Source organism: Photobacterium sanctipauli, from assembly GCF_003026495.1.
Taxonomy (GTDB): domain Bacteria; phylum Pseudomonadota; class Gammaproteobacteria; order Enterobacterales; family Vibrionaceae; genus Photobacterium; species Photobacterium sanctipauli.
This window is the reverse complement of sequence record NZ_PYMA01000001.1, coordinates 115,343-173,013: the sequence shown is the minus strand read 5'-3', so window position 1 is coordinate 173,013 and position 57,671 is coordinate 115,343. Positions and strand designations below refer to the sequence as shown.

The 57,671-nt window shown below is 45.1% G+C and carries 52 protein-coding genes (2 of these 52 running past the window's edge); 32 read left to right on the top strand and 20 right to left on the bottom strand.

The window, feature by feature from the left end:
• The 3 genes in view from C9I98_RS00775 to C9I98_RS00765 are tightly spaced (each overlapping or abutting the next) and all read right to left on the bottom strand, a layout consistent with a single transcriptional unit that may run on beyond the window.
• Positions 1-661, bottom strand: the 5' end (the start) of a protein-coding gene (locus tag C9I98_RS00775; RefSeq protein WP_036819733.1) for an ATP-binding protein. It extends 677 nt beyond the left edge of the window; 661 of the gene's 1,338 nt are visible here — the first part of the coding sequence; it begins with the start codon at positions 659-661; its stop codon lies beyond the left edge, outside the window.
• Entirely contained in the window at positions 651-1,310 is a 660-nt protein-coding gene (locus C9I98_RS00770; protein ID WP_036819736.1) for a response regulator transcription factor, read from the bottom strand. The genes C9I98_RS00775 and C9I98_RS00770 overlap by 11 nt, the downstream gene beginning before the upstream one ends.
• Complete coding sequence (locus C9I98_RS00765) at positions 1,307-1,699, bottom strand: PepSY domain-containing protein (protein ID WP_036819739.1); 393 nt, start codon at positions 1,697-1,699, stop codon at positions 1,307-1,309. The genes C9I98_RS00770 and C9I98_RS00765 overlap by 4 nt, the downstream gene beginning before the upstream one ends.
• Before the next feature lie 161 nt (positions 1,700-1,860).
• Between C9I98_RS00765 and C9I98_RS00760 the strand changes: the two genes are divergently transcribed.
• Complete coding sequence (locus C9I98_RS00760) at positions 1,861-3,750, top strand: methyl-accepting chemotaxis protein (protein WP_107271442.1); 1,890 nt, start codon at positions 1,861-1,863, stop codon at positions 3,748-3,750.
• Positions 3,751-3,824: 74 nt separating this feature from the next.
• Here C9I98_RS00760 and C9I98_RS00755 read toward each other — a convergent pair whose 3' ends face one another.
• Positions 3,825-4,790, bottom strand: coding sequence for a DNA ligase (locus tag C9I98_RS00755; protein ID WP_245907061.1), 966 nt, complete (start codon positions 4,788-4,790; stop codon positions 3,825-3,827).
• A 223-nt stretch (positions 4,791-5,013) separates the two neighbouring features.
• Between C9I98_RS00755 and C9I98_RS00750 the strand changes: the two genes are divergently transcribed.
• The 5 genes from C9I98_RS00750 to C9I98_RS00730 all read left to right on the top strand — a co-directional run bounded on the left by C9I98_RS00750 (position 5,014) and on the right by C9I98_RS00730 (position 10,874).
• Complete coding sequence (locus C9I98_RS00750) at positions 5,014-6,081, top strand: PTS sugar transporter subunit IIC (protein WP_107271441.1); 1,068 nt, start codon at positions 5,014-5,016, stop codon at positions 6,079-6,081.
• Positions 6,082-6,209: 128 nt separating this feature from the next.
• The gene (locus C9I98_RS00745) at positions 6,210-6,872 is read left to right on the top strand and encodes a hypothetical protein (protein WP_036829032.1); all 663 of its coding nucleotides are present in this window, start codon (positions 6,210-6,212) and stop codon (positions 6,870-6,872) included.
• 120 nt (positions 6,873-6,992) lie between these two features.
• The gene (locus C9I98_RS00740; RefSeq protein ID WP_036824833.1) at positions 6,993-7,403 is read left to right on the top strand and encodes a GNAT family N-acetyltransferase; all 411 of its coding nucleotides are present in this window, start codon (positions 6,993-6,995) and stop codon (positions 7,401-7,403) included.
• A gap of 535 nt (positions 7,404-7,938) precedes the next feature.
• A complete protein-coding gene (locus C9I98_RS00735; RefSeq protein ID WP_051902327.1) occupies positions 7,939-9,102 on the top strand; it encodes a glycoside hydrolase family protein in 1,164 nt (387 codons plus the stop codon).
• Between the two features lie 11 nt (positions 9,103-9,113).
• Entirely contained in the window at positions 9,114-10,874 is a 1,761-nt protein-coding gene (locus tag C9I98_RS00730; RefSeq protein WP_036824831.1) for a sodium:solute symporter family transporter, read from the top strand.
• A gap of 59 nt (positions 10,875-10,933) precedes the next feature.
• Here C9I98_RS00730 and C9I98_RS00725 read toward each other — a convergent pair whose 3' ends face one another.
• A complete protein-coding gene (locus tag C9I98_RS00725) occupies positions 10,934-11,746 on the bottom strand; it encodes a helix-turn-helix transcriptional regulator (RefSeq protein WP_036828599.1) in 813 nt (270 codons plus the stop codon).
• A gap of 110 nt (positions 11,747-11,856) precedes the next feature.
• Here C9I98_RS00725 and C9I98_RS00720 point away from each other — a divergent pair, with 110 nt between their 5' ends.
• Both C9I98_RS00720 and C9I98_RS00715 read left to right on the top strand, forming a co-directional pair.
• Positions 11,857-13,440: a sulfatase-like hydrolase/transferase gene (locus tag C9I98_RS00720; protein WP_081878851.1), complete on the top strand. Its 1,584-nt coding sequence runs from the start codon at positions 11,857-11,859 to the stop codon at positions 13,438-13,440.
• An 18-nt stretch (positions 13,441-13,458) separates the two neighbouring features.
• Positions 13,459-14,325 (top strand): sulfite exporter TauE/SafE family protein, encoded by an 867-nt coding sequence (locus C9I98_RS00715; RefSeq protein ID WP_036817791.1) that lies wholly within the window; start codon positions 13,459-13,461, stop codon positions 14,323-14,325.
• Positions 14,326-14,393: 68 nt separating this feature from the next.
• On the opposite strand, the gene C9I98_RS00710 is transcribed toward C9I98_RS00715, so the two are convergent.
• A complete protein-coding gene (locus C9I98_RS00710) occupies positions 14,394-15,473 on the bottom strand; it encodes a LacI family DNA-binding transcriptional regulator (RefSeq protein WP_158262647.1) in 1,080 nt (359 codons plus the stop codon).
• Between the two features lie 308 nt (positions 15,474-15,781).
• Between C9I98_RS00710 and C9I98_RS00705 the strand changes: the two genes are divergently transcribed.
• The 11 genes from C9I98_RS00705 (at position 15,782) to C9I98_RS00655 (ending at position 27,336) form a co-directional block, all read left to right on the top strand.
• Positions 15,782-16,048 carry a hypothetical protein gene (locus tag C9I98_RS00705; RefSeq protein ID WP_036817793.1) on the top strand — a complete coding sequence of 89 codons (267 nt, stop codon included), beginning with the start codon at positions 15,782-15,784 and terminating at the stop codon, positions 16,046-16,048.
• 141 nt (positions 16,049-16,189) lie between these two features.
• On the top strand, positions 16,190-16,438 hold the full coding sequence (locus C9I98_RS00700) for a DUF3297 family protein (protein WP_036817794.1): 249 nt from the start codon (positions 16,190-16,192) through the stop codon (positions 16,436-16,438).
• 327 nt (positions 16,439-16,765) lie between these two features.
• Positions 16,766-17,743 (top strand): OmpA family protein, encoded by a 978-nt coding sequence (locus C9I98_RS00695; RefSeq protein WP_107271440.1) that lies wholly within the window; start codon positions 16,766-16,768, stop codon positions 17,741-17,743.
• A 236-nt stretch (positions 17,744-17,979) separates the two neighbouring features.
• A complete protein-coding gene (locus C9I98_RS00690) occupies positions 17,980-18,576 on the top strand; it encodes a DUF2913 family protein (protein ID WP_036819786.1) in 597 nt (198 codons plus the stop codon).
• 178 nt (positions 18,577-18,754) lie between these two features.
• Positions 18,755-19,093 carry a zinc ribbon domain-containing protein YjdM gene (locus C9I98_RS00685; protein ID WP_036819783.1) on the top strand — a complete coding sequence of 113 codons (339 nt, stop codon included), beginning with the start codon at positions 18,755-18,757 and terminating at the stop codon, positions 19,091-19,093.
• Positions 19,094-19,153: 60 nt separating this feature from the next.
• Positions 19,154-19,501, top strand: coding sequence for a DOPA 4,5-dioxygenase family protein (locus C9I98_RS00680; RefSeq protein ID WP_036819780.1), 348 nt, complete (start codon positions 19,154-19,156; stop codon positions 19,499-19,501).
• 64 nt (positions 19,502-19,565) lie between these two features.
• The gene (locus tag C9I98_RS00675) at positions 19,566-20,282 is read left to right on the top strand and encodes a class I SAM-dependent methyltransferase (protein WP_036819777.1); all 717 of its coding nucleotides are present in this window, start codon (positions 19,566-19,568) and stop codon (positions 20,280-20,282) included.
• Between the two features lie 29 nt (positions 20,283-20,311).
• On the top strand, positions 20,312-20,920 hold the full coding sequence (locus C9I98_RS00670) for an HAD family hydrolase (RefSeq protein WP_036819774.1): 609 nt from the start codon (positions 20,312-20,314) through the stop codon (positions 20,918-20,920).
• A 127-nt stretch (positions 20,921-21,047) separates the two neighbouring features.
• Positions 21,048-21,749 carry a DUF899 domain-containing protein gene (locus C9I98_RS00665; protein WP_107271439.1) on the top strand — a complete coding sequence of 234 codons (702 nt, stop codon included), beginning with the start codon at positions 21,048-21,050 and terminating at the stop codon, positions 21,747-21,749.
• 618 nt (positions 21,750-22,367) lie between these two features.
• Positions 22,368-25,181: a hypothetical protein gene (locus C9I98_RS00660; protein WP_107271438.1), complete on the top strand. Its 2,814-nt coding sequence runs from the start codon at positions 22,368-22,370 to the stop codon at positions 25,179-25,181.
• A gap of 154 nt (positions 25,182-25,335) precedes the next feature.
• Positions 25,336-27,336: a S8 family serine peptidase gene (locus C9I98_RS00655; protein WP_051901926.1), complete on the top strand. Its 2,001-nt coding sequence runs from the start codon at positions 25,336-25,338 to the stop codon at positions 27,334-27,336.
• Positions 27,337-27,400: 64 nt separating this feature from the next.
• Here the strand turns inward: C9I98_RS00655 and C9I98_RS00650 are convergent, their stop codons facing one another.
• Positions 27,401-29,854: a hypothetical protein gene (locus tag C9I98_RS00650; protein WP_036817867.1), complete on the bottom strand. Its 2,454-nt coding sequence runs from the start codon at positions 29,852-29,854 to the stop codon at positions 27,401-27,403.
• Between the two features lie 556 nt (positions 29,855-30,410).
• Here C9I98_RS00650 and C9I98_RS00645 point away from each other — a divergent pair.
• Together C9I98_RS00645 and C9I98_RS00640 are read left to right on the top strand one after the other, a co-directional pair.
• Positions 30,411-30,983 (top strand): class I SAM-dependent methyltransferase, encoded by a 573-nt coding sequence (locus C9I98_RS00645; RefSeq protein ID WP_036820541.1) that lies wholly within the window; start codon positions 30,411-30,413, stop codon positions 30,981-30,983.
• Positions 30,984-31,034: 51 nt separating this feature from the next.
• Positions 31,035-31,499, top strand: coding sequence for an acyltransferase (locus C9I98_RS00640; RefSeq protein WP_036820540.1), 465 nt, complete (start codon positions 31,035-31,037; stop codon positions 31,497-31,499).
• 18 nt (positions 31,500-31,517) lie between these two features.
• Here C9I98_RS00640 and C9I98_RS00635 read toward each other — a convergent pair whose 3' ends face one another.
• Positions 31,518-32,285, bottom strand: a complete 768-nt coding sequence (locus tag C9I98_RS00635; RefSeq protein WP_036820537.1) for an SDR family NAD(P)-dependent oxidoreductase — start codon at positions 32,283-32,285, stop codon at positions 31,518-31,520.
• A 227-nt stretch (positions 32,286-32,512) separates the two neighbouring features.
• On the opposite strand from C9I98_RS00635, the gene C9I98_RS00630 reads away from it, so the two are divergent.
• Together C9I98_RS00630 and bluB are read left to right on the top strand one after the other, a co-directional pair.
• Positions 32,513-32,848, top strand: a complete 336-nt coding sequence (locus C9I98_RS00630) for a 5-carboxymethyl-2-hydroxymuconate Delta-isomerase (RefSeq protein WP_081878909.1) — start codon at positions 32,513-32,515, stop codon at positions 32,846-32,848.
• Positions 32,849-32,956: 108 nt separating this feature from the next.
• Positions 32,957-33,601: a 5,6-dimethylbenzimidazole synthase gene (gene bluB, locus C9I98_RS00625; protein WP_107271564.1), complete on the top strand. Its 645-nt coding sequence runs from the start codon at positions 32,957-32,959 to the stop codon at positions 33,599-33,601.
• Positions 33,602-33,650: 49 nt separating this feature from the next.
• On the opposite strand, the gene C9I98_RS00620 is transcribed toward bluB, so the two are convergent.
• From C9I98_RS00620 to C9I98_RS00605, 4 genes are all read right to left on the bottom strand, one after another.
• The gene (locus tag C9I98_RS00620) at positions 33,651-33,938 is read right to left on the bottom strand and encodes a hypothetical protein (RefSeq protein WP_107271437.1); all 288 of its coding nucleotides are present in this window, start codon (positions 33,936-33,938) and stop codon (positions 33,651-33,653) included.
• A gap of 191 nt (positions 33,939-34,129) precedes the next feature.
• Entirely contained in the window at positions 34,130-36,970 is a 2,841-nt protein-coding gene (locus C9I98_RS00615) for an FAD-binding and (Fe-S)-binding domain-containing protein (RefSeq protein ID WP_107271436.1), read from the bottom strand.
• Between the two features lie 83 nt (positions 36,971-37,053).
• A complete protein-coding gene (gene lldD / locus C9I98_RS00610; RefSeq protein ID WP_036819013.1) occupies positions 37,054-38,193 on the bottom strand; it encodes an FMN-dependent L-lactate dehydrogenase LldD in 1,140 nt (379 codons plus the stop codon).
• A 167-nt stretch (positions 38,194-38,360) separates the two neighbouring features.
• The gene (locus C9I98_RS00605; RefSeq protein WP_036819011.1) at positions 38,361-40,052 is read right to left on the bottom strand and encodes an L-lactate permease; all 1,692 of its coding nucleotides are present in this window, start codon (positions 40,050-40,052) and stop codon (positions 38,361-38,363) included.
• A gap of 173 nt (positions 40,053-40,225) precedes the next feature.
• Between C9I98_RS00605 and C9I98_RS00600 the strand changes: the two genes are divergently transcribed.
• From C9I98_RS00600 to C9I98_RS00580, 5 genes are all read left to right on the top strand, one after another.
• A complete protein-coding gene (locus C9I98_RS00600) occupies positions 40,226-41,125 on the top strand; it encodes a LysR family transcriptional regulator (RefSeq protein ID WP_107271435.1) in 900 nt (299 codons plus the stop codon).
• Between the two features lie 63 nt (positions 41,126-41,188).
• The gene (locus C9I98_RS00595) at positions 41,189-41,617 is read left to right on the top strand and encodes a GNAT family N-acetyltransferase (RefSeq protein ID WP_036819114.1); all 429 of its coding nucleotides are present in this window, start codon (positions 41,189-41,191) and stop codon (positions 41,615-41,617) included.
• A gap of 25 nt (positions 41,618-41,642) precedes the next feature.
• Entirely contained in the window at positions 41,643-42,434 is a 792-nt protein-coding gene (locus tag C9I98_RS00590; RefSeq protein WP_036819112.1) for a PhzF family phenazine biosynthesis protein, read from the top strand.
• A 29-nt stretch (positions 42,435-42,463) separates the two neighbouring features.
• Positions 42,464-42,931 (top strand): OsmC family protein, encoded by a 468-nt coding sequence (locus tag C9I98_RS00585; protein WP_036819110.1) that lies wholly within the window; start codon positions 42,464-42,466, stop codon positions 42,929-42,931.
• A gap of 97 nt (positions 42,932-43,028) precedes the next feature.
• Positions 43,029-43,349: a cupin domain-containing protein gene (locus tag C9I98_RS00580; protein WP_036819108.1), complete on the top strand. Its 321-nt coding sequence runs from the start codon at positions 43,029-43,031 to the stop codon at positions 43,347-43,349.
• Here the strand turns inward: C9I98_RS00580 and C9I98_RS00575 are convergent.
• Entirely contained in the window at positions 43,340-44,830 is a 1,491-nt protein-coding gene (locus C9I98_RS00575) for an NAD(P)-binding protein (protein WP_107271434.1), read from the bottom strand. The genes C9I98_RS00580 and C9I98_RS00575 overlap by 10 nt on opposite strands.
• Before the next feature lie 290 nt (positions 44,831-45,120).
• On the opposite strand from C9I98_RS00575, the gene C9I98_RS00570 reads away from it, so the two are divergent.
• The 3 genes from C9I98_RS00570 to C9I98_RS00560 all read left to right on the top strand — a co-directional run bounded on the left by C9I98_RS00570 (position 45,121) and on the right by C9I98_RS00560 (position 47,777).
• Positions 45,121-46,140 carry a response regulator gene (locus tag C9I98_RS00570; RefSeq protein WP_036827240.1) on the top strand — a complete coding sequence of 340 codons (1,020 nt, stop codon included), beginning with the start codon at positions 45,121-45,123 and terminating at the stop codon, positions 46,138-46,140.
• A 2-nt stretch (positions 46,141-46,142) separates the two neighbouring features.
• A complete protein-coding gene (locus tag C9I98_RS00565) occupies positions 46,143-46,574 on the top strand; it encodes a PAS domain-containing protein (RefSeq protein WP_036825618.1) in 432 nt (143 codons plus the stop codon).
• Positions 46,575-46,790: 216 nt separating this feature from the next.
• Complete coding sequence (locus C9I98_RS00560; RefSeq protein ID WP_107271433.1) at positions 46,791-47,777, top strand: outer membrane beta-barrel protein; 987 nt, start codon at positions 46,791-46,793, stop codon at positions 47,775-47,777.
• A 164-nt stretch (positions 47,778-47,941) separates the two neighbouring features.
• Here C9I98_RS00560 and sstT read toward each other — a convergent pair whose 3' ends face one another.
• The 7 genes from sstT to C9I98_RS00525 form a co-directional block, all read right to left on the bottom strand.
• Positions 47,942-49,177 carry a serine/threonine transporter SstT gene (sstT, locus tag C9I98_RS00555; protein WP_107271432.1) on the bottom strand — a complete coding sequence of 412 codons (1,236 nt, stop codon included), beginning with the start codon at positions 49,175-49,177 and terminating at the stop codon, positions 47,942-47,944.
• Positions 49,178-49,462: 285 nt separating this feature from the next.
• Positions 49,463-51,151, bottom strand: a complete 1,689-nt coding sequence (locus tag C9I98_RS00550) for a BatD family protein (RefSeq protein ID WP_158262646.1) — start codon at positions 51,149-51,151, stop codon at positions 49,463-49,465.
• Between the two features lie 5 nt (positions 51,152-51,156).
• Complete coding sequence (locus tag C9I98_RS00545) at positions 51,157-53,121, bottom strand: vWA domain-containing protein (RefSeq protein ID WP_107271430.1); 1,965 nt, start codon at positions 53,119-53,121, stop codon at positions 51,157-51,159.
• Positions 53,114-54,079, bottom strand: a complete 966-nt coding sequence (locus tag C9I98_RS00540; RefSeq protein WP_036831435.1) for a vWA domain-containing protein — start codon at positions 54,077-54,079, stop codon at positions 53,114-53,116. Before C9I98_RS00540 ends, C9I98_RS00545 begins: the two co-directional genes overlap by 8 nt.
• Positions 54,072-54,560 (bottom strand): DUF4381 domain-containing protein, encoded by a 489-nt coding sequence (locus C9I98_RS00535; RefSeq protein ID WP_036831433.1) that lies wholly within the window; start codon positions 54,558-54,560, stop codon positions 54,072-54,074. The genes C9I98_RS00540 and C9I98_RS00535 overlap by 8 nt, the downstream gene beginning before the upstream one ends.
• Complete coding sequence (locus C9I98_RS00530; protein WP_036831430.1) at positions 54,550-55,497, bottom strand: DUF58 domain-containing protein; 948 nt, start codon at positions 55,495-55,497, stop codon at positions 54,550-54,552. The genes C9I98_RS00535 and C9I98_RS00530 overlap by 11 nt, the downstream gene beginning before the upstream one ends.
• On the bottom strand, positions 55,494-56,450 hold the full coding sequence (locus tag C9I98_RS00525) for an AAA family ATPase (protein WP_036831427.1): 957 nt from the start codon (positions 56,448-56,450) through the stop codon (positions 55,494-55,496). Before C9I98_RS00525 ends, C9I98_RS00530 begins: the two co-directional genes overlap by 4 nt.
• A 536-nt stretch (positions 56,451-56,986) precedes the next feature.
• Here C9I98_RS00525 and urtA point away from each other — a divergent pair.
• On the top strand, positions 56,987-57,671 hold the 5' portion of the coding sequence (gene urtA / locus C9I98_RS00520) for an urea ABC transporter substrate-binding protein (protein WP_051902672.1). 551 nt of this gene lie beyond the right edge of the window; 685 of the gene's 1,236 nt are visible here — the first part of the coding sequence; it begins with the start codon at positions 56,987-56,989; the stop codon falls past the right edge of the window.

Below are 57,671 nucleotides of genomic sequence, written 5' to 3'. Positions count from 1 at the left end.
CCACTACCGGGCGGATCTCTTTTGGATACTGACCTGAAAGCTCGTTTTGCTCACCGTTGCGTACTTGTTTTAGCTTTTGTTGCAGGCGACGCAATGGCCAAAGCGACCAGCTAACCTGTAGCCAAATGAGTATTAAGATCCCGCCTGACATGATTCCCAGTATGAACCAGAAGCTTTTTGTCAGTTGTTTTAGTGTACCTAGCAGATGTTCTTGGCTAGCTGCGACAGTCAGCTCGATGGGCTCATCTACCTCGGGCAGGAAGAATTGCCGCTTAACCGTAATTAGCGATTGTTCATTTGGACCAAGATAGCCTTTATCTTCATTCCCCGTGATTTGCGTGTCCCAAAGTGAACGGGAACGAATTTGGGTATTACCTACATTCAGGCTCCAGTATAGGCCGCTGTATGGTTGCTGAAAGCGCGGGTTCGATAGTTGTTGGGGGAGGGCTAGTTTGCCTTCGCTATCTACATCTGCGACTGCGGTTAGCTCGTCAAGGTATAAGTAGAGGCGCTGCTGTTCTTGCTCTACAAGGTAATCTTTAATGAAGGTTGGGACGATATAGCCAGCAGCAAGGGTGATCAACAACAGCCACACTGATGAGGCAATCAGTAGGTGGCTGCGTAAACTTGAGTGGGTGGTGAGCTGTGGCTTATTCGGCATTAATGCGATACCCAAGACCACGAACGGTTTTGATCACATCGCTGCCAATTTTACGGCGGATGCGGCCAATAAATACTTCGATGGTGTTGGAATCTCGGTCAAAGTCTTGCTTATAGATATGCTCAACCAACTCGGTACGTGAAATCACTTTATCGGCATTGTGCATCATGTAAGAAATTACCTTGAACTCCAATGCGGTTAGTTCAATGTTCTCACCATTATGCATCACTTTAGATGTACGGGTATCTAGGCTTAGCCCACCGATTTGGATAACAGGGGACGCATTTCCGGTTGAGCGGCGAAGTTGTGCACGTAGGCGAGCAACCAACTCAACCATTTGAAACGGTTTGGTCAGGTAATCATCAGCACCGGCATTTAAGCCCTCAACACGTTGGGTCAGTTCATTCCTGGCGCTAAGAATAATGACTGGTGTCGAGACATTTTCATCGCGGATCCCTTTCAATACCGTTAAGCCGTCAAGCTTTGGCAAGCCGAGATCAAGCACGATGCCGTCCCAAGGCTCTGACGTCGCACGGTATAAGGCATCGATACCATCGCAGGATAACTCAGCTACCCATCCATTGTTTTCTAACCCCGCGACAATTTGTTCGCCAAGTGTGACTTCATCTTCTACGACAAGAATTTTCATTCAGATACCTTGATTACGTTCTCTAGCCCGCGACCTTTAATTTCAACAATGGTGAGGGTCTTGGCTTCATAGTCTACTTTTACAATGTTGTTGTTAGGGTCGATGAGTTTTAATTCATAAATCCAGACGTCATCGTCTTCTTCTAATTCAACTCGAATAATTCGACCATTTAATTGCTTAGCAACAACCTTCTGTAGCTCGGAGTAGGGTTGGATCAGCCCTTGCTGTACAGCATGCATCACATCATCGTGGTCTTCTTCGATTTCAACTTCAATGCTACCTTGGGGGAGGTCGAGCATCTTATCTTGGTCATGATGATGAGCTTGCGCATTATTGATGAGCAAGAGTGACAATATGATGGCAATAGGGAGAGTACTGATCTTATTCATAACGATAATTGTAATGCATTGTTGATGAACCGAAAATGAATTTGATTGTTTATAAAATGCTCAGTTGATGTGTAGCACATATAAAATTTATTCTTGATCACAAAGTGACTAATACCTTATCACTATAATCTGCGTAAAAATAAAGCATTACAAGGATTATTATGCAGTTATCTCTGAAAGCGAAACTACTTCTTTCTAGTTTCGCCGCGATTTCCATTACTGCTGTTGCGCTAGGTGGTTTTTCATACCAATCAATGAAAACTCAAGCATGGCAGTCTATTCAAAGTGAAAGTACCAACACATCGATTGCGGTAACCAAGGGCATTGGTGATTGGCTTAGTGATAAGCAATCAGCAATTACTGGTATGGCAAATACGATGCGCTATAGCGTGTCACCGGATATTGTTGGTCACCTGAAGCAAACCCATACGTCGGGTAACTTTAGTTTAAGTTTTTACGGTAACCAGCAAGGTGAAATGTATCGTCAAGATCCATCGCTGAACCGTGCGGGTTATGACCCTCGTACCCGAGGTTGGTATAAGGAAGCACAAGCAGCGCGCAGTGCGATTGTGACTGCGCCTTATATGAGCCATACCATGCAGACGCTGGTTGTAACATTGGCTGAACCCGTAATGAAAGGGGGCTCATTGGCAGGTGTGGTTGGTGCTGACTTGGCACTGGGTGATCTGATGGAAGATGTGTTGAACGTCCCTGTATTGGGCAACGGCTATGCGATGTTGCTGGATATGGGTAATCAGGTAGTGGTAGCGCACCCTAACGAGAAGTTCCAGCTTAAACCTATTTCTGAGCTGGGGATCACCGTGCAAGCCTTGCAGGGTGAGATAAACGGCGGTGATGGCTTCTTCTTCAGTGATTTCGATGGCCAAGACCGTGCGGTAGCTGTTCAGGTGGTGCCGGGCTCGGGCTGGGCTGTTGTGATGGTAATGGACCAAGCAACCCTAGAAGCACCCATTGTTGAGTCTCTGCTTGACCAGCTAATGATTGGCTTCGTTATTTTGGTGATTGTTTGTGGCTTCATTGGCTGGTTGGTTACCCGCCAGTTGCGCGAACTGAACAAAGTGTCTTTGGCTTTGGCTGATATTGCCAATGGTGAAGGTGACCTTACTGTACGCATTGATGTGAATACCCAAGATGAAGTAGGCAAGCTTGCTGAGAACTTTAACCAGTTTGTGGCGCGCCAGCATGTGATGGCTAGTAAGCTGCGTGATATCACCATTGAGTTGAACCGTAGCGCTGCAGATGCAGCTGCCTCGGCGACTCAACGTAGCCATAATATCCGTCAGCAGCAAGATGAGATCACCATGGTGGCCACTGCTGTGACCGAGATGGCAAGTGCAACCCAAGAAATTGCTGGTAACGCTGAAAATACCGCTAAAACCGCGGAACAAGCAGTGACGCTGACGGCAGCTGGCCATGGTCAGGTCGGTCAAAGCCAGCAATCGATCGGTAACCTTGCGGGCGAAGTTGATAGTGCCGTTGGCATTATTGAAGATCTGAACGAGCACGCGCTGAAGATCAGTATGATCCTGGCAACAATTCGTGATATTGCGGAGCAAACCAACCTGTTGGCACTAAATGCGGCGATTGAGGCAGCACGTGCGGGTGAACAGGGGCGTGGCTTTGCCGTGGTTGCAGATGAAGTACGTGTGCTATCTCAGCGTACCCATACATCAACTGAAGAAATTCAAACCATGATTGAGACGCTGCAGTCAACGACCAAGCAAGCGGTATCGGTGATGAATGATAGCCATAAGCTAGCAGAAACAAGCGTACATGATGTTGATGGCGCGGGCGAAAGTATCAATAACATTGCCAGCGAAATTAATGTGATCAGTGATATGGCGACTCAAATCGCATCAGCTGCGGAAGAGCAATCAAGTGTGACTGCCGAAATTAGCCGTAATACTGAAGGTGTTCAAGAAGTGGCAAACCAAATGGCAGTTGAAGCCCAAGAAGCGGCTCAACAAGCTGAGAGTTTGAAGTCATTGGCTGACCAACTAGAACTAGAAGTGAAGCGCTATAAGCTGTAATTCTCGCTTATAATGCCGATTTCAGCCGCCCCATTTGGGGCGGCTTTTTTATGCCTTTATCGCTTTGATAGTATTCAGGACTCCGGCGTTTCCCGCATGCGCATGTATCTGGCGAAGCGGGGAATACCACTGTCGGTGTATCCGTTGTAGCGATATTGAATGATGCTGCCGAGCGGGGGAGGGGATTGCCTGTCCTCGTCACTAAATCCTGAGCCGATTTTAAATTTGATGTTATTCGCGGTTAACACCCAGACTGCCCCCATTTTCCCCTGGTACTTGCCTTGCCCCTCGCTATACCCAACCACCGTTGCTTCACTATCTTGGTAACTTTTTAGCTTGAATAACCGCTGGCTGGTTCCTGCTTGGTATCGGTTATCTTGATGGTGAAGCATGACCCCTTCGCCACCGTTTGATTCTATTTGGTTAAGTTGTTTGCTTAGTGAATCAAGGCTGGCAACTTTAGTATGAGGGATCAGTGCTAGGTAATGGGGAGCAGGGTTAGTGCTGGTGATCATATCTATATTCTTAGCAAGGACTTGATAACGCGTTTCGAATCCGCCTTCAATTGACGGTGAATCAAACACTTGAAATTTAACTTTCCGCCATTGCTGGTGGTTTGGGGTATCGTCTAGCACGATGCGGCTCGCTTGTTGAAACTGGCCTCGACCAAGCCAGAGTTCGCCTTCTAATGCTATGTTTGGCGGAAAGCTTTGGGTAAACCACTTGGGCGCATGAATGAGGTTTCCTCTACGTGTCAGTAGTTGCTTACCATCCCAGTGGGCACGAATACCATCCAATTTTTCGCTGACTAAGTACATATGAATATCATTAAGGTGACCGTCAACTTCTCCCAGTTCAGTGGCAGAGAGTGAGGATGACTGCATGACGACTGGTGCAGAGCCCGCTTGGCCATGAAATGGGCTTAGCAGTATGACAATCAGCCCAGCAAGGCGGCTTATTTTCATCTTAGGTTGGCTAGAGCAATGAATGTTTGCTGCCGCTTCCACCGAAGCTGCTGAAAGTAAGTGATTTCGTATCATGGCTTATGGTCGCTTTGTAAGTAGTTACTAGCAACGCTGGCATCGAAAATGATGAGAGTAAACCGTCTGTCTGTAATACGATACTTTATTGGGAATATGTTTGAAGAAATATGTAATTGAGCAAAGACTAAGGCTCGTTAGGTGCGAGAGAGTGCTTGGTTGTTGCATAGGGCTACGTTAGAATTCTGCTCTTCAGCTTGCTAGCATATTATTAAAACGATTTATGTCTTCTACACAACCTTCATCACTTGCTGTTCGTTTAAGTGACTTTTTAGCACGTAAACATATCCAGATTTCAGCCAAAACCTATTTTATCCATGCCATGAGTTTTATGGCTCTTGGTCTGTTTTCATCTTTATTAATTGGCTCAATCCTTAACACGATTGGCATTAAATTTGGCATTCCGCTTTTTACCGATACTCTATGGCCGCTCGCAAAACAAATGACGGGGCCAGCCATTGCTGTTGCGGTTGCGTATGCGTTGAAAGCGCCAGCATTAGTCATGTTCTCCGTCACTACCGTAGGCGCAGCCGGAGCTGCACTTGGTGGGCCTGTCGGGGCGTTTGTTGCTGCAATCATCGCGACCGAATTTGGTAAGTTTGTCGCCAATGAAACCAAGGTCGACATTCTGGTTACTCCGGCGGTAACTGTCATTTCCGGTGTTGCTGTAGGGAGCTTTATCGGGCCATACATTGGCGGCATGATGACATCATTGGGTGATGTCATTATGTATTCCACCCAGTTGCAGCCGCTACTAATGGGCATGCTGGTTGCTGTGTTGATGGGAATGGCACTGACCTTACCTATCAGTAGTGCTGCTATTGCAATTATGCTGAGCTTGAATGGTCTGGCTGCTGGCGCAGCAACCGTCGGGTGTTGTGCGCAAATGGTTGGCTTTGCTGTAATGAGCTTCAGGGAAAACCGCTGGGCTGGTGTTTTTGCCCAAGGTTTAGGTACATCGATGCTGCAAATGCCAAATATCATTAAGAATCGCAAAATATGGCTCCCGACGATTCTCACCTCCGCCATTCTTGGGCCCATTTCAACAGTCGTTTTTAAAATGGAAAATACGCCATTGGGCGCGGGCATGGGCACATCCGGACTTGTCGGGCAGATTCAGTCTTTTGTCGCAATGGAAACAAGCGGTTGGCAGACAAATGATATTTATCTCACCATCTTATTAATGCACCTTGTGCTACCAGCTTTGTTAACATTACTGTTTTCGGAAATCATGAGAAAGCTGGGTTGGATCAAATCAGGTGATCTTACCCTGAACTTATCAAGTCGCTAACTACTGTTTTATCGACATTTTTGATATAACCATGACATAGCATTCAGGTTTAGGTGTAGCATCGTGATAGGGGCAAAACTTGCCTTGTATCATCGTTGTTGCATGACCGACTTAAGTGGAAGATAGATATGAGATCTTGGAAAGTTTCTTTAGTTGCTGGACTCGTTATTGGTGGTTTATTGGCAACAGCGGTATGGAATCGCAACCCCGGCCCGAGCCAAGAAGAATACGACGCATTAGTGCAGAAAAATGCTGTGCTGGTGGAGCAAAAACAAGCCGAGCAAGCCCGTTTCGAGCAGCTTGAGACTCAGTCAGCCATTGATCTTCAGGAAATGACGCTGAAGCTTGAAGAAAAGCAAGCAGAGCTGGAAAAGCAAAAAGCGGATTTCGAGAAGAAACTTGCGGGTATGAAGAAAGAGCAGAAGACCTTGGTGGTTGAAACTAAAAAGTTAGATACCAAAGTGGTCGAGCTGAAAACAACAGCAGAGCAGCAGAAAGTGGTGCTCGATAATTCCAAAGAACTTTACCAGCAGCAACTGCGTTTGCAAAAAGATGTAGAAAAAGCCAAGAAAGCCGTGACTGAGGCTGAAGGCGTTGCGGGCGAATTCAAGCAAGCTTGTGATGAATTCAAGTCGGGTACTAGCTGGAACTGGGTATCACAAGCGGACTGTGATAAATACGAAGCCAAACTTGATATTGTTGATGAGAAGCAAGCCCAGCTTGTCGCGCTGGAGTCTGAGCTTGAAGCGCTAAACAAGAAAATTGAGATTGAAGTGCCGAAGGCAAATTAATCTTAACTTTTAAATGGTTTAGAAAAACGGAAGCAACGTGGTTGCTTCCGTTTTTTTATAACTGTTTATTTATACAGTGCTAATGTGTATGCTTCAGTTTTCCACCAGGAGTAGTAGACCATGACCATCAAATACCAAGAAAAAGTACCTAGCCCTAGAGAGTTTTGCGAGATGCGTGTTAAAGCAGGCTTATCGCCTAAATCTTTGAAAGCGGCGATGATAGCATTGCCTAACAGTCTATACGGAGTTTCCATCAGAGATGGAGAAACGTTAGTCGCTATGGGGCGGGTTGTAGGTGATGGAGCATGTAATTTTGAAGTTGTTGATGTTGCCGTAGATCCTCGTTATCAGGGGAGAGGGCTTGGCAGAGAAGTGATGGAATATATCGATAACTATTTATCTTCAGTTGCCCTAGAAGGCTCTTATGTATCAATGATTGCAGATGAGCCTGTCTTTTATGAAAAGCTAGGGTACAGGTTAGTCTCTCCTGCCAGTCAAGGGATGACGAAAAAGTTTAAACCGAATAGTTAGGTGGTAGCCTGTTCTAAAACTTACCAGGCATTAAAAAGTAATCAACCATGACTTGTTTCTTGTGTGAGGTTGTTTCTTGGTGAGAAACCGAGTGATGAGCCACGGCGGCTAGTGTTTTTATCCGCCTTCTTTCTCTTCTTTTTTCCGCTCTTCTGCCATTAACTTATCTTCTAGCTATTCTTGGTAAAGCTTATAGGTATTTCATACGTACTATTCACTCACCTTGTCATTTTTATGGGTGTCAATGTAAGTCACTGTTTTTATTGTCATCATGTGTGCAATGACTTGATATTTAAGGCTTTTTAGAGTGCTACTTTTCATTTTTCCTGGGAGTGCTAACGATGTTGATAGATCTCACAGATCTACCAATTACTATCGTTGAGTAAGCGTTTTGTTTCTTTTTCTTCATTATCTGTGACTTTTGCACATTGTTTCTCTTTGAGGAAAAAACAATAATCAGGGCGAGAAATAATATCATCACAAGAAACGTTTCTTGGGGTGTGAGATTTATCCTGAGTGTGACAAGAGTAACGACATGATAGATGAGAAGATGTACCCAGAAACACGGTATGAGCATCAAGAGTTTCAAAACCACCTGTTGAAAGTGGTGGATTTCACCAAAGGCAATATAAGAAAAATAGGTATCAATAACCCTAAGATTGGCACAGCAGATAACCAGTGGCTTTACTGTGGCCCTTCTGACTGGGTGTCATCATTTTGGACTGGTCAACTTTGGTTGTGTTATCAGCTGACTGGCGAAGAGGAATTCAAGAATAGCGCTAACTTCAGAAAGGCATACTTCAAAGAGATGATAGCGAACCCAGATTGGCATGACCATGATTTAGGGTTCCAGTTTTCTTTGAGTTGTGTTGCTGGGCACATGCTGACAGAAGATGAAGAGTACCGTCAAATGGCAATCGAGGCCGCGCACAGTCTATATCTGCGCTTCCGTCGTATTGGCAAATACATTGTGGCGTGGAATGAAACCCATATCCTGGGACCAGAAAAAACTCAGGGTAAGACAATCATTGACTCACTTCAGAACACAGCCTTGATGTTTTGGGCGTCACAGCAGACGGGGTCTGACTTGCTTAAACAAGCGGCTATCGATCATTCAGAAACACTCGCTAAGCATATTGTGCGAGATGACTTCTCGACTTTCCATACGTTTAATTTTGACCCACTGACGCAAGCACCAATCAAAGGCGAAACTTTCCAAGGGTACGCCGACGATTCATGCTGGGCGCGTGGACAGTCTTGGGCGATTCATGGCTTTGCCCAAACTTACGCATATACTGGTGATAAGAAGTTCTTAGAACTTGCGAAAAAGCTTTCGTATTTTGCTATGGAACACTTAAAAGATGACCCTGTACCAATTTGGGACTATCGATTACCAGAATCTGAGCCGCAGTACAAAGACAGCTCTGCCGGGGCTGTAACAGCAGCAGGTTTCTTACTGATTGCAAGTCTATGCGAAGACGAAAAGGAGCGTGACTTTTTCGAGCAGTGGGGAATGCACTTAGTGAAAGGTTTGATGGATCAATGTGATTTAACAGATAGCAGTGAAGCTTTAGGTGTCTTGAAAAATGGTGCATCATTTGTCGCACGCGATATGTGCGATAACATGTTGCCATACGGAGATTACTACTACTTAGAAGCCTTGATGAGAATCTGTGGTCATAAACGTTATTTCTGGTAAAGGGGGTAAAAATGGTTTCTTCGTATGATTTAGGCGCCATCGTTTTTTATTTCATCTTTATGGTTCTGCTTGGGCTTGTTTTTCGTAAGCAAGTGTCTAATACCAGTGAGTACTTCCGCGGGGGCGGTAAGATGGTCTGGTGGATGGGCGGTGCCAGTGCATTTATGACCACGTTCAGTGCCTGGACATTCACAGGTGCGGCCGGCAAGGCATATATTGATGGCTTTGCTGTGGTTTGGCTCTTCGTATTTAACATCGTGGGCTATTTACTGTGTGCGCGTATTTTCGCACCCCGTTTTCGCCAAATGGATGTAGTGACCCCGATGGAGGCGATTCGCCAACGTTTTGGTGCCAAGACTGAGCGTTTCTATACAACCATCTATACCGTAACGGGATTGATGGGCGGGGCGATTACGCTTTACGCTGTATCTATCTTCATTTCGGCGGTATTGGGCTGGGATATTCAATTTTCGATAATCATTACCGGCTTAGCGGTTGTCCTGATGACGGTGACCGGTGGCTCGTGGGCGGTGGTATCGAGTGATTTCCTGCAGGCGATGCTTATCGTAGGGATCAGTATTGTAACCTTCATCGCTGTTTTGAATAATGTGGATAGTGTTGAGACCATTACTTCACATTGGGAAGGGGACACCCTTTGGACAGGGATGGGGATTGAAATCCACGAAGTATTCCTACTGTGGGTTGGTGCAATCTTGATTCAGCGTGTGATTGATATGAATAACATCGGTCAGTCGGTACGCTTCCTATGTGTGAAAGACTCTGCTCATGCTCGCAAAGCCGCATACTTTACTGCTGCATTGTTTGCGATGGGTAGCATCATGTGGTTCTTGCCGCCGATGTGGGCAGCAGGCTCGCTAGGGCCATTGAGTGAGATGTACCCGCAGCTCGGTGATAAGGCAAATCAGGCAGCTTATCTATCTGTTGTACAGACTTTGCTTCCGGCAGGTATGGTTGGCCTTGTGGTTTCGGCAATGTTTGCTGCAACCATGTCGACACTGGACTCCCGTATTAATTTCGTAACGGCTTCTTTTATTAAGTCTATTTATAAGCCAATCCTTAATAAGAAAGCGACAGAGGCACAAGAATTAAGGGCAAGTAAAATTGCTACCGCTGTGATGGGGCTGATTGTTATTGGCTGTGCGTTATTCTTGAATGAACTACGTGGCATCAGCCTGTTTTCAATGATGATTTTGTTTGCAGGTTTGGTAAACATTCCAATGATGATCCCTCAAACATTCTGTATGTTTGTAAAACGTGTCCCTGACTGGGCAGGTTGGGCAACAGTTATCTTTGGCTTCTGTGTGAGTATTATCAGTAACAATGTATTTAATGCTCAATGGGTATCAGAAACCATCGCTGTACCAATGACAGGCCGTGAGCTTGGTGACTTGGGCGTAGTGATCACCCAGTTTATGCACGCGATACTGACGGTAGGCTTTTTCTTCGCGACGATGCTGTTCTACAAAGAACCTGTTGGCGAGCGTAAAGAGCAGGTTGAGTTGTTCTTCAGAAACCAGAGCACACCGATTGTTTCGCCAAATGGGATGGAGCAGTCAGATGTGATGCAGTTTACAGTGCTTGGTCGCTTAACACTGGTCTTTGGTGGCGTTATTACCGCTTTCGCGGTGCTGCCAAATGAGAATAGTTTTTACTTTGCTATCTGTGGGCTATTCATCATGGTGGTTGGTGGGGCAATCTACTTCCAACGACGCAACGGTGTTACCACTAAAGTGACAAGTAAACTTGTTTAACCGTATTCTTTATTATTAAATTGAATGCTTAATAAAAAGCCAGCGTATGCTGGCTTTATTTATGATTGCTTTTCAACTTCAGAAGGTGAGTAGTAGAATTGCTTTTTGAAAGCTCGACTGAAATGAAAACTATCGCTAAAACCAAGGTCATAAGCGACTTGTTTTACACTCGCACCATTTCGTTTTAGCATCATATGGCTCGCATCGAGCTTTAACTGTAAATAGTATTGCTTAGGTGTACAGCCTAATTGTTTAAGGAATATCTTTCTTAAGTATTGTTCAGAATACCCAACGGCTTGCGCGAATTCTCTAATTTGAACGTTTTCACCTATCCGGCTGCTCATCATGGAAACAACATTCATCACCACTTTTTCTTGGCTAGAAACAGAATCAATATCGTCGGCGAGGGTTAACCATTTATATACCACGAAGCTGAAACCTGCATTGGCCGCTTTGAGATGAGACTCCTTTCCTTTAATAAGGTGCTTAATATCAGATAAAGTACTTTTATAGTCATCTAAGTGAATAGGGATTTGATACTCCATGGGAATGTTGATTACCCCATGAGTCACAAACTCAAACCAATTTAAATTCCATACCACACCATTGGTACTGTAACTTTTAATCATCATGCTATCGAGAAAAACCACACTTGGTGCATTGACAGTGATTTGTTTCCCATTTTTCATCCTAACTGTGCCGCTGCCCTGGAAAGTGCAGATGGCAACAATGGCGTTAGGTATCAATGGCAACTTTCTATCTTGCGGCCAAAGCACGTTGTAGTTGCTGTCACCTTGAATTTCCCACATCGAACGTAAAGAAACGCCTGATGAATCTATGTTTTCATTGAGTAGCAGTGGTGCGTTGATCATAGTTTCGTTTTCTTCATTAGGATGGCTTTTTTTCTATGGTTTACTATAACAGTATTCGATAAATTTATTGTTAAGGAATAGAAGAAAATATTGATAATTAGAGATTGGACATGAAACAAGATTTTTTAAATCCTAAAGAACGTCTTGGTAGCTTTTATCGAAATGGTGATCAAGCTCCCAATATTTTATTTATTACAGTAGATATGATTTCTGCTGATTGCTATCACAAAGATCGCCCGTTGTCCCAGGTTATCAATACCCCCAATATTGATACCATAGCCCAGGAAGGCACCTCATTTAGCAATGCTTTTACCCCGAGCCCATTATGTGGCCCAGCTAGAGCGGCAATGTTTACGGGTATGCACCCTCCTTACCTTTCAAACGGTGAACGTACGCCAGTTGGTATGAAGGTTGATTTAGAGCTTGAAGATACTATCTTCCAAGACTATTTAAAGCGCATTGGATATACACTTAAGCACACTGGTAAGTGCCATGTTGGTATTGAAAAATTCATTCGAACTTTTGGTGAAAATATTCATGCTTGGGATCGTTGGGGCCCACCAACAGAAGATGATGATCGCTATCTTGCGTATTTAGCCAATATGGGTGTCAAGTTGCCGCGTTACCGTCGAGAGCTTCGTGGGCTTCAGATAGATAAGATGTCGCCAGCTAACTCGTTCGGTGGTTGGATTGAGCAGTCGGATGGTGAAGACTTTCCTTTGGAAGCACATTATTCAGTATTCCTAGCGAAGTTGGCGATTGAGCAAATTAAGGCGGCAAAAATTCAATCACCAAACAAGCCAATATTCAGCCAGATAGATTTCTTTGATCCACACCAGCCGTACTCTATCCCGTCCGGCTTGGAAGCGCGTTATGAGCAAATCAGAAGTGTTATCGTACCTCCTTCGAGCTTCGAACCTTTTGATGAAAATGACCCTAATCGAAATAAAACGTATGACCTTTATAAGCAATATTGGGGTATGTACGACGAAGAACTGGTGAAGGATTATATCGCCTGTCACTTACTTCAGGTTGAAGTGGTAGATCATGCCATCGGGCATATGGTGAGATACCTGAAAGAGGAAGGTATGTGGGATGACATGGCTGTTGTTTTCTCTGCGGATCATGGAGACATGAATGGTCGCCTAGCCATGGCCGATAAAGGTTCTTACTTCCAACCTGATATTTACCGTGTGCCATTATATGTTAAAGCGCCTAAATCACTTGAGATACAAGTTAAAGACAGTGACGTACTGGTGTCATCGATTGATTTAGCGCCAACGATCATTGGCTTTGCCGGCATATCAACCCCTGATGCAATGGAAGGGGATGATCTGACGAAAATCATGACGGGTGGTGAGCGGCGAGAACTAACGCAAGTTTATCAAACCGGTGTGCACGTCGGTACCAATTATGGCTTTGCTTTTCAGGTTGTGATTAATGGCCAGCAGTTGTTCTACGGCTATAACGTCACCACGGGTTATGAAGAGCTGTACGATGTTAATGTCGATGAGCAAAACAACCTGTTCGAACTGCCTGAATACATGGAACATAAAGCATTCATCGTTGAAAAGGCGGCGGCTTTACTACAGTCAGATCCGCGTTGGTCTGGGTATTGGGCATCATACCGATTGCATAATGCGCGTTACCTGCCGATTAACGACTCCGATATGCAAATGTTGAAGCCACTTTAAATTATCAAAGGCACTGCAATGAGTGCCTTTTTTATTGTACTCACTAAGGCTGATCTTTGGTGGTACATTTTTTCTAACCAATGTCGTGTGATTATGGACCTAATTACAACTCTTTTTACTGTCGATACCTTTTTAAAAGTAGGATTTGGCTCTTTGATTGGTATCTGTTTGGGGCTAACTGGTGTCGGTGGTGGCGTCCTTATTATTCCGATATTACAAGTTGTATTTGGAATGCAAATTGTGATGGCGGTGGGTACTGCCAGTTTGATATCGACAATCGTCAAAGTGAATGCTGGGTATAGCCATATAAAAGCAGGTAACGTTGAATGGAATGCGCTGAAGTGGATGTTGCTTGGATCCATTCCCGCAACGTTGCTGATGACCGAGCTAATTGTACACTTAAACAACAGTGCCAGCTTACAAAACGTAGTAACGTTTGTGATTGAAGCGGTCATCATCGCAATCATGCTGTTTGCACTTTTTACTATGTATCAAAAATATCGTTCTTCAGAATCGGCTATTGAGGCGAAGCAATACAGTAATAAAGTCGCAGTTTCAGCAGGTGTTACTTGTGGCTCTTTATTGGGGTCAACGGGAGTAGGTGGGGGTGTTTTATTACTACCCGCGTTTAATACTTTACTTGGGGTCAGTATTAAAAAGTCAATTGGATCATCTTTGGTTATGGCGTTGGTGCTATCGGGGCTTACTGCGTTGAACTACAGTAAAGGCGGCCAAAGCGATGTCATGACTGCTGTATTAATGTCAGCCGGTGCCGTCATTGGTGTTCCCATTGCAATTAGGTTGCTGAAAAGGTTTTCTGATAAGCAAATTTATTTGTCGACAATGGTTGTTATTTCTGTCGCGTTATTGATGATGTTTGTATAGGTAAGGGACAGAAGAGAATGCAGCTGCTAGTTGCAGCTGCAATAGAGTAGGGGCGTTTTGCCGCTTGCTTATATTGGACATGGCGCACTTGAATCACGCTTAATCAGACTCACACCAACAGATAACCGTGATGTAAATGCATGAGTTTGATTTATTTCTTTGATCAACATGTGTAATGCCGCTTTTGCGAGATCAGGGAAATTAGTACTGATTGTGGTTAAAGACGGTGATGTCATTGTCGACATTTCTAGGTTGTCAAAACCAACAACCGATTTTTGTTCAGGTACTGCTATCGAGTGATTCTCGAATGCATCTAGCAGGGCGTAGGCGACCATATCGCATACACAAAATACGGCGGAGTAACCATCAAACTCCCCATTTTCAACGGCATGGTCGAGTATCTCGCTAGCACCAAAGTCCATGCCTGCTTGACCGGTTATAATCCGTTTCTGAAGCGCTTCATTCCCGAGAATATCACGTGCATAACTGGATAAATCAAGGACGTCGGTATTAATGTCGTATGGGATTTGGTTTAGATCTAAGGCGTGCCTAAAGCCATCTGTTCTTTGTACTAATGAATAGCGGTGCTGGCTAGTGACCAGTTTGATCTTCTTATGGCCTAAGTGAATTAACTCATTCGTGACCAGCTGGCCACCTAAGGTATAGTCGGGAGAAATGCTAGAGATCCCCATACCAAAGTCATTACCATTAATAATCACAGTTGGTGTGTTGTGTTTTTTAATGAGGCCTAGAACATCTTTATTATCTACACCAATCAGCAATATAGCACTGGAGTTGGATACTTTATTCTCTATTTGCTCAAGTGTTGTCTTTTGCTTGATTAGAAACATATCTAGATCAAGTGCCAGTCGGTGCGACTCTTTTTTGACACCAGAAAGTATTTCGTTATAAAAGCTATGCGCATTTCCAAGAAAATCACCGCTGATGATCGTGACTTTTTTTATATCAAGGCCAAAGTTCAAGCTTTTAGTCTTTGACTTATAACCAGTTTCAGCGATGACGAGCTGCACTTTGCTTTTTATGTCTTCACTAACAAAGGCGTTACCATTCAGGACGCGAGAGACAGTCGCTTTTGATACACCAGCAAGAGTTGCTAACGTGTCTAGTGTAATTTTCTTGTTATCCAACCTAGTCATCCAAAGCCACCACCAGTCGATGGCATCAGTTCATTGCATTGATTACCTATATCATACCTTGATTTACCTTCTTTGGCATGGGTTTAGCCCTTGAGCTCCATTAGTATTGCAAACTAATCAGCACTCACAACTGCTTCTGAAAGTACATGATGGATAGATGCACCGCAAAATGGTTGTATATTGTTGTAAAGCGTAAAAACAATCGTGATTCATGCCATTTCTAAGAAGGCGAACTCAATGATTTTTAAACAATTCGCCTACTATCAAAAGAGACTCAGCGGTTTAGAGGGAGGTGCTAGATGAGTAATTTTGAATATCAGCTATATTGTCGAAACTGCCGACGTGTGACACTCCACAAGCGCCAAGTGATTGATAGAACTGATAAGGTAAGCCCAGAGATGGAGAATGGTTACATCACTTCTTTTCGTCGGTTTATCAATTTATGTTTTGGTGAGCCTCTAGATAAAAAGTTCACTGAAACAAGTGCCGATATATGTACTGTTTGCGGTTCTGCTTATGATAAAACTGACGACTCAGTGGGGTTCAGTGATAGTGGCCATGATTAAGCTTCTGTACCGGGTATCGGACTTCCATTCATGTGGATTTATCCGATATGGCTCATACAATACCAAAGTCACCACAAACCTTGAGGGTTAAGCTGGCATTGACTACAATGACGCACTTTTTATTTACTTTAGGTAATTAACATGAGCGATAACAACTCAAAGCCAGCTCTTCCGGATCATCTTGCTGCCAACCCTCGCAGCCCTCACCATGTAGCTGAGTGTTTCGAGCACGAAATTGGTATTCGCCTTAATGGTAAAGAGCGTACTGACGTTGAAGAATACTGCATCAGTGAAGGTTGGGTAAAAATCCCGTCACCTAAAGCGCTTGACCGCCGTGGCCAACCAATTCTTATCAAGCTAAAAGGCACTGTTGAAGCGTACTACGTATAAAAGCTTCGCCTTTACTGGTTACTATCAGCACATAGAATGAAAAAGTCTTTCTTTTATGTGCTGATTTTATTATATCTAAACTGACTGTTTCCCTATCAGCGCTTAATCAAGAGAAAATTATTAATGTTAAACTGTAAAGAATAATATTATTGATAGCTCTGTAATTAATATGACATCCAAGCTGTACACATGATTCATACAATTAGCATTTTATTCAATGAATAAATAGAAAATGGTAAAGGCAGCAGTTTGCTCTTATGACATAATTTCATTCCTGTGAAATATTTTTAATTAACTAATAAAATAAAAATCAGACAGGAATATATAATGAAACCATTAGCAGCGGTATTACCAGCACTATATCTTCTTATATCCACATCAGCTATTGCAGAGCCATACATCGGAGCAAAAGCAGGTCAAACTTGGTTCGATGATGCATGTGTATCAGGTCAAGCTTGTGATGATGAACCATATAGTTTTGGTGTTTTCTTTGGGTATGAGTTTTTAGATTTCTTCTCTATTGAAGGCGGCTATGATTACCTTGGCAAAGTGACAGGTGTTGGAATAGATGATGACTCTGTTGAAGCAATTACCATTGGCCCCAAGTTCAATATTCCACTCAATAATTACTTCTCGTTGTATGGGAAGCTAGGTGGCGCTTTTGTAAAGTTCGGAGATGATGATGATTATTCGACGTTAGCCGCGGGTGGTATAGAGCTTGAAGCTAGCAAAAACTTAACTTTTCGGCTTGAGTATCAATCTATCACCGGCATTGATACCGACGTTAATCGTGTGAAAGCCAACACTGCAACACTCGGGGTCGTATATAAGTTTGGCAATGATGATGAGCCATATCAGGCAGCGATCATAGCGCCTCCTCAAATTGTTGAAGAGAAACCAGAGCCAGTTAAAGCACCGGTGATAGTAAATAAAACATTTGAAACTCAGATGGTTGGGTCAGGTCTGTTTGAACTGAACAGTACCGAGCTAAATCGAGAAAGTGTGAGCAAATTAGGTAAACTAATCGACTTCTTGAAAGTAAACCCGCAAGCAACAGTGGAGGTGGTTGGTCACACGGATACCTCGGGCACAACGACTTATAACCAGGTTATTTCTGAGCAACGAGCGCAGGCTGTGACTGATGTGCTAGAAGCACAAGGTATTGCCCCGTCTCGTATCGTGACGCGTGGTGAAGGTGAAGAAACCCCGGTTGCAACTAATGAAACTCGTGAGGGGCGTATGCTGAATCGACGTGTAGAAGTGACGATTCCAGAGTTCAAATACCAAGTGGAAGAAAGTATTTAAATCAATTAGATTCAACATATTTAATTATACTGCGGGGCGAGCGAAGCCCCGCAGCTTTGAAATGTGAACGATTGAAAATAAGTGAATTACTTATGCATAGCATTTTCGCTGTTATTTAATTTTGTTTTGCTAATTTAATCATTGTAACCAACACGTAGTATAGATGATTAATTTCGATAACTTTGAATATGTTAAATTCGCATCATATACGTAATTGATGCACAGGGTTGGTTACATTGAAAAATATCATTTATCATCAGAAAATTAGCCAGGTGACCGAAAATAGCTTACTTCATTTATATTGTAATATTGCAGCTTCAAAGCGCTTTACTCCTAGGGTTCAGCGTAATGCAATACTAATTAAGTGGTTGAAACCTAAAATTAAACATCCGGCCTATAAGCCAATCAAAAATGAACTCAAGCGTATGATCATGATTGGCAGAGAGAAGTTAGGAGACTTAGAACGCCAGCTAGAAGAACTTCGCTTAATGGCAGCACTCTATGCTGAGAATATGAATGATGGACAAAAGTTATTTGACTTAGTGAACTGGTTATATAACGAGCACGGTATCGAGTCCGAGCTATTTGGTGTAGATGAAGACCCAGCACAAGGAAATAACATTGTTTATATTCTTTCTGATCACATTAAGCACTGCTTTGATGACAGAGGGCAGCAAGTTGCACCGGTATCACTCTTTATCAGGGGGGATGTTTACCTTAAGCTCCCACAACTTGTTGAAGAATCAGGAATGTTCAGCGCAACAGTGAGCGAGCAATGCGACTCTCAACAACAAATTCATATTCAGGTTCATCCGCTCCAGCCGTCAAGCTAGCCTGAATGTTGGCTTCAATATGTAGGTGGTGATCAAAGCACTACGCTTTGATCAAACGACTTTGTGGAGTGTGACTTGAAATGTTGCTAGAAAAAACTCAAACAAGTGAGATTCTACTCGCTTAGGCATAGCTGACCTATTACCATACACACCAAATTCATTTAAAAAGTAATTGTGTATGTCTCTTCCTCCTTGCCCAAACTGTAATTCTGAATACGTTTATCAAGATCAAAATAACCTGGTTTGCCCTGAATGTGCTTACGAATGGAACCCTGAAGAGCTGCTTGCAGAGCAAGAAGCCAAGGCTGTTAAAGATTCTAACGGCGCCGTTTTGAAAGAAGGCGATAAGGTCACCTTCATTAAGGACCTTAAAGTTAAAGGCAGCTCTACCGTGCTAAAAATCGGCACCAAGGCGGTGATTCGACGTATTGTTGAAGGTAAGGATCACCAACTAGACTGCAAGGTAGACGGTGCTAGCGATATGATGGTTACAGCTATGTACGTGAAGAAAGCCTAAGATCTTCGCGAAATTAACATTGAAGCTAGTGTTTGTTCTCTAAGTGAAGGTTATCTATATATGGAACATCCCAAAAGACCTGTAAATGCACATGACCAATATCATGCCCATGTGTACTTTGATAATGAAACACTGGCTTTTGCAACTGATCTTTGTACAACGGTAGGCGATAAGTTTGGCCTAAAGGTGGGTCGTATCCACCAAAAGCCGGTAGGCCCACACACTCAGTGGAGTTGCCAAATCTTATTCTCTCGTGGTGAATTTGAGGAACTGATCCCTTGGCTTGATAAGCATAGAGGTGACCTCAGCATTCTGGTTCATGGCTCTACCGGCGATGACTTGGCAGACCACACCACCAACGCATACTGGCTGGGTGATGCCGTTGAGTTAGATTTAAGTCGGTTTTGAGGGCGTATAAAGTATGCCCGATAATGAGGCGCCTGGAGCCTTGCCCATCTAATAGGAGAAGCCGATGAGTGATCATTATAATGATGAAGTTTCAAAACACTATGCTACTTATAGGCCACCGCTTCATCAAATGATCCTTTCAGCCAATTTAGCCAAGAATGACAGTTTCCAATACGGGTTAGATATAGGCTGTGGCACAGGTGTATCAACGATCGCATTAGCAGAATACTGCCACTCCGTTCTTGGTGTTGACCCAAGTGATGCAATGATTCGTCAGACAAAGAGCGATGATCGAATTCATTATCGCGTCGGCTTTGGCGAGTCTATCCCTTTAGCCGATAACACAGTCGATATTGTGACCTTTGCGGGTTCCCTCTCTTATGCCAAGTCAGATGCTTTAGTTGCTGAAATCAAGCGAGTATGCGGTGTTGATGCTTTGGTATTGGTTTATGATTTTGAAGTGTTGTTAACTGACACGATGAAGTATCTAGGGATTACCCAAAAACCTCGTCCTTCAAGTTACGATCATGCAGTAAACTTCAATGATTACAATGGGCTGGTGGAGCAGGCTGCTCATCAAACTAGATTGCAGCTCAATATGACTTCTGAAGAGTTGGCGCATGTATTATTTTCATCTTCCAAGCGCTATGCGAGCTTAGTTGAGCTATTCGGCCCTGATGACACTTTTGCAACTGTCGTTAAAATGCTTGAGAAAAAGGACAACAAGCACTGTATTGACGCTGATATTTACTATTCGAGGTATTTGGTGAATCAGCGGTAACTTTCAATACTGATATTTAAAGGAAAATGATGATTGAATTGATTATTTTTGATCTCGGTGGAGTAGTCATTGAGTTAGGAAAAGAGCCTTTACCAAATGAGTGGATAGAAGATCGAACTCAGTTTACTTTAAAGGAATGGTTTAAATCTGATACTGCGCTGCTATTTGAGAAAGGAGAAATATCTGCCGAAGAGTTTGCTAAGCAAGTGAAGCAAGAACTTGGGTTGACTGTTAGTCATGATGAGATAAAGAGTGCTTTTGCTAAGTGGCCAATTGGAATGTATCCGATGATGCCATCGATACTTCAATCACTACGAGAAAAATACAAGCTTGTCGTACTAACCAATACTAACGAGTTGCATTACCCTCGCTTAATGGACGAGTTCGAGCTAGAGGCCTATTTTGATCAAATATTTGCGTCACACCTTATCCATCTAGCTAAGCCTGATCCAAAGATATATCAGTATGTGTTATCCAAGTTGAAGATTGAGGCTGAGAAGGTGCTTTTTATCGATGATAACATCGATAATATTAATGCAGCTAAGAGTGTGGGGATTTTTGGTATTCATGCTTGTGGTGAACAAGAGGTTTACGAAGGACTGCTAGAGTATGGGATCGAGCTGCCACCGAGTACTTAGGTTTGCTTAAATACGCGCTGCTACTTCAACATGAAAGTGAGCGTCTCGTCATTTGCCATACTTATCTGGGTTACTAGAGTTTTGATCATGAGTTTTGTCATAGATAATGATGTGGTAGAGGTAAAGTATGAGTAGCAACGTGGTAACGAGAAAAGCTTGGCTGGAAGCACGAAAAGCATTGTTAATAAAGGAAAAGCAATATTCACGATTACGTGATGAAATTACTCGCGAACGGCAGGCTTTACCTTGGGTGAAAGTTGAAAAAGACTATGTTTTCACCGGTGAAAATGGGGCAGTAACATTGTTAGAGCTTTTCGGTTCTAAGTCCCAGTTAATTGTGCAACATTTCATGTTTCAGGAAGACTGGGAGGCAGGGTGTAAGTCATGCTCATTTATGGCCGATCATATTGATCCCGCCGTTGTACACTTGGCTGAGCGAGATACGGTATTCGCTGCGGTCTCTATTGCACCGATTGAGAAATTGCTAAGTTACAAGCAGCGAATGAAATGGCAATTTGAGTGGGTGTCTTCGCACGGTTCAACGTTCAATAGAGATTTTGATGTCTCTTTTTCTGATGAAGAGTTAGCCAATCAATCAGCTACATACAATTATAAAGATCATACTGCTTTTCCATGCAAAGAAGCGCCTGGAATGAGTGCATTTGTGCGTGATGACAATGGTGATATCTACCACACCTATTCTGTTTATGGGCGTGGGCTTGAAAAAGTTATGACGGCATACGACCTGCTGGATATGGTGCCGAAGGGTAGGGACGAAGCCGGTCGAAATATGTACTGGCTTCGCCGCAAAGATGAGTATGGAGCATAGTGATTTAGATGCCGCCATCACGTACATACCCGATCAACGCCATTTTTAAGCGCATTGGGCTGGTCACTTCTTCGTAAATATTATCTGGTGTAACGGCAAGGTTGTTCGACATGATGCCGTTACCAAGGCCTTTGCTACCATGGCACGATTGTATAAATGGCCATGATGCACATAATTGATTGCTTCATATTACCTCCTCAGTTGTTGATAGTTCAGTTATACCGTCATAAAAGTAAATGAAGTGTCGAAAATCATGAGGGTTCACACTTTTAAATTTAATAATGGTATTTCAGTAATCAATGTTTGATTTTTTATGTTTTTTATAAGTTTTATGAGGCGGACTCATTTTGTTTGCTATTAGATCTGGAGTGTTATTTGTCAGTTTTAACTTTTATTTGTTTTCTTTTATTATATCTGTGATGGTTGTTTTACGTGTGTTTGTACTAACTAGCAAATAACAGTTGGGTTATTTCACTATTTTATTGATTTTTTGTCTCACTTCCTATTTTTGTGTCAATTAAATGGCTGTTTGTTTTGTTAAATAAAGTGATTTAATTTTGTTTGTAGTACTGACTGAGTGCTATGTTAAATATATTAAAAAGGAGTTTGGACTTAATTATGCGTGGAATAAATAGTTGTTCAGTATTATTAGTTTTTAGTTTTATGTCTTGTAGTGTTACAGCAAATGCGGCTTACTACCAAGGGGTTGAACAAAGCCATATTGCTTTCGAAGCTGAGGGATATAGCAGTATTATTAGGCATAAGGGAGAGAGTGATGGTTTTAATATTGTCTCCGTTAATGAATTTATTTCTGACTTTGGCAGTGATGTTCTGCCTGAAAACGGTGAGTTTTTGGCATCAAATGGCAGTGCATTGTTAGCTGATATGCGTTATGACTTAGGACAAAAAAGATCGACGGTTGAATATAAGCTCGTGTTTAATGCTCCGGGTACCTATCGGTTGTACTATCGCCGCTCGATGTTTGAAAAAGGAGGGGCAGAGTCATATGGTGGTGAGGACTCTTTTTTTTTCGTGACAGGTTTTGGTGGCGAAACTTATAAGAAGCATGGGACACGCACCGATCAAAACAGCAGTGTGGGGTCAAATCCAGTCACCAATCCTTCTGAGGGGAAATTTTTCTGGTTTAATACGAAGCATAACTTTGAGGTATCGGAAGATGATGTTGGAAAAAAGCTCAGCTTTACTATCCAAGACCGTGAAAAAGGTTATGCGATCGATCGTTTTGTTTTTAGTCATGTTCACAACCTTGATGTTGCTGAAATAGGAAAAGATGGTGATAGCAACGATCTTGATGAGCTTCCTAACTCGGACACAGAAGCTGAAGCCATCACTGGATCGATCTTTCCTATGGACTATGTTCCTAGCTCGGAAAGTGATGATGAAGTTTTAGCTAGGGAAGAGGGGCTATTAGAAGTTTATAGCGGTTACCTTGACTATGTAGAACAGCAAAATGCGGTTGGCAATGCCTCGCTAGTTATTGACGAGTTAATTTCAGAAAATAATAGCCAAGACGATGCAAAAAGTGCTCTCCGTACTCTCATTACTTTGATTACTGAAGATGCTTATTACCCTGAGTGGAAGGCAGAGGTTGTTCAACGTTTTCATGAAGAAGGAGAGCGAAAACGTCTGGAAGCAATAGACGTTATTGAAGCCAGTAACGGTAAGATAAATGATCTAAAGCAGGTTACGCCAATCAGGAGGTATATGGACTATGCCTGGGGGCTGTATGTGTTGGATACGTTTCATAGTGATTCACCTGAAGCTATTAGCTTCCGTACTCAATTCGAAGAGTTCGTGAGTAACTATATAGAAGGTACAGCACCTTATTATGATAATGCGTACTATACGACTGGTTATAATAAAGAAGTCTTTGCCATGGATGTGGCTTCGACAATCAGCTTACTGTATCAAGAGAGCAGCCTATTCCCTAAAGTAAAAACAGCCTTTGATGCATTTTGGGAAAATGTTACTCAGATATCCTATGAAAATGACAACTCCCCACACTATGGTGCTGGAACCGGATTCCATATCATTCTGAATATTGCTTTGAGACACGGAAGAGAGAGTGAAGTCATCGATTCAGAACACCTTGAGCGGAATATGGATCGAATGGCTCGTACCGTAATGAATAGTGGTCAGTCTGCCAAATGGGGCAAGTCGATGGAGAAAAACTCTAATGGACAGATGCGTATATCCGCTGGTAGAGCATTGCATTGGGATTTAAAGCTAGGTTACCAATTGTGGAATAACCCATTTTACTTATATGTGGCGAGAAAATATGAGGCGTTTTATCTCCATCAGCAAGGTCCATTCGCCGCCGACTCTTATAAAGCGGATATTTGGCCGATGGGTATTGATGCAGCTGAGATAACCTTAGCGAAGCCAAGCGCAGAAGACACGGTAGCAAGAGTTACAAAGCGTATCACATCTTGCTGTGCCTATGATGGTTTGTTATTAGGCCGTGGTGATACAAACTATGTAGAAGTGCAAGATAAGCTTATGGTTTCGACGGGCCACCATCCTAGAGCCCCTTTTCTGATGATGAACCTAAGTTATACCCAACATAAAGCGGGTCAGGACCTTCGCTTAGGTATAGATGTCCATAACTATAATGGTGCTCATACAATATCGAGAATTAAGCGCTGGTCGGAAGCGAATAAAAATAATGGGATTTATATTAACCCTTCGGAATACACATACCCTAATGCGCCTTATCCAGCCAAAGAAATTTCTGCACCTGGGTATCCTGTCGAGTTTGAGGAGGTCATGCAATATAACCAACAGTCAGGTTATGTGATAGATAGCTATGGTGTTCAATCTCTTTCGGCAGAAGCAGCCTATGGCTTTGCCGATTATCACAGGTACCAATACTCAGGCGTTGGGGCTAAGCGCCAAGTGGTATTATTACATAATGGTATTACCGTAGTGTCAGATACCATATCATCAGCTACGACTTATCCAGGCGGTCATAATGGCGGTGCTTTATATCAGGTTTTACCGCAACAAAAATCTTTAGTCGGTGAAAATTGGGTATTGCTTCGCGGGCAAAGTAAGATGCTACCTCATTCGTTGCCTGCTGGTGAAAAAGAAACGTTAGATACACTCGTTATATTTGCTTCTGTTCCCGACAATACAAATATTAACCTTGCTGAAAACCCCGATGACCCGGCTAATCGGGAATGGCTAAGTGCGTCGAAACCGTTGGTGCCCGGCGAAACCTTTACGATGATTTCACTCATTATCCCTATTTATAGTGACAAGAATTTAGACGCTTTTATCAACGGCATTAGTGTTGATAACCACTCTAGTACGAATAATACCGTTCGTATTCCTTATGATGATAATCAATATTTACAGGTTAAATTTAATCAAGAGGAAGGACCGAGTTTTGAATATATAAGCATTAATTAATTTCTAATTAGTAACCATATAGAAATGGAGTAAATATCCACCACCACCTGTAAAAGGTGGTGGTGGATATAAATACACTCATGATTTCAATAGTTGCTATTGAACTTCACTATCACACGTAACTTGTTAACTAACTTATCTTAAGGAAAAGAAAATGCGCTTAAAGTTAATGTCGTTATTGTTTGCCGCTTCCAATTTGGTTGTGCCAAATATATCAGCAGAAGTACAGTCATTGGCTGGTCAGGAGATTGTCGAGGGCTCGTACATCATTTTACTTGAGCCGCAACCAGCAGTGATGGCAAGGGGAAGTCGTAATATTGAAGACATCGCACTTAGCCTAATTAGTGAAGCACAACAAACTGAATCAGGTGCCTACCAAAGAACAATAGAAAAACGCGATATTGAAGCTCGCCAGTCACTCTCAACTGTTTATGAAAAGGTGTTGGAAGGATTTTCAGCGAATCTAACAGAGGAAGAAGCTAGCCGCTTGTCTAAATTGGCAGGGGTGAAAGCGGTGTATCCCGATGTTTACTTTTATGGTGATAATGATATCCCGTTGGGAATTGATAGGGTAGACCAGCGATACCTTCCCCTTGATGACTTATTCAATGCTAATAGTACAGGGAAAGGTGTGTCTATTTATGTGATTGACTCTGGTATCGACTTTGATCATCCCGAGTTTAATGGTCGAGCCTTTTCTGCGTATGACTTTGTTGATGACGATGGCAATGCTTCTGATTGCCATGGTCACGGAACGCATGTCGCTGGTACTGCCGCGGGTAAAACGGTGGGGCTCGCCCCTGATGCTGATATTTATTCCGTTAAAATACTCGATTGCAATAACAAAACAACAGGTGCTCTTTCCTTAGATGCTGTGGAGTGGGTGATGGAGAATGCAAGTAAGCCTGCTGTCGTTAATTACAGCATAGGCAACTCTAGTTTTCCTCCGCTTGATGTGGCAGTTCAAAATTTGGTCACGCAGCAGAATATTCAGTTTGCCAATTCTGCGGGTAATAACGGTAAAGATGCTTGTATCCCTTCACCTAAGGCCCCAGCAGCCATAACTGTTGGTTCTACCGATAGCAGTGATTATCGTAGTAATGGTTCATGGGCGTCGAATTATGGCGATTGTGTCGATATTTTTGCACCGGGTTCTAACATCAAGTCGGCAAGAAATGGTGGCGGTTATACATATATGGGAGGTACATCGATGGCCACACCGCTTGTGGCTGGCGCTGTGGCGCTCTATCTTGAAAAGCACCCCCATGCGATGGCCAGTGAAGTCAAACAGGCATTACTTAGTGACGCAACACAAGGGGTGTTAAAGGATATCGGTGCGGGCTCACCTAATCGTTTATTGTACGTAAACTATGATGCTGGCCCTCAACAAGGTGCGCCGGATGCTGTTGCGAGTGCAAGTGTCTCCGAAGTCATTGGGGCTGGTACGGTAAGCCTTGTTGGCAATCAGTCGACAGATCCTGATGGTGATGCCCTAACATATCTCTGGCAGCAGGTGTCACCAATATCGCCCGTTGCCAACATTGAGGTAGCCAGTTCACAAAACACTTTTGTTCATTTTGATTCTACAACTGAGCCTGTGAATTATCGCTTCAGCTTGCAAGTTTCTGATGGCGAGCTTAACGATACCGATGAAGTCGCTATTCTTCACAGCCCTGATTCAGGTTCGCAGTCTGCGCCTATTGCGGTAGCAACGGCAAGTGCGACTGAGCTCGTTGGTGAGGGTAACATCACTTTATCGGCGCATCAGTCGTCTGATGCAGATGGCGACCCATTGAGCTATCACTGGCAGCAGGTATCACCTTCAACCCCGCAAGCAGTGATTGTTAATGCAAATAGTATTGATACCTTGGTACAGTTTTCTTCAACACAAGAGCCGATAGATTATGTTTTTGGCCTAGTTGTATCAGATGGCTCGTTAAATGACAGCGTTGAGCTGAGTATCAGTCATCTTCCTGAGTCAAGTGGGAACCTTTGTCCTAGCTGGGAGCCAAATAAGATCTACTATGGTGGTGAAGTTGTTAGATGGGCAGATGAGCTATGGGAGGCCCATTGGTGGACACAAAATAATGAACCAGGGTCGACTGGCAATGAGTGGGATGTATGGCGTATCGCCGTCGATCCTGACTGCGAATAATACTTAGCTGTGATGGTTAGATAAGGAAAACAGGGCAGAATCTGCCCTGTTTTTATCGTTGAGTTTAGCCTCCGAACAAGCCTCCATCTTTGTATTCAGGCTGCTCAGGGAGCATTTCAGGGGCAAGTATCAGTGCATCGCCATTGGTCGTGCCAACATTTTTAACCTCGACAGATTTACCTTTTGAGTTTAAGAATGTCGTCATCCCATGCATCATACTCCTATGAGAAGCCGCATCATTAGGCAGCAAGTCTGGGTCAACTAAAGCCAGTGGCAGCGGAATAAATGGCGTAAGGTGGTTGGCGTAACCGTATCGTCCGGCTCCTCTCACTGCTACATCATCTTCGTTCATGTCTCCAGTAAGAAGGTCTAATTCCAAGACTCGGATGAGTGGATCTGTCCCTCCTAGTGGCATCTCTTGGGTTTGGTTAACAATGATAAAGTCACCTGGGTTAAACTCATTGCCGTCTGTTGCCAGCGCGAGTGCAACATCAGGGAGTTTGATTTCGTTAGAACCATCACCAACCCCTTCATTGAGCAAGATTGGCTCATCTTTATATTTAGCTAGCTCTTTAGCAAAGTTAATCGGATCGTTTGGATCTGTAATTGATTGATAAACAACCTCAGCCGGTTTTTCAAACTTCTGCCAGATCTCTTCCTCATAGGCTGCGAATTCTTCTTCGCTACTAAAGGATGCGCGGTATTTATCGACTTCATCCAGTGCGGCCACTTTTTCTTCAAAGCTTAGCTGGGTGACTGGGTTGTAGTAGCCTAACTGCTCAGCCATGAAGAGGCGGAATGCGGCACTATCCAAAATATCGGCTTTTAGTTCAGGCTTGAGGCCTGGAGATTGCATCAATACTGAAGCTACACCACCGCCTGGTACGTTTAGCGTGGTGGTTCGAATATCTAGTGCGTTCGCAAAGAATGAGTGACGCTCTTGAGTATCTCGAATAAGGCTTGAGATAATCGTACTGTGAATACCGCCTAGCGAGCCGCCAGACATATGCACGTCTTGGTTATTAACTTGAAGAATGCTGCCGTCATCAAGCTCTATACCATTGGTAATTGCCATACGGATGGCAAGGTAATCCAATGAAAGCTGCCACATAAACCCTGACGTGGTTAGTAGGTTCTCTGGGCTAGCGTAATCAGTTCGGCGTTTGGTTGCGGTGAGATCGGCTTCACCATCATGGTCGATATCAGGCATTCGCTCACCATGCATCGGGGTGTCAATAGCGACGACGACATACCCTTCTGGTGCTAGCGTTTCAGCTGTCATGGCTGAATCTTCTTTTTTACCGCCAAAGCCATGGCTAAGCATGATGACAGGCCAACCGCCTTCAGGCATTTCACCTGTCGGGATATGGACTACGATACTCATTGGGTTGTTTCTTGGTTCTTTGAAAACATGGATGTTTTCTGCCGTATCGGCTGAAATAGGTTTACCTGAAGGTTGGCCGTCCACATCTGTTTGGAAGAAGCTATACGCTCCTGGGCAGAATTTTTGTGGGGCTACCCTGTATTCATTCATGTTTTCAGGCGCATCGCCCTGCATGCTTTCGACATAAGGGTTATAGTCGCAATTCACGCCTTGCTCTGGACTATCCATATAACTAGGTAGATTAACGGTACCCACATAGGTAATGTAATCTGGCTCCAAGGTTGTTGGCTCGGGCTTTGGCACGTCGACGCCTTGCTGTTCGAACATCTCAGTGAACTGTTTCACTAATGGGTTGCTAGCAATAACTTCATTTGCATTATATGGAACAACAGGCCTGTCTAAGGTGATACGGGTGTTGCTCGAGTATTCATCAAGGTATTTATCCACGATAGGTCTTAGCATGCTAATGCTGCTGCCTGTGGTGAAATCAGCGGCATAAACAAGGCTATCTTCTTCTATGCCGACAGTCCCTAAGCTTGAGATGACTTGCTGAAGGTGCTCGCCCATTTCATCATCACTGCTCATTAGGCCAAGAAAAGAATCTGAGCTAAGAAGGGGGTTGCCTTCTCCGTCTTTTACATTTGTGGTAACAGCAAAAAAATAGCGACTAGCTTCATCAAATGGCTTCAACGGCTCGATATTAAGCGTGCCTGATTGGCTAATAATGGCACGGTAGTCGGTGTTCCATTCAAGCTCGGTTAAATTGCCGTCAACCTCTTTGAACATCTTAACGCCGCTTTGAAGGGTCGTTTCGTCGATAAAGGTAAATGGTTCTTGATCAAACTGCAGAATAATTGGGACAGATGTACCCCAACCTTTTTGAGAGCCAAGAAAGTTCCAATATGTATTGGCACTATCGCCTTCAATATTTGCCCAGTCAGTCTCACCTGGAATGCTAAGTGTACCGTCGGCATCAAATCCAACGATATCGTTAGGGTAGGGCACTAAGCCATTCGCTGGGTCAAATTGTAGAACATGAGGTTGTGGTTCTACTGTGTTCTGTTCATTACACCCGGCTAATAGCGTAAGGGGCAGTGCTATATATATAGCTTTGGCTAGACGACTGTGTTTCATCGTTATTGTTCTCCATCATTATTATTGTTCAGGCTCGTTATGACTAATGAGCCATGCATGTGATTTACTTCACTTATGCAATTCATTCCTTAGTAGACGCGGAGATACTATTCATGACGGAAAGGAATTTGACAACTGAGCGATTAACAGGGTGTTATTCATATATTTTTTATGATTAATTTTTTATTTTTATTTGTGTTTATTGGTTAGTTTTGGTTGTGGATCTCAGGTTTCTCTAATCATCCTCTTAGACTCTGATGGAATTTCGGTGATGATTGGGTGGTAAGTGTTACTTGGTGTAAGTTTCTCTAAGTTGATGATGTTTATCGTTTTTATATGTAAAATATATTAATTTTTTTATTGTGGTGGAAAATTAAAGATAAATATAATTTAATTTTATATGTAATGGGAACAATTCGCCGCACAATAGAGTGTTTACTTTAATTTTAGTTGTTATACTAAGGTGGCAATTAAATAGGACTATGATTGTTTTTTTATTATTTTTGGGTTGTTTCTGTAAAGGCTAAGAGAAATATTGGGAATAAGGGAGTGGACTTTGAATAAGTGGGATGATGTCGCGGAAGAGGTTAACTTCAACCTCCAAATAGCTGAAAAGGAATTTATAGACGCTGTTTCCAGTAAAGCAAAGATTTTAGACTTTGGCTGTGGTTATGGTCGAATCACTCACCAACTATTCCAATTAGGCTTTTATAATGTGCTTGGTATTGATACGTCGAAGGAGATGATCCACAGAGGTTTAAATCAATATCCCTACTTAGACTTGCGATACTTACCTGGCTCACCGTTACCTTTTGGTGATGATGAGTTTGACGTTGTGGTTACTTGCGCAGTGTTCACTTGTATCCCACACTCAGAAGCAAGAAATAAAGTATTGAGTGAACTTTATCGAGTATTAAAATCCGACGGTGTGCTTTATTTGGCGGAGTTTTGTTCTGATGAAGGTAAAACCTTTATCTCAGGTGTCGGCGTGCCGATGTGGCATGGAGCACCAAGTGAAATTGAACAAATGCTGGAAGGTTTCAAAGTAACCAACTCCACAGTGGTCGAAAACAAAACAATGACGGGCCATATAAGTAAAGCTATTCATTTATTTGCACGAAAAGTATAGAGTGGGCTGATGTCAGATTATTGGCCTTAACATTTGTATTTTGAGGGGAAAATGGCCGTACCAAGGATATTAAAAGCACAGGTTGTGGATGTGAGTTGCGGCGAGAATGTAACGATCATTGAGCCTGCGAATGTTTATGGCTGCACGCTAGATGATGATGTTTTCATAGGGCCATTTGTCGAGGTGCAAAAAAATACGGTCATCGGGGCGAGAACCAAGGTTCAATCCCATACTTTTATCTGTGAGTTTGTAAACATAGGCCAGGACTGCTTCATTGGGCACGGTGTAATGTTTGCCAATGACTTGTTTAAAGACGGTAAGCCAGACCCTAATCCAGATAGTTGGGGGAGAACGAATATTGGCGATAATGTCACTATTGGCTCAAATGTGACCATACTGTCTGTCAGAATCTGCTCGGGCACCGTGATTGGCGCGGGGAGCGTTGTAACGAAAGATATTACTGAAAAAGGCATTTACGCAGGGAATCCGGCAAAGAAATTGCGCGATTTACCTTAACTCTTGTCTGTCATTTTGCTACCAAGGGATTTCTTTACCGTCGTAGCTATAGAATGTACCAGTGTTTTCTGACGAAGAGTTATCAATCAAGTCAGCTAAGCAGGTTGCAACATATTGAGGCGTGAACAACTTCCCTTCAGGCACGTTCTTTTGAAATTGTTTGGATAGGTTGGTATCGGTAGTGCCTGGGTGAAAGGCCAACACGCAACAGTTTGGCTGCTTGTATTTCCATTCAATACTGATGGTCTTTATTGCCATATTCAGCGCCGCTTTCGAGCAGCGGTAGCTGATCCAACCTCCGATCCTATTGTCTGCTATGCTGCCAATTCTTGCTGAGAGCACGATGAAATAGGTATTTTGTTTGGCTTTTAAATGACGGGCAAAGTGCTTGGCCAGTAGGATTGAAGGTAGGGTATTGCTCAGTAGGTTTTGATTAAAAAAGTTGGGATCAAACTCGCTGACCGACTTTTCAGGATTGGCCAACTCAGAGGCTTTAGGTGCGTCGTTTACATTACTTGGTAAGCCTAGTTCTGATTGATCTTTTGCCAGTTGTAATACACCTATCGCATTGATCAATATGTCAATTGGCGGTATACGCTCGGCTAAAGTACGTATATCGGCTTCGCTCGATGCATCTAACTTGAACCAGTTAACTTGTGCATTGTTGATATGAGGCTTGTGGGTTCGATAAGTGGCATATACCGTTGTTTTTGGGCGAGAAGACAAATAATGCTCTACTAAAGCTGTGCCTATCCCCCCGTTACCTCCAATAATTAGTACCTTCAATGCGTTATAACCTCAAGTGTTGTTTTACCTCTAATCATAGACAAATGAAGTGAATACGTTGGTGAAAGCGCCTTATAAACATGGATTTATGAATAAGTGTTCGTTAGCATATCACGTCAGTGATGAGAGTTAGCTTAGAGCTGACTCAGTACTACTTGAAGAATATTGAGAGCTAATCAGTTTGATTAGTTTAGTGAAGAATCGAATGGATATGTGAAGGACTACTTTTGCCACATTGTATTATTGAACACTCATCAACGATTGATGATACCGTGTTATTGGAGCACGTTTATCAGGGGGTAGTTAGTTCGTCACTCTTTGAGCCTGATGGTAGTGATATAAAGCTGCGAACTTTATCTTATACAAACTTTCGAATAGGCACCGAGAAGTCTGAGTTTATTCATGTGACTCTAAAGATCCTGTCGGGGCGAACAGGCATTCAAAAAAGTAAGTTGTCAGCGTTGGTGTTAGATTCATTAAAATCGCTAACTCTTTCCGGTATATCCATCACGGTTGAAGTGGTTGATATAGACCGAGACAGCTATGCGAAGCATGTCGGCTGAATTCGACTTAGTATAAGCGCTGAAATTACAAAGTCTTTACCTAAGCCTATAGACAACTATGCTTGTTGATAACAAACTTGTCAGTTCTGTTGTTAGGCGAAGATGGATATGAAAGTAAGTGAAGTAGAAAGAGAGGCGCTATATAAAGTGATTTTCTCGCGTCGGGATGTACGAAAAGATTTTATTTCAACGCCTATACCAGATGATGTTATTGGACGGATCCTTCAGGCTGGCCATCATGCGCCAAGTGTCGGCTTTATGCAGCCTTGGGACTTTATTCTAGTGACTGATGATGAGACAAAAAGCACGATTAAAAAAGGCTATGAAGCCGCTCGACTTGAATCCATTAATCAGTTTGCCGAAGACAAGCAAGCGGACTACAAGCGCTTTAAGCTTGAAGGCATAATGGAAGCACCTTTGGGGATCTGTGTAACCTGCGATCGTGAAAGAAATGGCCCGGTAGTAATAGGTCGCACTATAAAACCTGAAATGGATTTGTACAGCACAGTATGCGCCATTCAGAACATGTGGTTGGCTGCTCGAGCGGAAAATATCGGTTTGGGGTGGGTGAGTATTATCCATGATGACGTTTTGCGAGAAGCGTTAGCTATTCCAGAGCATATCGATATCATCGGCTACTTGTGTCTGGGTTACGTTGAAAAGTTTAACGATAAACCAGAACTGGAAGAGTTCGGTTGGCTGGCAAGGGAAGATATCAACCACTTAATCCATAGAGGGAAGTGGTCGAAATAATCTAAATTAAATCCAATAGATATCAAATATGATATCTATTGGAGCAAGCTTATTCTTCAATGATAACTTTATTATAACTTCTTAAAGCTCGAGTCCCTTCTTCGCACGTTAAGTTGATAACATACTCGTTAGTTGCTAGTAGGTTGGCAGCTTCGGTGAGGGTCTCGACATAGACTTTATTTTCGGCGTAGTTGGTTTGGCTGCTCTTGTCTGCGGTTGGTATTTTCTTGTTAAGTACATACCGCTTATTGGCATCATGCTTGGCCGTAAACTCACGTCCGTTATTTTTCTTACCTGTGCCTACTGCCCAAATTTTAGATACTTTTGAATACTTCATAGTGACCTCGTTTTGCTATGCGAGATATACTAAGAGCTTGAAAAAGGCGTTTCAAATTTATTTTTATTGTTAAATTACAAAGGCTTACTTGTCTTTTTGTGTTGCTGTTTTTCTTTTGGTTTAAATTTTGAACAGTATTGAAGGAAAGTCCTGCCACTCAGTTTAGTGGCAGGGTATCTAACGATGCTTAATTACTTCACTGCACTAGACACTTCATCAACCAAATAAAGAATGGACTGATATGGCACCCCACTGTGGTGCGATAAGCCTATTTCGCATGTCCGGCTATTACTGAACCCGCGTTGGCAGTTATCGGGCACTTGCGCTTTTAGAGGGTGCACAGCGGCGGCATTTAATTCAGGGGTGGTGAAGCCCTTGTCACCAGCCCAACCACAGCATTGGATGTGCTCAGGCACCACCACATCCGTCGCGCATTGCTCCGCGAGTTTAAGCATATCGCCTTCCAAGCCCATACGACGTGAGCTGCATGTAATGTGTAACATGACGGTCTCTTCGACAGGAGAGATAGCGAGATGCGATAGTAGGAACTTGCTGACAAAACCGGTGGGTTCGTAAATGTCCAAAGGCTGGCTAAATTGCTCGATACTGCGTTTGGCACACGGGCTGGTATCCATCAGTATTGGGTGCTTGCCCTGTTGTGATGCCTGCCAAAGGGCATCTTCAAGCTGTTGTGCCTTAGTCTTGGCAATATTGTTCATGCCCTTGCTGTCATATGGCATCCCGCAACACTGGTCTTTGAGCAAGTCAGGGATAATGACTTCATAACCGGCTTTATCAAGCAGCGAAAGCGTTACTTCCGTTAACGGGCGTTGATCAGTGGCATCGGCTTGTTGTCCCATATTGCGGCTGGCACAAGATGGCATGTAAACCACTTTTTTCACCTGTTGCGGTTGGTAGGCTGTTAGGTCTTTTAGATCCTGTGAATTGGCCTGCGGTAACTCTGGGATCCATTGTGGTGTCGCCCCTTTAGTGAGGTTACGCATGCCATTGGTCACTTTGCCAATGCAGTTTCCTCCCAATGCTTTGACAACCAGCTGGTTAGCTTTAAGGCCAGTTCGCGCAATCGCAGTGGTGGTAGAGAAATGGTCGGCGGTCCATTTCGCTATCGGGGTAAACTTTTGGTACTTCGCCGTGCGCAGCTGTTTCACCAAGTCGCCAGTATTAATACCTACAGGACAGCGGTCGGCACATAGCCCAGTTGCTGCGCAGGTATCGAGCCCTTGGTACTCGAAGATCTTCTCTAGCTCTGTGGCTTCAACTTTCTCACCGGCAGCACGTCGGCGTTGCAGCTCACGATACAATACGATGCGTTGGCGAGGAGATAGGGTGAGGGTGCGAGAAGGGCAAACAGGCTCACAGAAACCACACTCGATACAGCGGTCTACTAACTCATCTGCTGCGGGCATGGGTTTAAGGTTTTCAATATGGGAGTGGGGATTGTCATTGATAATCACACCAGGATTTAGTAAGCCTTCTGGGTCGAACAAGACTTTGATTTTTTGCATCAAGGCATAGCCGTCTTTGCCCCATTCGAGCTCAACATACGGTGCCATGTTTCGGCCAGTGCCGTGCTCGGCTTTCAATGAGCCTTGATATTTCACTGCAACCAAATCGGCTACGTCATCCATAAATCCGCCGTAGCGCTCTATTTCACTTTGTGATTCGAAACCTTGGGTAAAGACGAAGTGCAGGTTACCTTCAAGCGCATGGCCGAAAATAATGGCTTCGCTGTATTGGTATTTATCGAACAGTGCTTGTAGGTCGCGGACGCCATTTGCCAGGTTTTCGACGGGAAAGGCCACATCCTCAATGATCACTGTGGTACCCACCTCGCGTACTGCTCCTACCGCAGGGAACATCCCCTTACGGATCCCCCAAAGGCTGGCAACGGTCGCTGGGTTTGAAGTGAAAGGCACTGACTCGATGATGGTGTAGTCAGCCAAGGCATCCATAATTTGTTCGCATTGACCGTCTAGGCCCGATTGAGAACATGCATGAGATTCAACCAATAGTGCCGCTGCTTCAAGATCTAAGGATTGGATGAATGCAGGCATACCCGGTTTATCGGCCACAGAGCGCATGGCACGGCCATCCATCAACTCAACCGCAGCCACTGGCGTTTTGGATAAGGTGGTTACCGCTTTACTGGCTTCTTCGATATCAGCAAAGACCAAGAGCGCTGAGGCTTTATGCGCATGCTCAACGACCGTGTTGTAAGTGATTTCTGCTATAAACCCGAGTGTACCTTCAGAGCCAATTATTAAGTGCTCTAGTACTTCGATAGGATCTTGGTAGTCGACCAAGGCATTGAGGGCATAGCCGGTAGTGTTTTTCAGGCGGTACTTATGGCGGATGCGTTCGGTAAGCGCTGCATTATCTGCTGTTTCTTGGCAAAGTGACTGAATGCCTTGCAGTAGCTCGGGGCGAGTTGTCTTGAATGCGTCGATACTTTCGCTACTGGCTGTATCAAGCAAGGTACCATCGCTAAAGACGATTTTCATGCTATCAACGGTACGGTATGAGTTTTGTGCTGTACCACAGCACATACCGCTGGCGTTATTGGCCGCAATGCCACCTATTTTGCAGGTATTGATGGAGGCTGGATCAGGGCCAATTTTTCGTTGGAAAGGGGCAAGGTATTTATTGGCATCGGCACCAATAACACCGGGTTGGAGAATAATCTTATTGCCGTCTTCGATAATTTGGTGCCCGCGCCAATCGTCAGTAAGGGTAATAAGCACCGAATCAGATACTGCCTGACCAGATAGGCTGGTGCCAGCCGCGCGGAAGGTAAAATGAATGCCTAGCTCACGGCAGCATTGGATGGCAAAGATCACCTCATCCAGACTCTTAAGGCGTAGAACGATTTTCGGCACCAAGCGATAAAAACTCGCATCGGTGCCGTAGGCAAGGCGCTTTGCTTCTTGGGTAATGATACGTGCTGGGTCGATACGCTCTGCAAGCATACCTTCCAATTGTTGATAAGTGGCATTGGTTATTGCATTTGCCATCTATTGCTTCCTTTTGTTGAACCGCAGGCGAAAATTGTTGGTTAATATTGTTTTTAGTGCCTGCGGTATCATTGTTGTATGGCTTAACCCATTTTTACCAGTGACTCATGGGATAAGTCAGAAATCGTTTTGGCGCCGGTAAGCGTCATAGCGACTCGCATTTCTTTTTCATACAGGTCAAGTAGGTTTTCGACCCCCTTGCCGCCTTGCGCTGCTAGTGCATAGACAAACGAGCGGCCAAGTAGGGTGCAGTCCGCACCCAGTGCTAGCATTCTCACGACATCAAGCCCCGTACGGATACCCGAGTCGACCAGAATTTTTAAGTCGCCCTTCACGGCATCGGCAATATTAGGTAGCGCCCTTGCCGTAGACAGCACACCGTCGAGCTGGCGGCCACCGTGGTTAGACACCACAATACCATCGGCACCGAAACGGACAGCATCTTTGGCGTCCTCTTCATCAAGAATACCCTTGATGATCATTGGGCCGTCCCAGAAATCGCGGATCCACTCCAGATCTTTCCAGCTGATTGAAGGGTCGAAGTTTTCACCCAGCCATCCAATATAATCTTCTAGCTTGGTTGGGGAACCTCTGTAGGTCGAAATATTGCCCAAATCGTGAGGTTTGCCCAAAAGGCCGACATCAAGTGCCCAGCTTGGATGGCGCATTGATTGGAAAATGCGGCGGAAGGCGGCGTTAGGCCCACTCATTCCAGAATGCATATCTCGATAACGAGCGCCGGGTACTGGCATATCTACGGTAAAGACGAGTGTGGTGACGCCAGCGGCTTTCGCACGCTCAAGGACGTTCTTCATAAAACCACGGTCTTTTAGTACGTATAACTGGAACCACATAGGACGATCGATGGCAGGGGCAACCTCTTCAATCGGGCATACCGATACCGTCGACATAGTAAAAGGGATCCCTTTATTCGCTGCGGCTTGTGCAGCCTGTACTTCACCGCGTCGGGCGTACATGCCAGTTAGACCAACCGGTGCGAGGGCGATTGGCAGTGCGAGCTTTTCACCAAACAATTCACTTTCCAGGCTTAGCTCAGACATGTTGTTCAATACGCGCTGACGAAGAGCGATACTTGAGAGATCGTCGGTATTGCGATCTAGCGTATGTTCGTTATACGAGCCACCATCGATGTAGTGGAAAAGGAACGGCGGTAGCTTTGACTTTGCGGCTGCACGGTAATCAGTTGAGGCTGAAATAATCATAAATCTAATCCTGGTAAGAAGTTAACTTATTGCTTTTAGTCAGTTTTTTTAGGTGGTGGCTTTTTAGTTATTGTTTTTAGGTGTTCTGATTTAGCTGCTGGGGCTAATAACCAGCATTCGGAATAGCTCTCGAATGAATCCGGTTATTAGCCCTTCTTTCATGGTTTTTACTTCATAAGGGCATCAGTGAAATGGAAGCCGTAAATAACAACCAAACCAATTACACCAGTCATGAGTAGGTAGTAGAACGTTGGGATGACCGTCTTACGCAGCGTTGCCCCTTCGCGCCCCAGCAGGCCTACTGTCGCAGAAGCTGCAACCACGTTGTGGATAGCAATCATGTTACCGGCAGCGGCACCAACCGCTTGCAGGGCGACGATAACCGCACTTGAGATAGTCAGTGTTTGTGCCACTTCAAACTGAAACTGGCTAAACATCATGTTTGATACTGTGTTCGAACCCGCGATGAACGCACCTAGGGCACCGACAGTGGCACTGAGGGCAGGGAAAGCATCGCCCACAAGGCCTGCGGCAAAGTTCGCTGTGGTTACAGGCATACTGGCCAGATCTGCACTGTTCACACCTGAGTTGATGAAGATGCGCACCATAGGGATGGTGAACACCAATACAAAGCCAGCGCCAATCAGGGTTTTACTCGATTCGCCAAAGGCTTTGGCCAGTGGTGCAACATTGCGTGACTGAAGTACAACAGCAAGCAGAGCAACGAACACCAGAATACCGCCCGGTAGGTACAGTGGCTGAATAGCTGTACTGATACCTGTTTCTCCAAGAATGTTGCTGAAAGATAGGCTAACGCTAACCAGCATGCCTTTGAAATCAGCGCTCACACGGCTAGCAACCAGAATGACCGCAAGCAGTACGTAAGGCGCCCAAGCTAAAGCCATGCTCATTGGTTTGGCTTTGCTTTCATCAAGGTTGATTTTCAGCGAACCTAACCACTCTGCTGGCCACTTGTCTTCTGCCTCGAAGTCCCATGTTGACTTAGGTACGAGGAAGCCGCGTTTGGCTGCTGAAACCACAATGGCTAAACCTACCAGCCCACCAATGAGTGACGGGAACTCGGCACCAAGGAATACACCGGTTAATGCATAAGGGATAGTAAAAGAGATACCGGCAAATAAGGCGAATGGCAGGATGTCCAGTCCTTCGGTCCAACTCTTGTTCTTGCCGAAGAAGCGGGTCAGCATCATTGCCATCAATACAGGGATGAGCGTACCCACAGAAGCATGGATCAGCGCCACACTCGACGTGATTTGTTGTAGGTATGCTTCCCAAGATGAGCCATTGGCAATCAGGGTTTCGGTGATGTTGTGGGTATCAAGGCCTTTGTTGACGCCAACAATGATTGGTGTGCCAACTGCACCAAAAGAAACCGGGGTCGATTGGATCATCATGCCCATTAATACCGCAGCAAGCGCAGGGAAGCCGATAGCCACCAGTAGCGGGGCGGCGATAGCTGCTGGGGTACCAAAACCTGATGCGCCTTCAATGAACGAGCCAAAACACCATGCAATGATGATGGCCTGAACACGGCGGTCAGGGGAAATATTGGTGAACCCGTTGCGGATAGTTGTTATCGCGCCGGTGTGTTTAAGCGTGTTGAGCAAGAAGATTGCGCCGAACACGATCCAAAGCACAGATACCGTGATCCCTAACCCTTGGAAGACGGAAGCTAATACGCGATTAGCTGACATATCCCAGAAAGTTAGTGCGATAACAACGGTAAGGCCAAAGGCGACAGGCATGGCTTTTTTTGCCGGCCAATTGAGGCCGACCAGCAAAATTGCTGCCACCACAATTGGAGAGAAAGCCACTAAGGCCAGTATTGTTTCACTCATTGGTACATCCTCGTACAGGTATTGTTCATTCATCCTTTAAAAAGGGGCTGATGAAGTTTTTCTAATTATTGTGTTTGTGATCTCGGTGTTAACAGGGTGTGAATTTACTCCTTTCATTTTTATTAATATAGGGAAATAATGAAAATGATTAATTCCAAAAATGACATAATATAATGCGTGCAGATGACTTAATTTTGTTTTCACAGGTGGTAGAACTGGGCAGTTTCAGTAAGGTTGCGGAGCAAAATAGCCTTACAAACTCAGTGGTTAGCAAAAGAATTGCGAGGTTAGAGGAGGAGATAGGCGTTCAGCTATTATATCGAACAACGCGTAAATTAACCTTGACGGAGGCAGGTAAGGCGTTAATGCATGGTGCCAAAAATGTGAAGCAAGCCACGCAGGAAGCTATGGATGCTGTTTCAGGCTTTGGTGAGAATGTTAGCGGTCATATTAAAATGTCGGTGCCGACTATTTCGGGAGACTTGATCTTAGCCGATGCTGTGGCCGAGTTTTGCAACATGCACCCGGGGCTGACGGTAGATATGTCACTCGATAACCGTTTCGTGGATCTGGTTGATGGTGGCTATGACCTGGTGATCCGGACTGGTTATCTAGAAGACTCTAGCTTGATTGCCCGCCATATCCTGGACTCTCAATGGGTGGTATGTGCCTCACCTTCTTATATCGCCCGCAACGGTAAGCCGTTAAACCCGGAAGATCTCACTCAACATAACTGTTTGAAATATGCCTATCAGACGACGGGGGCGACCGATTGGGAGTTTAAAGGCGAAGAAGGAAACTATATCGTCAAAGTCACAGGTAGCTTTTCTACGGATAATGCGACCGCGCTACGTAAGGCGGCATTAGGTGGACATGGTATTGCCTATGTTCCCCGTTGCTTGGTGTATCACGACTTTCGCAATGGCCAGCTGGTGGATATATTTCCCGAGCTTGTCGGCAAAAAGCTCGGGATTTACGCTGTGTACCCGTTTACGCGTCAGCCACCACAGAAGGTAAAGCTGCTGATTGAGCATATCAGAACTCGTTATTTAACCATTTCTCATTATTTCTAATGAGATGGATAAGCGAACACATCGCTGACGAAGTTACAAACAATGATGGAACATTAATGACAGATGGATATTGAAATAGGAAATAGCGAAGCGCTGATTACAAAATCTCAGATGATACGCCGCCAGGTATTTGTAAAGGAGCAAGCAATCCCCTTAGAGCTCGACCTTGATGGTTTAGATCAAGGCTCCTACCATGCATTGGTGACAGACCAAGATTCGCTAGTCGCGACAGCACGCCTTACCATTGACGACAGTAACCAAGCCCATATGGCAAGAGTCGCGGTATTGGCACCATACAGAGGCGCTTCGGTGGCAACTTGGGTGATAAAGGCGATGATGGCTTTTGCGCGAGAGAAAAATGTCGAGTCAATTCACATTTATGCTCATCATTATTTACGCTGTTATTATGAGAGGCTCGGCTATCAGTATATTAAAGATGCCGAGACTGTTGGGTCTCATCAGCTAATAGAAATGCATCATAGAATTAAATAACCTTCGTTAGGGAGAGAGCATCCTCATGGAATTAGAGATATTTGTCATTGATACATTTACCCAGCAGCAGTTTAAAGGTAACTCTGCTGCAGTGGTGCCGCTAAAAGAGTGGTTAGCGCCAAGTTTGATGCAGAAAATTGCATCGGAGAATAACCTCTCTGAAACGGCTTTTATTAAGCAGACTGAGCTTGGCAAGTATGAGATTCGTTGGTTTTCACCACTGACTGAAATTGACTTCTGTGGTCATGCTACATTGGCGTCTTCATTTGTGCTGTTCAACCACCTTGGTTACCAAGGAGAAATCGAATTTTCTACTTTGGAAGTTGGTACCCTAACCGTCAATCAGTTGGAAGATGGCAGGATAGAGATGAGCTTCCCTAATCAATGCCCAGAGCCTGTAGCCGAATTACCATCGCCGCTACTTGAAGGCTTATCGATAAAACCTGTGCAGGTGTTGAAGAATCGCCAAGCCTATTTTGCTGTGATGGCATCAGAGCATGAAGTGCTGGATGTCCGTTATCAGTCTGAGCAACTTAAGCAACTGGCTCCTTTTGATGTAGTGGTTACCGCGAAATCAGAGGAGTACGATTTCGTCTCTCGCTATTTTTGGCCTGCCAGCGGGGGAGATGAAGACCCGGTAACGGGCTCTATTCACTCAGGCCTTGCACCGTATTGGTCTGAAAAACTGAATAAAACAGAATTAATTGCCTATCAGGCCTCCCAGCGTGGTGGTGTTCTTTATTGCAACTTAGTGGAAGATCGGGTTGTGGTATCGGGGTTTGGTGTCATGTATCTACATGGAAAGATATTTGTTTAGTAAACGGTGAATAAATTGAGGGATGAAGGATGTCACAACACACTGCCATGATTCGTTGGAATCGAAACGAAAATGAGACGTTTAGTGATAACAAATACAGCCGTGCGCATGTTTGGGAATTTGATGGTGGGCTAACGGTGCCTGCTTCGCCATCGCCACATGTTGTGCCGATGCCGTATTCGGTCGAGCAAAATGTCGACCCAGAGGAAGCCTTTATCGCAGCGCTTTCTAGTTGTCACATGTTGGTTTTTCTTTCTATTGCGGCAAAACAGAAATATGTCATTGATGAGTACATTGATCATGCTGTTGGTTTTCTGGAGGAAGGAGACGATGGTAAATCGTCGATCACCAAGGTGATCCTTCGACCAACAATAACGTTCTCTGGTGACCGCCAACCGACATTAACGCAGCTAGAGAAAATGCACCATCTTTCCCATACCAATTGCTTTATCGCTAACTCTGTTAAGACAGAAGTGGTAACTGAAGTCATCGTATAAGCAAATTATGCATTAGACTTAGGTATTTAAAGCGATGCAGTGATATGCGTTGCTTTTATTTTACTTAACCTCGCATTTATTTAAATGAGAAGCTGAAATGACGAATAACATCTTTGCCAATATACCTAGCCAATTACCACAGGAGCTGTTTGAGGATATCGTTTCAACGGGCAGTGTTCGTATTGAGCGTATCGTTTCAAAAGGGCATACGACACCCAGTGATGAATGGTATGACCAAGAAGAGCATGAATGGGTAATGGTGTTGCAAGGAGAAGCAAAGTTGTTATTCGAAGAGGGGATGCGTGAAGTTGAGATGAAAGCGGGTGACCATATTATTATTTCAGCTCACCAACGCCATCAGGTGAGCTGGACCAAGCCAGATAGCGAAACTATCTGGCTGGCTGTATTTTATAAATGAGGGTAAGCCACCACTTTTGCCAGTGCTGCCGGGTATTGGCGCTCTTGGGTAAGGGAGATTGCTTTACTCTCGACCATTTTAGAACTAAGTGACGCCGTCACCTTGAAGCTATCCCCAAGGGTTTGAGGCAAGCCTGAATGAGTGACAAGTCCGTGTTGTACTAATTGCTCAAGAACACTGTCAGCGGCCGAAAGGGCTGAAGACGCTTTTACGATTTCGGTGCGGGCATAGTGCTTACCGTCGAAAGAGACATCTGCGGCACGAAGTGTCGGATCATCGCCTGGGATTTGTTGCGCGCCAAATAGCGGTTTGCCTCCAACGGTGGCTGTTTGGTATGCAGGCAAAAAGCGAGACATATGAGAGATAGCACGCTCCGAGCGTTGTGAAATCAGTGATTGATCCCATCCCTGCTTAATTTTCTTAATAAAGCGCTGCTCTAGCTTAGGTTGAGCACTGCAGCTGGTGGAGCCAACCAAGCCTTGCTTGAATAGCGTAATGTCTTCCGTCATGCCATGAAGTTGGAAGTAGTCATCGGCATAAGGCGTGAGCTGCGCCATGCCATCGGGCGTGCCACGTTCACCATGGAAAATCACCTCAGGCCAAATTCCATCACATTCCTGCCAATGGGTAACATAAGCGGCTTTGAACTCAACAAGGCGCGAACGCTTGAGATCGGCCATATCATCGATAGTACCGGTTTGGAAACCACACGCATTGACCAAGTAATCAACCTGACAACGGCGGGTGACATGATCACTTTTTTCATTGTCGTAGGCTTGGTATTCGATGTCCCACATCGTGTCGTCCGAGAAGCTGACATCCAGCACCTTGCTTTGGGTATTCACACGGCAGCTGGCTAACTGTTCCAGGGCAAGATTAGCCGTGGCGGCGAGTCTGAATACGCTTAAGCCATACTCTTGAACGAGTACCAGCGGGAACTTGAACTTGTCGAAATCCAAATTTTTCGCAACGGGGATCATCCAGTCATCAAGTGAGCTCGGAGATTGGGGATTTGCTTTGGTTGCCAGAGACTCAAGGGCTTCACGCTCATACAGCTTAAAGTAGTGCTCAGGTTTGCCCAGTACTTCATTTGCCGGGTCGTCATCAATCAACTGCTGGTAAACCGTTTGTAGTTGATTCAGGCGTGGCAGAATAGCATCTGGACAGCCTTTATCATGGCTCGGGATTGCAATGACAGTTGGCCGGATATTTGCGGTATGCGGAAACACGCGCAAAGTATCAATAGACTGCTTTAGCAGAGTGATGCATTGCTCATCAGAAATTTCGCGGTAAAGGTTACCCCCAGCATGCAGGTGGCAAATCGGCGGCCCATTGACCAAGCTTGTTCCTTCCTCAAAGAGTTCGACTTTAATCCCAAGCTCCGCTAATCGTAGAGCAATTGTTGAGCCGGCGATGCCACCGCCAATAATGCCGACAGTTGGCTGAGAGTGGCTGTCTGGGTTTAAGCCATGCGCTTTCATAAGTGTTTCGGGCCGCTATAAAACAATATTTGATAATGCTTTGCATTCTACTGTTCATTCACGGTATTTGAAACCGCATTTCGGTGAATTTTTTTGTTACGAAAAGAGTCAATTATTCGCCACTAACCCTTACAAAACGTGGGTTTGATGCATTTTGTACAGACCGTGCACTGTTCTGCTGTTATGATGTGCTAGGAATGGATCCTTACTACAAAAACGTATAAGCCAAGGTTATTAGGAATAACTTAGGTATATCGGATTCATTTGTCACAAGCTTGATTGGGGAAATAATGGCGACATCGATACTTATTTGTGATGACTCAGCATTGGCAAGAAAGCAGATGGCAAGAGCCTTGCCGTCTTCTATTGAAGCCGAGGTGACTTTTGCGGTTAACGGGCGGGAAGCACTTGAGGTGCTTGGCAGTAAGCCCATCGACTTGATGTTTTTGGATTTGACCATGCCAGAGATGGATGGCTACCAAACACTGGAAGCATTACAGCAGCGCCTAAGCGGTCAATATAGCCATGACACCAAAGTGATTGTTGTGTCTGGCGACATTCAGCCACAGGCTCAAGCCCGTGTGAAAGCATTGGGTGCCATCGAATTCCTTAAAAAGCCGGTTGATAAAGCCCACCTAAAAACGTTGCTGCAATCGTTACTTACGCCGGCAGAGCCAAATTTTGACGCGGTAATCCAACGTGTCACTACCCCTGCGCTAAGAAGGCGCGATGTCTATCTGGAAGTGGCTAACGTGGCGATTGGTCGTGCGGCAGACTCACTTGCCCGCCATTTCGACGTCTTCGTTAATTTACCATTGCCAAACGTAAATGTGTTTGAGGTTAGCGAACTGCACATGACGATGCGCCACTTAGCGACAAGCAGCACGATGTCGGGTGTTTGTCAGGGCTTTAGTGGGGAAGGGATTGCTGGCGAGGCATTGGTATTGCTTAGCGATGCCAGTGTGCATGACTTGGTGGGGTTGATGAATTACCCAACGGTTGAAGGCAGTGATACCGAACTTGAGCTGTTAATGGACGTGAGCAATATTTTGGTTGGCTCTTTTTTGAAAGGGTTAGGCCAGCAAGCTGAGGTGAAATTCTTCCAAAGCCACCCGGTAGTATTGGGGCAACATACCCCGATAGAAAACATGATTGAAAAAACCGAAGGAAATTGGCGTCGCACCATGACATTTGAAGTCAGTTACGGCATTGAAGGCACCGAGATTAAATGTGACTTATTGTTGATGTTCGTCGATGAGTCGCTGCCTTTATTGGATAACAAATTGGCTTATTTAATGGATGGGGATTAATCATGTTGTCATTACCAGCAGAATTCGAACAGTTTCATTGGATGGTGGATATGGTTCAGCACGTTGATGTTGGCCTGGTTGTCTTAGATCGAAACTATACCGTTCATGTCTGGAATGGGTTTATGACCCACCATAGCGGCAAGCAATCCCATGAGGCGATAGGCAAAAGTATATTTGAGCTTTTCCCTGAAATCCCCCAGCCGTGGTTTGAAGCCAAAACCAAACCTGTATTTGAATTAGGGTGCCGCAGCTTCCTGATTTGGCGACAGAGACCGTACCTGTTTAAGTGCCGGAATGTTCGCCCTATTACTCAGCAAGCGCCATATATGTACCAGAATGTCACGCTCAACCCGATGACGTCACCAAAAGGCGAAGTCGACTATTTGTTTTTAGCGGTAGAAGACGCAACCGCAGAGGCAATGGCTGAACAGTAGGTTGAACTGATAATTAAATAACTGGCAAATAATACTGACAAGCTGGTTAATAAACATCATTCCAAAGTTAGGCAGCAAATATTTTGAACTTGCTGCTTATTTTTCAATCATATTTAGTCCAAATATTTGGAAAGTGGTAATTCTTGTTCTACACCTATTTATGTAGTGGCATGTCTAAAAGACTTGGATCGATATAATAAATAGGGACAGTAAGTTATGAATAACGTAGTTAAATTGCTTCCACTTGCTATTTTAATTTCAGGCACTCTTCAAGCAGCAACGGATAATCCATGGTACGTCGGTGCGCGTATTGGTGGAACAAGCTTTGATAGTGTTGAGGAGCCATTAAAAGGTCAAGACCTAGATAAAGACGATTGGGGTGGCGGCGTATTTATTGGTTACAACGTGAATTCTTGGTTTGGCTTGGAAGGTGGTTACACCTACCTTGGCCAGGCTGATTATGCAAATGATGGTTTCGAAGTCCAAGGGCTAGATTTTGTCGGTAAGTTTACTTACGAAGTTTCTAAGTCTTTCGACATTTACGCCAAAGCCGGTGGTTTTATTTTCGATGCTGATAATGGTGTGAACAACCAAGATGAGAGCGGTGTTTCAGCAACGGCGGGTGTCGGTGCCGAGTACTATTTTAGCGATAATCTTTCCGCACGATTGGAATATCAATATTACAACCAAGTGGGTGACAAGGGTGCAAATAAGCCGGGCGAAAGTGATGTTCACTTCTATGGTCTAGGCTTGGTTTACCATTGGGGAGCCCCAGCACCGGTGGCAATCATTGAACCTGAGCCAGAGCCAATGCCAGAGCCGGCTCCGCAGCCACAGGTGGTACAAATTGAAGCAGTCAGCGCAACTTTGCCATTTGCCTTTGATAGTGACGCATTGACTCAGGCTGATATTGACTTGCTACAGCCAGTTGCCCAGCAATTGGTTGATTACCCAAATACTCAGCTATATGTTGTAGGCCACACTGATAGCCGTGGTTCTGAAGAGTATAACCAGACACTGTCTGAAGAACGTGCAGCAGTGGTTGCTGGGTATGTGGGTACACACTTTGGTATCGATAAATCACGTATTGTCGCGCAAGGTAAAGGTGAGCTTGAGCCTGTTGCACCAAACGATACGGAAGAAGGTCGAGCGAAGAACCGTCGTGTAGAAGTGTTTGTACCTGGCTTTGAAATGACGAAATAAGTTCGATAGGGAAGGGTAATTCGTTGTTCTCTCTTTCTACCAAATAAAAAATCCAGCCTTTGAAGGCTGGATTTTTTTATATTAGTCGTAAAACATCACGAATTGATATTAAGAGCGGAACTGCTATCAACGACGTTACTGGCTCTTAATAACGAATACTGACGTTATGCAGTTTCCGCAGAGGTCAATTTCGCTTCGGCACCCTTACAAGCTGCTGCCGTAAAGATAACGTCAGTAGAGCTGTTTAGTGCTGTTTCGGCTGAGTCTTGAATCACCCCGATAATGAAGCCTACCGCAACAACCTGCATTGCGACTTCATTTGGGATACCAAACAAGCTACAAGCCAGCGGGATAAGCAGTAGCGAGCCACCGGCGACACCTGATGCACCACAGGCCGATACGGCTGCTACAACACTCAGTAGGACAGCTGTCGCAATATCAACTTCAATGCCCATGGTGTGCACTGCAGCAAGTGTTAGTACAGTAATGGTGATCGCAGCACCCGCCATATTGATGGTTGCGCCCAGAGGAATAGATACCGAGTAAGTGTCTTCGTGAAGATCCAGATCTTTACATAGCTGCATGTTCACCGGAATGTTGGCAGCAGAACTACGGGTAAAGAATGCGGTGATACCACTTTCGCGGATACAGCGAAGAACCAATGGGTATGGGTTTTCTTTGGTTTTCACAAATACAATGATTGGGTTTACAACCAGCGCGATGATTAGCATTGAGCCAAGTAGTACTGCTAGTAGGTGACCGTAAGCAAACAGAGCATCAAAGCCAGTTTCGGCGAAGGTGTTGGCAACAAGGCCGAAAATACCAATTGGTGCTAGGCGGATCACGAAACGAACAATCATAGTGATACCGTTCGATACGTCGTGGAATACCTGCTTGGTTGCATCGCTAGCTTGGTGTAGGGCAAAACCAAGTGCAATCGCCCAAGCAAGAATACCAATGAAGTTACCTGTCATTAGGGCATTTACTGGGTTATCAACGATCTTGAATAACAAGGTATTCAAAACTTCAGCGATGCCTTCTGGCGGGGTCGCGCTTGCGGTGTTGGCAACAAGAGTCAAAGTGGTTGGGAAAAGGAAACTCATGGTTACCGCGGTTAATGCTGCCATTAGCGTACCAAACATATACAGCACAATGATTGGCTTCATGTTGGTATGGGCGCCTTTCTTCTGGTTGGCGATAGATGACGCAACCAAAATAAAGACTAAAATTGGCGCGACGGCTTTCAAGGCACTAACAAAAAGTCCACCAAGAAAGCCTACTTTCATGGCGTTTTCTGGTGAGACAGTTGCGATAAGGATACCTGCAACGATACCTATGAGTATCTGGATTACGAGACTTCCATTCGCAATTCGGGCTAGGAAAGGTTGTGTTTGATTCATGGTACATCCTGAATATGAATAATTTGTATTTATATAGTGAAGCATTTAAATTCGCTTCGGTCATGTTTTGTAACAGAAATTACTGGCTATTTCTATCTTTGTTTTTAGAAACTATTGGTTAACGCGCAATTAACAATTGTTTGTGGTGTCTTTTCAAGCCATTGCTGGCTCTAGTATTCAGGACTGCTGTGGGGCGAGAAAGTAGTGGTTAATGTCGTACAAATGTTAAAAAAGCCCATGATGTCATGGGCTTTGTGGTTTTAGTGTAAGTTACATTTTGTTCAGCTAGGCATCAGGTACAAGTGGTGAGAGTGCACTCTGTTGCGTATTTTTATGCACTTTGTTTTGCTTTTCGAGTGATTCAAGCAAGGTAATCAGCGTAGATGTTGATTCATTATCGAGACCACTTTTACTGTATTGCTGTTGCATGTATCGCTCGATGGCAGCCTTAACTTCTGTCGTTGATGGATGCTCAGGGTTGGCAGCTCGCCATTGGTCAAAATAAGCCTGAAACTGGATAGGCTGATCGTCTTTTGCCGCTTTTAGCATACCCGCCACAGGCGTGATAGTGTTGTTTGCCTTCATCCCTTTGTCGGCTACCTCTACAGGGTGCTTCTTACGTTCGTTGAGCCACAATTTGATCGTCCCAACCCAAAGAATGAATAGCACCAAACTCAACCACGGCCACCAGTTGCTGCTGGTCTCTGTCGAAACAGGTTGAGGGGTTGGCTGGTTAGCCGTTGGTGCTACATCAGGAGCAGGCTGTAAAGGTAGGGCGTTATTACCGGTTTCCCCTGCCTGTACGCTTAGCTCAAACCCTTCAATTTTGCTGCTCTCTTGACGGTTGGTTGATGTATTCCACCAGTTAATCGTTAACGGCGGTAAGCTGACATTCCCTTCGTTACGAGCAATGATCACCTGCTTTACTGTCATTGTGGTATAACCAGCATCGCTACCATAAATTGGCTTCTCATCATAAACCCGAACATTGCTTGGGTAGTTCAGGCTGAGATTCGGCATCGTACTTTGTTCAGCATTTTTAATTTTCAGCGTAATGGTACGGCTGATTGGCTCGCCGACTTTGACCGTCTCAGTCTGTGGCTGCCAGTCTTGCTCAAGCACCAAGTCTTCAGTTGGTAGCCATAACCCTTTGTAATCGGCTGGCTTGTCTGTCACTGCCAGCGTGATGTCTTGGGTTTGAAGGTCAAGTGGTACCCGTAAGGTCGAGCCGAAACCACGGCTTCCTTTAATCACATTGCCTTTGAACTGGGCACCGCGCAGAAGGATGTCCCCTGCTTTATTTGCCGTAATTTGGTAGTCGCGAGTGATAATAATGTAGCGCTTACCGTTGAGTACGGTTTCGGTTTGGCGGTCATCACCATTTTGCTTTACTTCAAGCCCTTCGCCAGATGGCGCGATGAGGGTTGGTTGGCTGAGTTGTTCGCCAATACGAATGCGTACTGTGTAGCGGATACTTTCGCCGATGTACAAGCTGTCTTTATCAATATCAAAATCGAGATGAATATCAGGCTTTGCTGTACCGCCATTAGTGCTGTTTGCGGATTTAAGCGAAGTAATGGTAATAGGATCCGTCTCGGTTGCCCCGATGCGAAAGCTCGGGATAGTCCATTCACCAATTTCTTTAGCGGCAACGGCAACAGTCCACTCGGTACTGCGCGTGACGACGCCATTAACTATCGAGGTACCGCTACTTACCGAAGGAGTCCCATAGTTGAAGTGCTCGCCTAGCGGCGAGAGATCCAGTGAACTGGTATTAACGTTGTCGTCTATCGAAACTTTTAGCTGAAAGACTTCATTAACGCCGACCACATTTTTTGAAACGGTGGCGATTGCCTGTGCAGCATAGCTTTGCAAACTAAAGGTGAACATCAGTAGACAAAGGAAATAGCGCACGAATAGGCTGACTCTTCGAGGCAAGAGTGAGCGCTGTGGTTGAGTAAGTTGTGGTGTCATTGCTGTTACCATGAGTTTTCCGTCGCTTCAGGAGCTTGTTTTTGTCTTGCTTGCAAAATCATCTGTGCGCGGATTAGCGCTGCAGTATCATCGGGGATTTGTTCCAGCTTCTTGAGAACAGGGTCACTGGCAGAAATACCACTGCTCCCATCCTCTCCAGCGGCTTGCACAGCCTGAGCTTCTTCGTCGCCGTCGCGATCCGCTTGCTGTTCGCTGGCTAGCGAGTTAGCGTCAGTTTGGCTGCTATCTTGTTCATCACCATCGTTTTGGGCCGCATCATTTTCTAGAGTTTCCTGTTCTTGGGCTGAGTTTTGCTGTGCAGATGCTTGTTGCTGGGAATCGCTCTGCTCAGCCCCTTGCTGATCCGCATTTTGTTGCTCTGATCCAGACTGCTGCGAACCTTCTTGACTCGAGCCCTGTTGTTCAGAGTTTTGCTGTGCAGCGTCAGACTGCTCAGAATCCTTGCCTTCCTGATTTTGTTGCTGAGAATCGCTTTGGGAGCTATTTTCTTGCTGACCATCTGAAGGGGACTGCTGATCTTGCCCTTGTTGGTTCTGATCTGAGCTGTCACCTGTTTGCTGGTCCTCCTGGCTCTGATCACCCGATTCTTGGTCTTGATCAGACTGCTGCTCTTGCTGATCCTTTAGCTGCTTGACTAGCTCAAGATTTCGCTTCGCATCGCCATTGGTAGGATCTTGCTCAAGAATGGACTGATACAGGTCAATTGCTTGGTCAAACTGCTGTGTTTGCGCATAAGCATTGGCGAGGTTATAGCGGGAGTTTAGATCATCAAGTGGCGACAATGTCTCGATACTCTGTTCAAACTCGCCGGCCTTGTATTGGGCTGCTCCTTTCCAAGCCGGAGACTCAAATTGATCTGCAGCTTCAGCAAAATTCCCTTGTTCGTAGAGTTCAAACCCTCGGGTATCACTGTTTTTAAAGGGTGTTTGCCATGAAGCCGCATAGGCTGGATCAAAAGGCATAACAGTAACAAGCACGGCGAGCACAATGCCGCGTCGAAAGCCAAACAAGGCAATGACGACCAAAGGAATTAGGAGCCAAAAGCCGTTATTCAATCGTTCGTTGAGCTCTTTTTCCTTGCTTTCGTTAGCCGCTTCGCGAGGTGTTGCTGTCAGCGCCACAATACGGTCAACATCCGCATTGTTTGCTCGTGACAGTTCTAGCTGACCGCCTGTAGTGCGTGTAAGTGGTAGCAGGGTATCAAGATCGACTTTTGCGACCACCGTTTTTCCTTGGCTGTTGGTTAGTAGGCGCCCGTCTGGCAGCTTAACCGGGGCTCCTTGGGTAGTGCCTACCGCCAAGATAGAGAGTCGGTATTGGCTACCGGCAAGCAATGCATTGACTGCGTTAGATTCCCTGTCGCTCAAGCCATCGCTGATCAAGATGATGTCACCTTGCTGGTGGCCTGCTTGTTTCAGCAGGTTGATCGCTTCCTCGATACCCGCCGCGGCATTGCTGCCCTGAATTGGCATGGTTTCCGGAGACAGGTGTGGGATCAGGTTCGATAGGGTGCTGCTATCTTGGGTCAATGGGCTGATGGTGTAACCATCGGCGGCGTAGGTAACTAGCCCTGTTGTACCTTCTTTCCAGCCCGGCAGCATATCCAGCGCTTTGAACCTGGCTTGGGTTAGGCGATTTGGCGTGATGTCGGTGGCATACATCGAGCGCGACATATCCATTACCAGTACCCTAGCACCAGAAATGCTGTAGGCGGGTAGGGTGTTGGTCTGCCAACTAGGGCCAGCCATGGCGATGACAGCAATTGCCCAGAAGGTGCCAAGCCAAGGCAGTTTATTTACTTGCTTGCTTTGGCTGATGCCAAGTCGCTCGGCGAGGTGGGGGGCTATCAGCCCCTGCTTTGATTTACCTCGACTCAGCCAAGGTACAAGGAGTGCCAACGGCAGCAAGGCAATGAGCCAGAGCGGGTATAGAAATGTAAAATTAGCCATGTCGCTTCCTCATAACCATGATGACAACAGAAAGCAAAACAGCCAAGGCTAGCGGGAAGCGGAAAAGCTCTTGCTGCGGGCGCCAAGTTTGTTGGGCGGTGTTGATAGGTTCCATTTGATCGATAAGTTGATAAATGTTGTTTAGCTCTTGCGGGTTGCGGGCGCGAAAGTACTGGCCGCCCGTCATTTCAGCAATACGGGTTAGCATGCGCTCGTCGAGATCTTGTGACGGGTTAACAGTACGGGTTGAGAAGAAGGTGCGTTGCTCCATTTCTTCTGCACCCACACCCACCGTATAGATGGTGACATCACTTCGGGCAGCGAGTTCTGCGGCCTCAATAGGATCAATCACCCCTGCGGTATTCGCACCATCACTGAGCAAGATAATCACCCGCTGCGGGGCTTCGCTGTTAATGAAAGTCTTGGTTGCAATACCCAGCCCCTCACCGATGGCCGTACTCTGCCCAATAAGGCCCAACACGGTGCGGTCAAGCTGTTGTTGTACGGTATTGCGGTCAAAAGTCAGTGGGGTTTGCAAGTAGGCGTGGTTGGCAAATAGCACCAGACCAAGGCGATCCCCTTTACGGTTACCAATGAAGTCGTGCAGCACTTGTTTTACTGCGGTAAGACGATCGATGCTGTCACCATTGTTGGTGATCATATCTTCAATCGACATTGAGCCTGATAGATCTACCGCCAGCATCATATCGCGGTGATCGGGGCTGATCTCAATAGGATCGCCGTACCAAACGGGGCGTGCAATGGCCGCAATCAGGCTGATCCAAGCAACCGCCATGAGCCCTGCTAGCCAGCGGCTTTTTTGCTGTTTTTGGCCTAAGCCTTCCGGTAATTTGGGTAGACGTATGGCGGAAGGTTCTACCGCAGGTTTGCTAAACCGATAGACAAACCAAGGAAGCGGCAGCATAGCAAACGCCCAAAGCCATAGAAACTCAAACATCGCTTACCTCTTGATTGAATTTGGCTTTTTTCATCCACAACTCTGCTTGTTTGTAGCAGGCATTGAAGTCACTTTCTGACAAGGCTTGATTGGAAAATAATCCCTGTTGCCACTGTTTGGCCAGTGCTTCGAACCCTCGCTGAGGAGCGGGCAGCGAGCTATCAAGAAAGGCGAGCCACTGGGTGCCCGTTAAACCGGCTACATCCTGGCGAGGGTAGTAAGACATCGCCACTTGGCGCAGCAGCAAGTTCAGCTGATTAAACGATCCCGCCTGCTTCAATTGCTTAAGTTGGTTTAGCGCTTCCTTGCGTGCTTTATTTGCCGCATTGGCTTTTCTTATCCTTACCAAGACAAAGGCGGCTATAACTAGCCCTAGGATAATCACGGCCCACCAACCCCACGCCAGTGGCCAAACACCGGGTGCTTCGGGCAGATGCAAATCAGCCAAAGGCAACAGAGGCGTGGCTTGTTCATTCGTCATGACGACCTCCTTGTGCTTTGTGACCCAACTGCGACATCAATGGCGTTGCTGCCGAGAGTAGGTGTAGCGGCATCGCGAGGCTTTTACACATGCGTTGTATAAATTGCTGGTGGTGTTGGTACTGTTCGCTAAGCCCATCACGGGTTTTCTTGGCCGAGAAGTCTAACCAAGCAGATTGGGTGCTGTCGGCAACAAATTCGACACCGTTGAATTGGGTTTGACCTTGCTCAAGCGGATCGGATACTTGCACAAACTGGATGCGGTTGTGTTGGCGCAGCTGGCTCAAGCGGCGCTTATCCGCTTCTTGTAACTGGTAGAAGTCGCTGATGATCACGATCTCGCTGCCTTTAGGGCAAAGATGGTGCAAGTGCTTGAGTGCGTGAGAGAATGGCATGGTTTGACTGCTATTTTCATACTGATGCGCTTCAAGCAGTGCATTGATCACTGAAAGCGGACCCTGTTGGCGGGCAGTTGGCTTACATTCAAATAGGCGGTGGCCGTTATAGACTATGGCACCGATACGATCTTGCTCGCTCACGGCTAACCAGCTTAATAGGCTAGTAAAATGCGCGGCTTGTACCGATTTCAACATGAGCTGGGTACCAAAATTCATACTGGCACTGAGATCAACCAAAATCATCACCGGTTGTTCGCGCTCTTCATCAAACAGCTTGGTATGGGTCTTTCCTGTCCTTGCGGTGACGCGCCAGTCAATAGCGCGGATATCATCACCCGCTTGGTACGGGCGAACCTCAGAGAAGTTCATCCCTCTGCCTTTCTTGCGGCTTTGGTGTTGCCCGTTTAATTGTGACCAAACACTCTGTGCCGGCGGCAGCCAACGCACAGACTGATTCTTGTATAGAAGCAACTCAGCCAGACAAAGATTAACGCCATCACTGTGTGCAGGAAGCAGCGACGTTATCGTTGTTTCTGTCATGCGCAAGCCACCTGAGCAATCAGAGTCGAAATGATAGTGTCGGCAGCGATGCCTTCTGCTTGGGCTTCATAGCTAAGCAATAGGCGGTGACGCAACACAGGGTAGGCCATCTGCTGAATGTCTTCCGGCACGACATAATCACGGCCATCAAGCCATGCATGGGCTCGGGCACAACGGTCTAACGCCAACGTTGCACGCGGGCTGACACCCATTTGCAGCCAACTAGCCAGCTCATCGCTGTAACGGGTTGGTTCGCGGGTCGCCATGGTGAGTCGGATAATGTACTGCTCGACATCTTCGGCCATATGGATGTTAAGGATTGCCTTGCGTGCGGCAAAGATATTTTGCTGTGAAATTTGTACCGCTTCGGCTTTTTCGACACCCAGCGCTTCACCGCGGTTCAAGCGAAGGATTTCAAGCTCGCTGCTTGCATCAGGGTATTCCACGTTGAGTTGAAGCAGGAAGCGGTCAAGCTGGGCTTCAGGGAGTGGGTAAGTCCCTTCTTGCTCAATTGGGTTTTGTGTTGCCATTACCAAGAATAAATCCGGCAGTGGGTAGGTTTTACGCCCTGCGGTGATCTGTTTTTCAGCCATGGCTTCAAGCATGGCGGCTTGGACCTTGGCCGGCGCACGGTTGATTTCATCGGCCAGGATCAAGGCATTGAAAATCGGACCTGGCTGGAAAGAAAACTCGCCGGTTTCTGGACGGAATATATCCGTACCGGTTAAGTCGGCAGGTAGAAGGTCAGGGGTAAATTGAATACGGTGGAAGCTCCCCTCGATACAGTCGGATAGCACTTTAACAGCACGGGTTTTGGCAAGTCCTGGCGGGCCTTCTACAAGGATGTGGCCGTCAGCAAGTAGGGCAATCATTAACTGTTTAACAAGTGCAGGCTGACCAATTACCTGACTATTCAGGTAAGTTTGAAGTTGTTGGAAGGTCGACGTCAACATGGGTTTTGTCCTTTAAATACAAACAGTCAAAAACAGAATATGAAATTCTGACTTAAAAAAAGCGCAATAGTTCAGCATTGCTACACAGTTGGCTAATTGTTGTACTTATCCAAATTGGTATTAGCTCTGTAAGCAATATTAGCTGATCAGGGTTGAAGAGGCGTGATAGCCACGATTAATCCGGGTTATATACCCAAGCTACTTTGGGTATAGGTGGTGATGTTTGGCCCGATCTAGTGCATTGCACTCATGCCACGCCTTAAATGTGTGCAGCGTGTCTACTAAGATATGCACCAAATTAATGAGCCTGCACCTTCATGTTTACTGGGCTGCCTTCTTCAATATCATCGTCTTTTTGCTGCTGGCTATCTTAACTAATTGAAACTTAATCATTATTGAAGCAGTGAGGAATTAATTAATGACTTGGCGCGATGCTTGCTCTGTATACAAACAACGACTTAGTTATTTGCAAGGAGCATACAGGTATGTCTAAAAAGGCTTTTAAAGGTGTTTTGGTGGGTGCGGTAGCATCGTTAATGGGCACGCTGCCGGCTTACGCCGCTGAAGAAACAATTAAGGTTGGGGTACTTCATTCCCTTTCTGGCACCATGGCAATCAGTGAAACCACGTTGAAAGATACCATTCTTATGCTGGTTGAAGATCAAAATGAAAAAGGCGGCCTGCTAGGTAAGAAATTGGAGGCCGTGGTGGTCGACCCGGCTTCTAATTGGCCGCTATTTGCTGAAAAAGCCCGAGAGCTCATTGAGAAAGAAAAAGTGGATGTGGTTTTCGGTGGCTGGACCTCGGTATCACGTAAATCCATGTTGCCTGTGTTTGAGGAACTGAACGGCTTGTTGTTCTATCCGGTGCAGTACGAAGGGGAAGAATCTTCCAAGAACGTGTTCTACACCGGTGCAGCGCCAAACCAACAGGCCATCCCTGCCGTTGATTACCTCATGAATGAGTTGGAAGTAGAACGTTGGGTATTAGCGGGGACGGATTATGTCTATCCGCGTACTACCAACAAGATCCTAGAAGCCTATCTCGAGTCTAAAGGTGTTGCGAAGAGCGACATCATGATTAACTACACGCCATTTGGTCATTCAGATTGGCAGTCAATTGTATCTGATATCAAGAAGTTTGGTGCGACAGGTAAGAAGACCGCTGTGGTATCGACCATCAATGGTGATGCCAATGTCCCTTTCTATAAAGAACTCGCTT

Bases quoted from the DNA above. Each gene is read 5' to 3' on its own strand.
- lldD (WP_036819013.1), bottom strand. From the start codon at position 38,193: ATGATTATTTCAGCCTCAACTGATTACCGTGCAGCCGCAAAGTCAAAG.
- C9I98_RS00760 (WP_107271442.1), top strand. From the start codon at position 1,861: ATGCAGTTATCTCTGAAAGCGAAACTACTTCTTTCTAGTTTCGCCGCG.
- C9I98_RS00735 (WP_051902327.1), top strand. From the start codon at position 7,939: ATGATAGATGAGAAGATGTACCCAGAAACACGGTATGAGCATCAAGAG.
- C9I98_RS00770 (WP_036819736.1), bottom strand. From the start codon at position 1,310: ATGAAAATTCTTGTCGTAGAAGATGAAGTCACACTTGGCGAACAAATT.
- C9I98_RS00755 (WP_245907061.1), bottom strand. From the start codon at position 4,790: ATGATACGAAATCACTTACTTTCAGCAGCTTCGGTGGAAGCGGCAGCA.
- C9I98_RS00540 (WP_036831435.1), bottom strand. From the start codon at position 54,079: ATGTTTGAGTTTCTATGGCTTTGGGCGTTTGCTATGCTGCCGCTTCCT.
- C9I98_RS00680 (WP_036819780.1), top strand. From the start codon at position 19,154: ATGGAACATCCCAAAAGACCTGTAAATGCACATGACCAATATCATGCC.
- C9I98_RS00705 (WP_036817793.1), top strand. From the start codon at position 15,782: ATGAGTAATTTTGAATATCAGCTATATTGTCGAAACTGCCGACGTGTG.
- C9I98_RS00765 (WP_036819739.1), bottom strand. From the start codon at position 1,699: ATGAATAAGATCAGTACTCTCCCTATTGCCATCATATTGTCACTCTTG.
- C9I98_RS00750 (WP_107271441.1), top strand. From the start codon at position 5,014: ATGTCTTCTACACAACCTTCATCACTTGCTGTTCGTTTAAGTGACTTT.
- C9I98_RS00585 (WP_036819110.1), top strand. From the start codon at position 42,464: ATGTCACAACACACTGCCATGATTCGTTGGAATCGAAACGAAAATGAG.
- C9I98_RS00525 (WP_036831427.1), bottom strand. From the start codon at position 56,450: ATGTTGACGTCGACCTTCCAACAACTTCAAACTTACCTGAATAGTCAG.
- C9I98_RS00535 (WP_036831433.1), bottom strand. From the start codon at position 54,560: ATGACGAATGAACAAGCCACGCCTCTGTTGCCTTTGGCTGATTTGCAT.
- C9I98_RS00600 (WP_107271435.1), top strand. From the start codon at position 40,226: ATGCGTGCAGATGACTTAATTTTGTTTTCACAGGTGGTAGAACTGGGC.
- C9I98_RS00640 (WP_036820540.1), top strand. From the start codon at position 31,035: ATGGCCGTACCAAGGATATTAAAAGCACAGGTTGTGGATGTGAGTTGC.
- C9I98_RS00745 (WP_036829032.1), top strand. From the start codon at position 6,210: ATGAGATCTTGGAAAGTTTCTTTAGTTGCTGGACTCGTTATTGGTGGT.
- C9I98_RS00530 (WP_036831430.1), bottom strand. From the start codon at position 55,497: ATGACAGAAACAACGATAACGTCGCTGCTTCCTGCACACAGTGATGGC.
- C9I98_RS00685 (WP_036819783.1), top strand. From the start codon at position 18,755: ATGTCTCTTCCTCCTTGCCCAAACTGTAATTCTGAATACGTTTATCAA.
- C9I98_RS00620 (WP_107271437.1), bottom strand. From the start codon at position 33,938: ATGAAGTATTCAAAAGTATCTAAAATTTGGGCAGTAGGCACAGGTAAG.
- C9I98_RS00580 (WP_036819108.1), top strand. From the start codon at position 43,029: ATGACGAATAACATCTTTGCCAATATACCTAGCCAATTACCACAGGAG.
- C9I98_RS00725 (WP_036828599.1), bottom strand. From the start codon at position 11,746: ATGATCAACGCACCACTGCTACTCAATGAAAACATAGATTCATCAGGC.
- bluB (WP_107271564.1), top strand. From the start codon at position 32,957: ATGAAAGTAAGTGAAGTAGAAAGAGAGGCGCTATATAAAGTGATTTTC.
- C9I98_RS00575 (WP_107271434.1), bottom strand. From the start codon at position 44,830: ATGAAAGCGCATGGCTTAAACCCAGACAGCCACTCTCAGCCAACTGTC.
- C9I98_RS00590 (WP_036819112.1), top strand. From the start codon at position 41,643: ATGGAATTAGAGATATTTGTCATTGATACATTTACCCAGCAGCAGTTT.
- C9I98_RS00670 (WP_036819774.1), top strand. From the start codon at position 20,312: ATGATTGAATTGATTATTTTTGATCTCGGTGGAGTAGTCATTGAGTTA.
- C9I98_RS00565 (WP_036825618.1), top strand. From the start codon at position 46,143: ATGTTGTCATTACCAGCAGAATTCGAACAGTTTCATTGGATGGTGGAT.
- C9I98_RS00695 (WP_107271440.1), top strand. From the start codon at position 16,766: ATGAAACCATTAGCAGCGGTATTACCAGCACTATATCTTCTTATATCC.
- sstT (WP_107271432.1), bottom strand. From the start codon at position 49,177: ATGAATCAAACACAACCTTTCCTAGCCCGAATTGCGAATGGAAGTCTC.
- C9I98_RS00650 (WP_036817867.1), bottom strand. From the start codon at position 29,854: ATGAAACACAGTCGTCTAGCCAAAGCTATATATATAGCACTGCCCCTT.
- C9I98_RS00660 (WP_107271438.1), top strand. From the start codon at position 22,368: ATGCGTGGAATAAATAGTTGTTCAGTATTATTAGTTTTTAGTTTTATG.
- C9I98_RS00720 (WP_081878851.1), top strand. From the start codon at position 11,857: ATGAAACAAGATTTTTTAAATCCTAAAGAACGTCTTGGTAGCTTTTAT.
- C9I98_RS00700 (WP_036817794.1), top strand. From the start codon at position 16,190: ATGAGCGATAACAACTCAAAGCCAGCTCTTCCGGATCATCTTGCTGCC.
- C9I98_RS00605 (WP_036819011.1), bottom strand. From the start codon at position 40,052: ATGAGTGAAACAATACTGGCCTTAGTGGCTTTCTCTCCAATTGTGGTG.
- C9I98_RS00615 (WP_107271436.1), bottom strand. From the start codon at position 36,970: ATGGCAAATGCAATAACCAATGCCACTTATCAACAATTGGAAGGTATG.
- C9I98_RS00740 (WP_036824833.1), top strand. From the start codon at position 6,993: ATGACCATCAAATACCAAGAAAAAGTACCTAGCCCTAGAGAGTTTTGC.
- C9I98_RS00560 (WP_107271433.1), top strand. From the start codon at position 46,791: ATGAATAACGTAGTTAAATTGCTTCCACTTGCTATTTTAATTTCAGGC.
- C9I98_RS00550 (WP_158262646.1), bottom strand. From the start codon at position 51,151: ATGACACCACAACTTACTCAACCACAGCGCTCACTCTTGCCTCGAAGA.
- C9I98_RS00730 (WP_036824831.1), top strand. From the start codon at position 9,114: ATGGTTTCTTCGTATGATTTAGGCGCCATCGTTTTTTATTTCATCTTT.
- C9I98_RS00675 (WP_036819777.1), top strand. From the start codon at position 19,566: ATGAGTGATCATTATAATGATGAAGTTTCAAAACACTATGCTACTTAT.
- C9I98_RS00665 (WP_107271439.1), top strand. From the start codon at position 21,048: ATGAGTAGCAACGTGGTAACGAGAAAAGCTTGGCTGGAAGCACGAAAA.
- C9I98_RS00715 (WP_036817791.1), top strand. From the start codon at position 13,459: ATGAGTGCCTTTTTTATTGTACTCACTAAGGCTGATCTTTGGTGGTAC.
- C9I98_RS00655 (WP_051901926.1), top strand. From the start codon at position 25,336: ATGCGCTTAAAGTTAATGTCGTTATTGTTTGCCGCTTCCAATTTGGTT.
- C9I98_RS00570 (WP_036827240.1), top strand. From the start codon at position 45,121: ATGGCGACATCGATACTTATTTGTGATGACTCAGCATTGGCAAGAAAG.
- C9I98_RS00545 (WP_107271430.1), bottom strand. From the start codon at position 53,121: ATGGCTAATTTTACATTTCTATACCCGCTCTGGCTCATTGCCTTGCTG.
- C9I98_RS00595 (WP_036819114.1), top strand. From the start codon at position 41,189: ATGGATATTGAAATAGGAAATAGCGAAGCGCTGATTACAAAATCTCAG.